Source organism: Streptomyces luomodiensis, from assembly GCF_031679605.1.
Taxonomy (GTDB): domain Bacteria; phylum Actinomycetota; class Actinomycetes; order Streptomycetales; family Streptomycetaceae; genus Streptomyces; species Streptomyces luomodiensis.
In genome coordinates, this window is the sequence record NZ_CP117522.1 from 115,344 (window position 1) to 173,014 (window position 57,671).

A 57,671-nucleotide genomic window follows, 5' to 3' on the forward strand; every position below is an offset into this window, starting at 1 on the left:
AGCCCCAGTCGGCGTAGCCCCACAGGTTCTCATTGCCGCCGTTCCACAGGGCCAGGCTCGGGTGTCCGGCCAGCCGGGCGACGTTCTCGCGCGCCTCGGCCTCGACCTCGCCCCGCAGCGGCTCCTCCTCGGGGTAGGCGGCGCAGGCGAAGGGGAAGTCCTGCCAGACGAGCACACCGCGTTCGTCGCACACGTCGTAGAAGTCGTCGGTCTCGTAGATGCCGCCGCCCCAGATGCGCAGCATGTTCATGTGGGCGGCGAGTGCCTGGTCGACGCGGCGTTCGAGGCGTTCGCGGGTGATCCGGGTCAGGAAGTGGTCGTCGGGGATCCAGTTGGCTCCCTTGGCGAAGATGCGGGTGCCGTTGACGACGAAGGCGAAGGGGGTGCCGGTCTCGTCGGGCGTGGTGTCGACGGTGATGTTCCTGAAGCCCACGCGCCGGTCGACGGTGTCCAGAGGATCCTCGTGCCGCTCGGCCGTGGCGAGGGCGACGCGGAGGTCGTACAGGGGCTGGTCGCCGTATCCGGCGGGCCACCACAGCCTGACGTCGGGCACGGTGAGCCGGAGCACGGCGGTGGTGTCGCCGGCGGCGAGCACAGCGCGCGCCCGGCATGCGCCGACCTCGGCGGTGAGCACCAGCTCCGGCCCGTCGGCCACGGCACGTTCGACGTCCGCGTGCACCTCCACGACGCCGGTGCCGTCGGGTTCGACGGTCACGAGGGGCCGGACCCGGTCGAGTCGTGCCGTGTGCCAGCGTTCCAGGCGGACGGGCTTCCAGATACCGGCGGTCTGCAGGTCGGGGCCCCAGTCCCAGCCGAAACCGCACGCCATCTTGCGCACCATGTTGAACGGATGGGGGTAGACGTGCTCACGACGGCCGAGCGCCGCTTCCGTGTCCTCCGCGTGCTGAAGAGCGGAGGTGAAGCCCACGGTGAGTTCGTTGGCGCCGTCGACGAGGTGGGGGCGGACGTCGAAGCGGTAGCTGCGGTGCATGTTGGCGGTGGTGCCGATCGGCCGGCCGTTGAGGGTGATGGCCGCGACGGTGTCCAGGCCGTCGAAGGCCAGGTCCACGCGCTCCCCGGCCTGCGCGGCCGTGGCCTCGAAGGTGAGGCGGTACTGCCAGTCGGTGCGGTGCATCCATACCAGTTCCTCCTCGACCCGGTCGAGGTAAGGGTCGGGTATGAGGCCCGCAGCCATCAGGTCGAGATGCACGCTGCCGGGCACAGCGGCCTGCACCGTGCGCCCGCGGACGGCGTCCGGCACCGGGCCACGCATCGCGCTCAGCAGCCAGCCCTCGTGCAGGAACGTACGCGCCATATTCACTCCCGTCGGATCGAAGCCTGCGGCCGGGACATCCGTCATCGCTGGACCCTGGTGTCTTCCGGACGAGGCCGATAGGCTCGCGAGCATTGTTACGTCGCTGAATTAAGTAAGTCAACGACGCAGGAACATCCCACTCCGAGGAAGCGCCACTGTGTCAGCTGATTCCCTCACCTCCACGCCTGATGTGGTCCATCTGCGCGCCGCAGGCGCCGCTCTGGTCCTGGACCTGTCGGGGAACACCCTCCCGCGCGTTCTGCATTGGGGGGCCGACCTGGGAGACCTTTCCGCGGCCCACCTTCATGCGCTGCGGCTGGCGTCGCTGCGCCAGCCGATCGGCTTCTCCGTCGACCAACCCGTCGAGGTCTCCGTACTGCCCGAGCAGTCGGCGGGCTGGCTGGGCACTCCGGGGCTGGTGGGCAACCGCGGCGGCGCGGACTTCTCGTCCGCCTTCCGCGTCACCAGTACCGAACTCACCCTCGCCGAGAGGGGCGACGGTGACCGCCACGGCACCGTCGTCGCGCACGCACGCGACACGACGGCGGCCCTCGGCCTGACGCTGACCATTGAGCTGACAGCCGAAGGGCTGGTGCGCCAGCGCGCCACCGTGGCCAACCTCGCGGACACCCCGTTCACCGTGGACGCGGTCAACCTCACCCTGCCCGTTCCGCCCGCCGCCGTGGAACTCCTCGATTTCACCGGCCACCACCTGCGCGAGCGCAGCCCGCAGCGCACCGCCTTCACCCAGGGGCTGCGGGTCCGTGAGAACCGTACGGGCCGCACCGGCTTCGACGCGGCGTACCTGCTCGCGGCCGGCACCCAGGGCTTCGGCAACCGCAGCGGCGACGTGTGGGCCGTGCACACGGCATGGTCGGGCAACCACCGCACCTTCGCGGAGCGCACCTTCCACTCCGTCGCGCTGCTCGGCTCCGGAGAACTGCTGCTCTCCGGCGAGGTGTCGCTCGGGCCGGACGAGAGCTACTCCACGCCCTGGCAGTACGGCGCGTACGGACGCGGCCTGGATGAGGTGTCCGCCCGCTTCCACCGCCATCTGCGGGCCCGCCCGCACCACCCGTCCTCACCCCGCCCCGTGGTCGTCAACACCTGGGAAGCGGTCTACTTCGACCAGGACCTGGGCCGGCTCAAGCGGCTCGCGGACACGGCAGCCGCAGTGGGCGCGGAGCGGTTCGTCCTGGACGACGGCTGGTTCGGCGCACGGCGTGACGACCGTCGGGCGCTCGGCGACTGGTACGTCTCCGATGAGGTCTGGCCCGAGGGGCTCGGCCCGCTGACGGACCACGTCACCGCGCTCGGCATGGAGTTCGGGATCTGGGTGGAACCGGAGATGATCAACGAGGACTCCGACCTCGCCCGCGCCCACCCCGACTGGATCATGGCCACCGGCGGCCGTCTGCCCGGCGCCGCCCGCAACCAGCAGGTCCTCGACCTGGCTCGGCCCGAGGCGTACGCGTACATTCTTCAGCGACTGAACGACCTGTTGGCCACCTACCCCATCTCCTATCTGAAGTGGGACCACAACCGTGATCTCGTCGAGGCCGGGCACCAGCCCGGGGGGCGGGCCGGCGTGCACGACCAGACCGCGGCCGTCTACCGCCTGCTGGACGAACTGCGTTCCCTGCATCCGGGCGTTGAGATCGAGTCCTGCTCCTCGGGCGGCGGCCGGGTGGACCTCGGCGTCCTGGAGCGTACGGACCGGGTGTGGGTGTCCGACTGCATCGACGCCCTGGAGCGGCAGCAGATCCAGCGGTGGACCAATGCCCTCGTCCCGCTGGAGCTGATGGGCACGCATGTCGGCTCGCCCGTGTCCCACACCACCGGCCGCCGCCACCCGCTCGACTTCCGGGCCGGCACTGCCCTGTTCGGCCACTTCGGCATCGAATGGGACCTGACCTCCGCCGAACCGGAGGAACTGGAACGGCTGGCGCAGTGGGTGGCCCTGTACAAGGAACTGCGACCGCTGCTGCACTCGGGGACGGCGGTGCACGGCGACCACGCCGATCCGGCCTACCAGGTGCACGGCGTGGTCGCCGAGGACGGGTCCGAGGCCATCTACGCGCTGGTCGCCAGCCGCACGTCCGAGCTCTACCCCACCGGCCCGGTGCGGCTGCCCGGCCTGGACCCGCGCGCCGTCTACCGCATACGTCCGCAGGCCCCGGGCGACGTGCCGGACGGCAACGCCTACCACTGGGGCATGCACCTGCCGTGGTGGACGGAGAAGGGCGTCGAACTCCCCGGCTCGGTGCTCGCGGAGGCCGGGCTGCAGGCGCCCGCGCTGTATCCGGAGCGACTGGTCCTGCTGAGGGCGACGCGCGTGTAATCCTCCCGACGGACCACCAGTCCGGGGCCCACCGACTGCATGTCGGTGGGCCCCGGACTGTCATCGGTGAGCCGCCGGACGGGACCACATACCCCTTGGCAGTTGCGATGCCTTTGAGGCCGGTGCCGGGGCCGGGCACGATGTCGGGGAACCGTCCCTGGTCCAGGACCCGAGCCTCGACCAGGGGAGCGGCATCCGCGTCGGCGTGCGGCAGAGCAGCGGGGGTGCGCCCGCAGGGCGCAGCGAGAGCAACCGGACCGGTCGATCGACGGCCATACCGAGCACCAGTTCAATACCGCCGCCCGTCCAGGTCGGCAGTCCGCCGGTGCTCCACACGCCTTACACCGCCACGGCGTCGGCGTCCGCTTCGGTGTCGATGTCGATCCATCGCCGGGCGTCGTGGTCGTAGGTGAGGTGACCGCGGTCGGAGGTCACCTGTGGTTCAGGCTCCGCCGAGCGCAGCCGGCCGCGCAGTTCGGGGTTCGGGGCGGCGGCGGCCAAGGACTGGGTATAGGGGTGCTGGGGGTTGAGGATGACGTCGTCGGCCGGACCGCGCTCGACGATCCGGCCGCGGTTCATCACCAGGACGCTGTCGGAGAAGTGCCGTGCCGTGGCCAGGTCGTGGGTGATGTAGAGCACCGCGAGATCGTGCTCCCGCTGCAGCCCGGCCAGGAGGTTGAGGACGCCGAGACGGCTGGACACGTCCAGCATGGAGACGGGCTCGTCGGCGACGATCACCTGTGCGCCGGGCGCGAGGGCGCGTGCGATGGCGACGCGCTGGCGCTGGCCGCCCGAGAGTTCGTGCGGGCGGCGGCCGATGAGGTCGATGGGGAGGTTCACGCGCTCCAGGAGCCGCGCCGCCTGCTCATGGACCTGCTCGCGTCCTTTCGCCCGCCCGTGCAGCACCAGAGGACGGGCCAGGTGGTGCTCGATGCTGTGGAAGGGATTGAGCGAGGCGAACGGGTCCTGGAAAACCATCTGCACATGGTCCCGGTAGTGGCGGTCCTCGATCCGCGCTCCGTCCGGGCCGACGGCCGCGATGGTGCCGGACGTGGGCTTCTCCAGCCGGGCGATCATGCGGGCGACGGTGGACTTGCCCGACCCGGAAGCCCCGACGAGAGCGACGGTGCGACCGGGCACCAGGGTGAAGCCGACCCGGTGGACGGCCCGCAGCCGGGTGCGGCGCAGTCCGGACCTGAGCGTGAACTCCTTGATCAGATCCCGTACTTCCAGCGTGGTCATCGGGCACCCCCGTGGGAACGAACCTGGTTTCCGTCTGCCGTGCCGGGCTCGGTGGGCGCCGCGCCGGGCGAGGTCTCCCGGTCGACCGTCGCGCCGCCGCGCAGGAAGGCCCCCCGTTCCCCCGTGAGGCTCGGGAAGGAGTCCAGCAGCTGGCGGGTGTAGGGATGGCGCGGTTGCCCGTAGATCGTCTCAGCGGTGTCGTACTCGACGACCTGGCCGCGCAGCATCACGGCGATACGGTCGCTCAGCTCCAGCAGCAGGGGCAGGTCGTGGGTGATGAAGATGACGGCGAAGCCGAGTTCGTCGCGCAGCCGGAGGATCTCTCGCAGGATGCCGCGCTGCACCAGGACGTCGAGGGCAGTGGTCGGCTCATCCATGATCACGACCTGCGGGTCGAGCAGCAGTGCCATGGCGATCATCACGCGCTGCCGCATCCCGCCGGAGAGCTCGTGCGGATAGGAGTCCATCCGGCGGGGCTCGACACCGACGAGCTCCAGTACCCCCGCACAGCGTGCTCTGCGGTCCTGCTTGGACATGCCGGGGCGGTGCGTGGTGAGCACGTCCTCCAGTTGCGCTCGTACGGAGGTGACCGGGTTGAGGGCGTTCATCGCGCCCTGGAACACCATGGACAGCTTTGACCACCGGAATCTGCGCAGTTGCTCGCTACGCAGGGCGAGCAGGTCCAGGTCCTGTCCGTCGCGGTCGTGGAAGGTGACCGATCCGGAGGTGACCTCGGCGGGCCACTCGTGGAGCCGGTTGATGGCGTAGGCGAGGGTGCTCTTGCCGCAGCCGGACTCCCCTGCCAGGCCGAGGATCTCGCCCCGGTGAAGGGTGAGGGAGACGTCTTTGACGGCGTGCACGGGCGGAGCGCCCTGGTACACGACGTTCAGGTCACGCACTGTCAGCACCGCGTCCCGTGTGACTTCACCGGCTGCCGGAGCAGCGTTCGACGACAGGTTGTGGGTCATGCGACGGTGCTCCTGACGGCGTGGTTCCGGCTACTCCCGGATGTGGCCCGGCCCACGCGTTTGCGACCGGGCCGGCGCAGCCGCGGGTTGATGATCTCGTCCAGACTGAGGTTGATGAGGGCGAGCCCGCATCCGAAGGCGGCGATGATCAGGCCGGGCGGCACGAACCACCACCACGCCGCCCGCTGCAGCGCGAAGCCGTTCTGCGCGAAGTACAGCATGGTGCCCAGCGTGGAGGAGTTGGAGGCGCCCAGACCGAGGAACGACAGACCCGCCTCGCTGAGAATGGCGGCGATCACCGAGAAGACGAACTGCGAGGCCAGCACCGGCAGCAGATTGGGCAGGATCTCCACACAGATCACGCGCCAGGGCTTCTCCCCGGCGACCCTGGCCGCGGCCACGTAGTCGCGGTTGCGCAGGGAGAGGGTCTGGGCACGCAGCACACGCGCCGCCGCGGCCCAGCCCGTGAGGGCCAGTACCAGGGCAATGGTCCACGATCCGCGCTGGTCGGCGGGGACGAACCCCGAGATGACGATCACCAGCGGGAGGCCGGGGATGACGAGCATGACGTTGGAGAACAACGAGAACACCTCGTCGACGATGCCGCCGACGTAGCCACCGATCACTCCGAACACGGCGGACAGGGCCGTGGCCATGACGCCGACGAGGAGACCGATCTGCAGCGATCCCCGCGTGGCGTGGGTGAGCTGGTCGAGCACGTCCTGGCCGGTCTGAGTGGTGCCCAGCCAATGGTCACCGCCCGGTGCGGTGAGGCCGATGTTGCGGATGGTGTCCGGATTGCCGGCGAAGACCGGCCCGATGAGACCGAACAGCGCGATGGCGACCACCAAACCGAGACCGATGGCCAGCTTCGGCGTCCAGGTCGGCAGCATGGCGCGCCAACCGGTGCGCCGGGTGGACGCGGGTGAGGGCACGGCGCCGGACTCGGCACCGGGCGGCAGGTCCTCCAGACCGCTGGAGGGGGGAATGACACTCGTCACAGATGGTCCTTCCGCTCAGTTGCTCGCTCGGGTACGGGGGTCGATCAGCCCGTAGAGCAGATCCACGAGCAGGTTGGCGCCCAGGACCGCGACGGTGATGACCAGGAAGATGCCCTGCATCAGCGCATAGTCGTTGTTCTCGACGGCCTGCAGCAGGCGGCCGCCGATGCCGGGATAGGAAAAGACCTGCTCGGTCATGACGGATCCGGACACCACGAAGCCGAGGGAGGTGGCGAATCCCGCCACCGAGGGGAGCGCCGCGTTGCGTGCGGCGTAGCGGATCATGATGCGGCTGTTGCGCAGGCCCTTGGCGCGTGCCGTGAGGATGTAGTCCTCGGCTGCGGTGGACACCATCATGTTGCGCATGCCCAGCAGCCATCCGCCCACGGAGGAGATCACGATGGTCAGCGCGGGCAAGATGCCGTGGGAGACGGCCGAGGAGATGAAGGACCAGTTCCAGCCCATGGAGAGGGACACGTCATACCCGCCGAGCAGCGGAAACCAGTGCAGGGTGGAGGACAGCAGGGCCGCCAGGATCAGGGCCAGCCAGAAGTAGGGCACGGCCGCCAGCACAGTGGTGCTGGGGATGATCGAGTCCAGCCAGGAGCCGCGCTTCCAGCCCACCAGGGTCCCGAGGACGAGACCGAGGACGAAGGAGACCAGCGTCGCCAGTCCGATCAGGACGATGGTCCAGGGCAGGGACTGCCCGATCACGTCCGACACCTTGGCGGGGTAGGAGCTGACCGAGACCCCGAAGTCGCCGTGCAGCAGATTGCCCAGGTAGGAGAGGTACTGCCGCGCGAGTGAGTCGCTGCGGTCGGCCCCGAGGAGGAGTTCGTAGGACCGGCGGACCGACGGGTCGACCGTGCCGCCACGCTGCTGAAGCTTCGCCATCAGGATGTCCACCGGGTTCCCCGGCATCATCCTGGGGATGAAGAAGTTGAGGGTGACGGCCGCCCACAGGGCGACGAGATAGAAACCGATCTTGCGGGCGTAGTACCTCATCGGTCACTGCCGATCATGATGTGCTCCTCCTCGACGGGCTTGTTCACTTCCGCATGCCTCACTTGGCGGGCTTGAGGTGCAGGAAGACCTGCGAGTTGTCGGGCCGGCCCCAGACCGCCGGGAAGGCGTAGAGGTCGTCCTCGGTGGGCCAGCCGGTGAACTTGCTCGCGTTGAACTCGCTCGTGGTGCCGCCGGTGAGGATCGGGATGTACGGCATCGACTTCTCGATCTCGGTCTGGATGGTGTCGTAGTACGGCTTCCGGGCCGCGGTGTCCTGCGGGTCGATGGCCTCCAGGGCGTTGAGGGCGGCATCCACCTTGGTGTCCTTGAACCGGGCGAAGTTCGGGTTGGCGATCCGGCCGACCGGTGCGGTGGTCTTGGCGGAGAAGAAGTAGCTGTACAGGTAGAAGGGGTCGGGGGCGGGCCCCTGCGACAGGGAGTCGATCAGCAGTTGGTACTGGCCGCGGCCGCGGGCGTCGGACCACTCGTTCCACGACACCTGCTGCACGGTGAGCTTGATGCCCGCCTTCTTCAGCTGTTCGGCGATGGTGGTGACGGCGGTGATGTAGTCGGTCCAGCCGGAGACGACCTTGACCGTGAGGGCCAGCTTCTTGCCGTTCTTGGCGTAGATGCCGTCGGACCCCTTGGTGTAGCCGGCGGCCTGGAGCAGGTCGGCGGCCTTGTCCGCCTGCGGCTGCATCGGCGCAATGCGGTCCGTGAGCTCGGGCGACACCAGCGCGTGGTCGCGTTCGGGCAGGGCGAAGCCCGGTGAGATCTCGCTGGCGGTGTTCTCGAAGGCCAGCGCGTTCAGCTGGGTGCGGTCCATCGCGTAGTAGATCGCCTTGCGCACCGCCGGGTCGGTCTGCGGTCCCGAGCACCCGAGGTCGGCGTTGGAGCAGGTGAACAGGGCGGCCTGGTTCATCGGCACGGTGACGGCCTGGTAGCCCGGGTAGTTCTTCGAGACGTTCTTGATGTCGGGGACGGGGCCGGTCTGCCAGTCGATCTGGCCGGTCTTGAGGGCGTCGGCGCCGGACTGGTTGCCGGAGAGCGTGACGAAGCGGACCTTCTTCAGCGCGGGGGCGCCCCCGTAGTAGTCCGGGTTCGCCTCCAGGGTGAACGCCTGCGGTTTGAACCCGGCCAGCTTGAAGGGCCCGGTACCCACCGGCTTCCTCATCACGTCCTCGGACGGCTTGGCGATCTTCGACCAGATGTGCTTCGGGACGATCCAGGACCTGCCGAGGACCTGCGGACCGTTGCTGAAGGACGGCTTGTCGAAGGTGATCTTCACATGGGTGGGGTCGACGGCCGTGGCGGTGCCGGAGTACCCCGTGCTGTTCATGCCGGGGGTCTTGCGGATCATGTCGAGGGTGAAGACGACATCGTCCGCGGTGAACTTCTGTCCGTCGCTCCACCTGGCGTCGGACCGAAGGGTGACCGAGAGCTCGGTGCCCTGCTTGTTCCAGGAGAAGGCCGTGCCCAGTCGCGGCTCGGGCTTGTCCTTGCGCGCGATGTTGTAGAAGAACAACGGCTCGAAGATCGTGCCCGGACCGTCGATCGCGGTCGGCGAGTAGGGGTTGAAGTTGATCTGGTAGTCGCCGCTCTGGCTCGTGTAGGCAACCAGCGTGTCGGAGCCACCACCGCCGGCGCCACCGTCGGCGCTGCACCCCGTGAGGGCAAGGCTGAGGGTCACGGCCCCCGCGATGCAGACACGACGCGACTCACTACGAATCCTGGACATATCAGCCACTCTCCCGAGGCGGTCCTTGCCGGACGGCCGGGGCTCCCGGAGCCGCCTCGCGGAGGCCGGGAACCACGCACATGTGGCGAGATTGTTAAGCTGACGAAGAAAGAAAGTCAACACATCGGCGGGAACTTGAGATGCATTCAGGGGCCAACGACCTGGGCCGGGGACCGCGCCCATCACGGAATCCGCGCTCCTCGGGCAGCAGTACTGCCATCTCCCGCCCGTTGCTATGTTCGTCCTGTAAATAAACTGAGTCGATGCCGGAGTCTCCGGCCGAAGCGCGGCGCCTGCCTGGGCGCCGGGGAGGATGTCGATGGGCGGGCCGGCAAGGGACATGCCGCATGCGACCAGCAGGGCCGCAGTACTGGACGTCATCAGGGCGGCCGGAACCATCAGCCGTGTCCGGTTGATCCAGGCGACGGGTTTCACGGGCGCCACGATCTCGACAGTGGTGCGTCGCCTGATCGACGACGGCCTGGTCACCGAGGTCGGCCGGTCCGAGTCCACCGGGGGCAAGCCGCGTACCCTGCTGGCGCTCAACGAAAGCTCACGCTACGCGGTCGGCGTCCATCTCGACCACTCGGGCATCACCTACGCGCTCACCGACCTCGGTGGCTCGGTGGTGGCCCGGATGTCCAGGGCCGGGGCAGGCACCGACAATCCTCCCGTGGTGGTGGCCCGCATGGCCGACGAGGTGGACAAGCTCATCCAGGGGGTCGGCATCAGCCGGAACCTGGTCCTGGGCCTGGGTCTGGTGTCCCCCGGGCCGCTCACTCCAGCCAGCGGCATGCGCCTGACGCCCCCGACGATGCGGCACTGGGAGGAGTTCCCCCTCGACCAGGCACTGGCGAAGGCCACCGGTCTTCCGGTCATTCTGGAGAACGACGCCACCGCAGCGGCCCTCGGGGAACACTGGTCCGGCGTGGTACGGGGCACCCCGAGCTTCGCCGCCGTATACATGGGAACCGGCATCGGTGCCGGCCTCATGATCGACGGTGTCGTCTACCGTGGCCGGAGCGGCAACGCCGGCGAGATCGGCCACATGTGCCTCGACGCGGACGGCCCCGACTGTTGGTGCGGCGCACGCGGGTGCACCGAAGCGCTCGCGGGTCCGGCCGCCGTGGTGACACAGGCGCGAGCCGACGTGCGCATCTCTCGTGCGGCTGGGCTGACCCAGGGGCCGGGCGGGCAGCGTCCCTCGGTGGCCGCCGACTTCGCGGCCGTGGCACGGGCAGCCCGACTCGGGGATCGTGGTGCCCGGGAGTTGCTGGAGGGGTCCGCGCGCTGGCTCGCTCTCGCCACGCGAGCGCTCGCCAACGTCATGGACCTGGAGACGCTGGTGCTCACGGGCCCTGGCCTGGCTGTCGCCGGTTCGGTGTATCTGCCTGTCGTGCAGGCGGAGTTGGACCAGGCATTCTTCGCACGCGCTGCGCATCCGGTGGTTGCGCGCCTGTCGGACTCGGCCGCCACCGCTCCCGCCATCGGAGCGGCGACCATGGTGCTACGGGCCGAACTGGTGCCCCTGCGCCAGGGTGGCCTTCCCCTTTCAAGCGCTCTGGGGGAGCCGGAGCTCAAAGCCGCGGCCGACGCCGCAGCGGACGGCACCCGCTCGGTGACATCGCGCCGGGATTCGCTCTGATCACCACTTCGCGGAGTGCCGCCGACGTCGACCAGTAGGCCCAGCCCGGCCGAGGGCGACTGCCGTTTGCGGGGCCGTGAGCCGACGGCTGCACCCAAACGCTGGCACATCATCGGAAGCAGCTAACTTTGGCCGGTAGCCAAAGTTATTCCGTCGGCAGGCTTGTCAACTTTCGGACACGCTCTTAACGTCATGGACACACCAGCGGGCTCCGGACAGTTGCGTTCAGTCACACCGAGTCTGCCGTCGTGTCCCCCGTCCTGCGCGCCGCGATGCCTGACGCAGGCCGTCTCATCCCTCCTCACACTCCAGGAGATGCTCATGCCTCCAGCGAAGTTGACGCGCCGCGCGGCCCTCCGCGGGGCGACAGGCGCCCTCGTACTCGTCGGCTCTTCCGCTGTGGACACCATGACGGCGACCGCAGCACAGGCCACCCCCACCACCTCGCATCGCCGGCCGATGGCCAAGCGCGCCGCCCGTCCCGTCAACACGAGTGCCACCCGCGAGGCAGGCAACCTGCTGTCGTTCATCGCCGCCCAGTACGGGAACCACATCATTTCCGGTCAACAGGAGTCAACGTGGATTGACGGTCCCGACTACGAGATGAACTACATCCACGACAGGACCGGCACATACCCTGCCATCCGCGGCCTCGACATCTGCGACGCTCCTGGGTCCGCCGACCGGGCCATCGCCTGGTGGCGAGCCGGGGGGATCCCGATGTTCGGCTATCACATGGGGGCGCCCACCTGCCCGGACAACTACGAGGGCTCCCAGCAGACCGTGTCGATCGACAGGGTACTCACCCCCGGGACGGCCGAGCACACCTCCTTCCTTGAACGGCTCGACAATGCGGCCGCGCAGTTGGGCACACTACAAGCAGCCAGAGTGGCCGCCATCTGGCGTCCCTTCCACGAGGCCGGCGGGACCTGGTTCTGGTGGAGCAAGGAGGGCGGAGCCCAGTACCAGCGGCTGTGGCGGTTCACGTTCGACTACCTCACCACCACCAAGGGGCTGAACAACCTGGTCTGGCTGTTCGGCTTCAACGGCACACCGGCCGCCTCCGCCTCCTTCTACCCCGGCAAGCAGTACGTCGACATCGCCGGCGCCGACACCTATGCCGGCGATGGCGACTACGACCCGCAGAAAGCGATGTACGACGCAACGACAGCAGTGGTCGGCTCGGCTGTTCCCGTCGCTCTGCACGAGAACGGCCCCATCCCCGACCCGAACCTGCTTGGGCAGGCGGGAGCCCACTGGGTCCTGTTCAACACCTGGAACGTCGAGCACCTGACGGTGAGCAACTCGGTGGAGCATCTGGTCAACGTCTACCAGCACCACTACGTCATCACCCGCGATGAGGTACCGAACCTGCGCTGATCACTGGGCCAGGCTCCGCCGCCGCAGAGGATCCGTGTCCTGCCTGGGTATCGGGAGCGCCGGTCCTGTGGACACCGTCGCCGGTCGCCGGCACCGTCAGCCCCGTCAACATCCCCGCGTGGCGCGGTTTTCCCCTGGTCGCCGAGATCGCGTCCTATCCGGGTATGCCGGCCGGGACCCAACCCGTGCTGATCGGTGACGCCGTCGCCATGACGGCGGCCGAACACTGGAAGGGCGCTGCGCGCGGCGTCGCGAACGCCCTGTGCATGGTGGTGTCCACAGGCGTAGGAGGCGGTCTTGTCCTCGATGGACGCCTGCATTCGGGAATCACCGGCAACGCTGGTCACATAGGCCATATCAGCGTGGATCTCGACGGTGAGTACTGCCCCTGCGGCTCCCGAGGCTGTGTGGAACTGCTGGCCAGTGGCTCCGCCGGCGTGCCCTGGCAGCGGGGTGGCTGCCACCATCAGGCAGCGAACCGACGGCGGCGTCCGTCGCGGCCTCCGCGCGCGGAGGAGACGACATCGCCCTCGCCGTGTTCGACCGGGCGACGCAGGCGCTGGCCGCCGGCATAGCCGCCACCGTCTCCCTCGTGGAACTCGACCTGGTGGTCATCGGCGGCGGTGTCGCGCAGGCCGGGGACCTGCTCTTCACCCCGCTGCGCCGCCATTTTCTGCGGCGGGATGCGCCAAGGAGGCCGAGGGCATACCTCTGAGTGCGCCCCACCGCTCCTACAAGGATGACCAGCACAAGCCGGAGTTGATCGTCGCTCTCACTCCCTTCCAGGGGCTGTGCGGCTTTCGCAGTCCGCGGGAGAGCGCCGTCCTCCTGGAAGGACTCGAAGTCACCGCGCTCGACGAACACGTCGCCACGCTGCGCGAGGCTCCCGAGGCGGAGGCACTGCGCCATTGCGTCGCCGCGTTTCTCGACGCAGCCCCCTGGACGCCGGAGTCCGTCGCCATGTCCCTGGCGCGGCACGCCGCCGAGGACGGTCCCCGCGCCGAGTCGTACTCCGTGTACGCCGAGATCGCCCGCATGCGCCCGGGTGATCCGGGCCTCCTTGTCGCCCTGCTGCTCAACATCGTGCGGCTGAGCCCGGGACAAGGGCTCTTCCTCGGATCCGGGGTTCCCCATGCCTACCTCAGGGGACTGGGTGTCGAGGTCATGGCGAGCTTCGACAACGTGCTGCGCTGTGGTCTCACCGCCAAGCACATCGATGTCCCCGAACTGCTGCGCATCGTCCGGCGGCCTTTCAGGTCGTGCATGGTGCTCCCTCAGCGAATCGGCCGGTCCGGAAAGGACCGGGCATGGCCGTATGGCGTTCTGCCGGTACGGGTTCGGAAGGGGCCCGGTCCCGACAGAGCGGGCGGCGTGCCGTTGTCCCAGATCAGGCCAGGGAGATCAGGCCGGCGTACTCCTCGCTCCACAGGTCCTCCTCCCCGTCGGGGAGGAAGAGGACCCGGTCGGGGCGGAGCGCCTCCACCGCGCCCCGGTCGTGGGTGACCATGACGACCGCCCCCGGATAGTCGCCCACGGCGGCCAGGACCTCGTCACGGGAGACCGGGTCCAGATTGTTCGTGGGTTCGTCGAGCAGCAGCACGTTCGCGCCGGAGTGGATGAGGCACGCCAGCGCCAGCCGGGTCTTCTCGCCGCCGGAGAGGACACCGGTGGGCTTGTCGGCGTCGTCGCCTCGGAACAGGAACGCGCCGAGCACCTGCCGCACCTCGCCGTCGCTCAATCCCGGGGCCGAGGACGACAGCGACTGAAGCACCGTCGCGGCGGGATCGAGCGTGTCGTGCTCCTGGGCGAAGTACCCCAGACACAGGCCGTGCCCCGGTACCACCCGTCCCCGGTCAGGCGGCTCCTCGCCTGCCAGGACCCGCAGCAGCGTGGTCTTGCCCGCACCGTTGAGCCCCACCACGACCAGACGGCTGCCGCGGTCGACGGCCAGGTCGATCCCGTCGAAGACCGTGTGCTCGCCGTACGACTTGGCCAAGCCGACCGCCGCCAGCGGGACGCGCCCGCAGGGTTCCGGGGTGGGCAGCCGTACCCGGGCCACTCGTTCGGCCCTGCGGGTCGGCTCCAGTTCCCGCAGCATGGTATCCGCGCGCCGGACCATGTTCCGCGCGGCCACCGCGGTCGCCACGTGTGATCGCATCTTCTCCGCCTGCGCGCGCAGCGCCGCGGCCTTGCGTTCGGCGTTGGCGCGCTCCCTGACCCTCCTGCGCTCGGCGGCCTCGCGGTCGGTCCGGTAGCGCCGCCAACCGGTGTTGTAGACCTCGATCGCCAGCCGTTCGGCGTCGACATGGAAGACCCGGTTCGCCACGGCCGCGATCAGATCGGCGTCGTGACTGATCATCAGCAGGCCGCCGGAGAACCCCGACAGGAAGGTGCGCAGCCAGGCGACGGAGTCGGCGTCGAGGTGGTTGGTCGGTTCGTCGAGCAACAGCGTGTCCTGCTCGGCGAAGAGAATCCTCGCCAACTCCACCCGCCTGCGCTGCCCGCCGGACAGTTCGCCGAGCCGCTGCGTCAGCACCCGGTCGGGCAGGCCGACGCCCGCAGTCACCTGTGCGGCGACGGCCTCGGCCGCGTAGCCCCCCAGGACGTCGAACTCGTCCTGCGCCCTGGTGTAGGCGCGCATGGCCCGGTCGCGCTCGGTGTCGGACCGGGCTTCGGCCATGGCGGTCTCCGCGGCGCGCAGCGCGGCTGTGACGCGGTCCAGGCCGCGGGCGGCCAGGACCCGGTCCATGACCGTCTGGTTCTGGTCGGCTCCGCGCGGGTCCTGTGCCAGGTAGCCGACCGGTCCGGTCGCCCTGATGGTCCCGGCGGCGGGCCGCAGTTCACCCGCAATCGTGCGCATGAGCGTCGTCTTGCCCGCCCCGTTACGCCCGACGAGGGCGACCCGGTCACCGGGCGAGATGTGGAAGTTGACATCCGACAGCAGCAGACGTGGGCCGACACGCACATCCACATTACACAATGTAATCAATGAAAACTCTCCATGGCTTCCTGAAGGCAGACCTGTCCCCTTGGGCGAGGGTGGGTCGCTAGGAAACACGCGGAGTCGACATGCGGGTCATGCTAGCGACCTACCGACGAGACATGCCAGCCGTTTGTTGGTGCGCACGGTGCGCGCGGGGCCGTGCGGCTCAGCCCACAGCGGTACTTCCCCTCGCGGGGCGGTGCGCGAGGCACCCACCGCCGCGGCGGCGCAGACGGTCGCGGCCACCAGGCCGAGCATTCCCATTTCGGCGCCGAACCCCAGGTGCCCGGACGCGGTGGCGCCGACGAGCCCCCCCCCCGGCCCCACTCGCGCCCAGGCCGGCCACTGTCACGTCGCTGATCTGCAGCGCCGCGCCGACGGTTCGCGAGGCCGGGCGGGCCTGCGAGCGCTGGTTCACCGGGCGCCGTCTGGCGCATCCGGCCCCGGACCCCGGCTCGGAACCAGGCCGGGAACCGGCGGTACGCGGTGTACAGGCCGGTCCGGTGCTCAATCGCCGCCGGTGACCCAAAGCGAGCTGAAGCCGTGGAAGCCCAGGTTGTTGTTCCAGTCGGTCGCCTGCGGCGGCACCCGCAGAGCCGGCCACCTGCGTACAGGGTGCTCAGAGCGTACGGCCTTGCCGCCTGTGGCCCGAGGACCGGGAACGGTCGCCGCGTTGAGGTTGAAGCGGGTGTCCATGTCAAGCTCACCTCGCCGTACAGCCGGACGTGCGACCAGAAAAGCGGGACCAAGCCGCCCTGGTCGGCGGGCGTGAGGAGGTCCGCCCACTCTGGCTCGCCGAGGGAATCCTGGAGCATCAGGGTGTTCACATACACCAGGGCCAATTGCAGAATCAGCAGGCACAGCACGAACATCTCTTGCTCGTCGCGCCGGTTCACCTGTATCTGCCGGGCGACGAACTCCACCGCCTCGCCCGGCAACTCGAACCGGCCCCGGGGAAACCGGCCGTACTGCGTGTAGAACTTCAGCAACACGGCGAAGCCCAGTCGCGTCGCACCGCGCTTGCCGGACACGAGACCTTGCTCGTCTTTCAACAGCGTCCAGTGCTCGACCAGGTCGTCCCCGTCCAAAGGGGTACGGGCCACGGTCGTAGATCGTCCTCTTGGAGCTTCACCCCGCACAGCTGTACGACCCGGACTCACCCGCACGGGTGACATCCCCGCGAGATCACCGCCGTTTGCGGCGGCTGGTGACAGCGTTCTTACCGGCACCCCGATCTCCGCTCGGCGAGCGCGCCGAAGGTAGATCACGTTGCCGCAGTTCTCGCACTCCCCGCTGATGTCCAGGCGGATCCCGTCGTCGCCCTGCCGGTCCGAGCAGGCTGGCCGCCGCGCCAGGTCCCGCCGGATCAACCGCCCGTATGGCGGTCGACCAGGGCCTCGCCGCCGGTCTCCTCCAGCGGTCGGTGAGCCTGCCGGCCAGCAGCCTCGGCGCGGCTTCTGGTCGCATCGCAGGGGTTCTTCAGCCGCCCCAGCTCGACCGACGAGGCCTCTCGGCTTGGTCCTGCTGCCAGCCGTTCAGCCGTGCCCGCAGCCAGGCCACGGGCGACAGGACCGCTCGCAGATCGAGATCCTCCGGGAGCCCCACCGGCTCGTCTCCGCCTGCGGAGAGCGCAGAAGCTTCCCGGTCTTCCAGCTCCCGCGGCACGGCTCACCTCCGCCTGAGCGGAGGCAATTGATCAAGGGCCGCCCGGGCCGGATGGTGCTCTCCGTCGAAGTGATCGGTGGGGCCTCTCCGCGCGAGCGTGCCGCGACGCACACCTCGCGGGTCGAGAACTCTCCATTGGCCGATGCCGCCAGAAGATCGGCAGCTGCGTCGATGATCAGCGCGCGGGTTCGCTGAGCCGATGAAGCCTCCTTCGTCATATAGCGGTGATACACAAAAGCACTCCTGGGCCCGAAATAAAGCTCATCGACGCTATACGAGGTCGAGAGTCCGTTCCCCCCATCGTCACGCTGCCCCCTGAGGCCATCGCGCTTCCCGCCAGGTGGTCAGGCCGGATCAGCAGCATCCTTGTCACGCAAAGGCCGCAGCCCGCCGGGCAGGCCGGGAAGCTGGAAGGAGTACCGGCCGAGCACGCTGATGTGGTGGCGGACGAACGGCGAGAACCGGACGACGTCCTCGTTGCGGATCTCCAAGCCGTCCTGACCGGAGCTGGGTCAGGGCGGCGTCCACGTACCAGGTGTCGAACAGCACGAAGGCGTTGAGGACCAAGCCCAGCACCCCGATCCGGTCCTCCATGCCGTCCTCGTAGCGCTGGCAGAGCTGCCCCGAGCGGCCGTGGAAGATCTTCCGCGCGAGCGCGTGGCGGCCTTCCTGGAGGTTGGCCTGCACCTTGATCTGGCGGCGGTAGCCGGGCACGTCCGCCAGGCGCAGGACGTGCAGGGCCTTCGCGATCCGCCCGTAGTGCGCGATCGCATCCCCCAGCCGGGTGGGCCGACCGTCGCGGGAGAGCATCCGGATGACATCGCAGGCGCGGACGGCCCGGTGTGGATGGAGCCGATGATCCGCAGGATGTCCTCCCAGTGCCGCTCGATCCGGGCGAGGCCGATCCGGCGTCGGAGGCGGTGTCGGTGACGATCACCTCCGGGCAGCGGCCGCCGTCGCGATTGCAGAGGACGTCCAGCACATACAGAGAGTCACGCCGGGTTCCGGCCACCACCTCCCCGCCCAGACCTGCCACCTGGTCGTCGATCATGCTGAGCCAGGTCACCCAGCCCCGGCACCCGAAGTAACGCGGGCTCAGCCGCGCACACACCGACGGCACGAGCACAACGAACCCCACCCCGTCAACGGAAGCGACCAGGGCCTGTGTGATGTCGTGATCAGTCAGTGGTCTTCAGGAGGTCGTCGATCCAGATCATTGCGGCTCGGAGGTGGAGGCCGGCGAGGTAGCTTTCGGGTGACTTGTCGTAGCGTGTGGCGATCCCTCGCCAGGCCTTCAGCTTGTTGATCAGCCGCTCGACGGTGTTCCGCTCCTTGTAGAGACCGGCATCGTGGCTGACGGGCCGGCCGCCTCCGGAGCCCTTGTTCTTCCGGGGAACTGCTCAAGCCCAGGTCCTTGTCTATGTTGGTGCGTGGCCACAGGCGCGCCCCTGGTTGCAGAGGCCGCCGCATCTCAACGGGGGACGGGATGAGCGAGTCGAGCAACGAGACCGAGGGCACAGGCATCTTGATCGCGCTTGGCATGACGGCCGGCCTGTCCTTGGTCTGGGCCTATGTCATCAAGGACCAGGCAGAGCTGATGACTTGGGGCTCCTTGGTGATGGCCGGAGTCACCGGCCTCATCGCCGGAAACTACAGCAACCACAGCCAGTCGGTCGCCGTCACCTGTGCCTTGGCCACCCCGCTCGGCACCTACCTGGGCACGCTCCTCGGCCTCTGTCTGATCGCCGTCGCTCGGTACGGAGGTGACTTCAGCGACGCCTGGCACGTCTTCACCAGCGACACCAGCGAGGCGGCGCGCCTGTTCAAAACGGAGGCCCAGGACCGCGACTGGCTCTTCCTGTTCCTGTCGGCGCCGGTGGGGTACGGAGCGGCGATGCTGGAGGATTGACCTGGGACGGGTCCACGCGGCGGCCGCGGGGACCCGTCCCACCCGTCCCTCCTCCGCGCTCGCCTCGAGGACCCCTGGCGCCCCACAAGGCCACGCTTTAGGGCCTGTGTGATGTCGTGATCAGTTGCCGGATTCTTCCCTCTTCGTGGGGTGGAAGCCCGTAGGACATGGGTCGTGACGCGCAGACAACTCACCGATGCCGGGTCATACGAGTCAAGGGCCCCTCGGGGGTAGGAGTACGTCCGCGTCGTCTCCTTCTGGTACCCGGAGGCGGTGAGCGGCCCGTACGCGCCGCTGGTCGATCCATCCCCGAAACGCCAACGGAAGTAGACGCGCCCACTGGCGCCGTCCGACTGCGAGTCGGTGATCGTCACCTTCGCGTAGCTGGTATCGCCGGATACCCAGTACTCGCCATGTGCCCAGGCCCCCACCACATCGGCCTGGGTGCCCGTCGCGTTCCAGGGGGTGGCTGCCTGAGCGGTGCCGGCGGAGGCGAGCATCCCTGCCAGAGCCAGCGTCCCACTGGCCGCCACGAGCACCTATCTACGCGAAGTCCTTTGCTGCTTACCTCGTTTCACACTGACCTCCTCCCGAATGCTGTAGGCCCACGACCGTCCTGCGGGGCGGTGAGCGGGCGAGGTCACGGCCCGCTCGAGGGCGGACGTGCTCTACTTGCGGCCGACTGTTGCCCATGGGCCGAGAGTGAAGCTGTCACCGTCCCGTCGTACTTCCAGGGCCCCCGCGCCACCGAAATGCGCGGGAACGAGCAGCTCCCGTTCGTCGACGGCCCGTCCGAGGATCCGACAGCGGCTGGCCGTCGCTTGTTCCGGGGCCAGGCAGGCACTGCTGTTGCAGCCGGGGTGCAGGATCTGCACCGGGCTGTGAAGCAGGTCCCCGACGAAGACCGCCCGGTCGCTGCCGGACGCCAGGCGCAGCACGGATGAGCCGGGAGTGTGGCCGGGTGCGGCTTCCAGGGTGAGGTGTTCGTCGATGCGGTGGTGGCCGTCCCACAGCACGGCCTGTCCGGCCTGGTGGATGGGCGCGATGCTGTCTTCGTAGATCAGGCGGTCGACCTCCTGCACGCCGTTGCCGTACGCGTTGTCCGGACCGTAGTGGAAGTCGTCGGCGGCCGGAATGAGGTAGTGGGCATTGGGGAACGCCGGCACCCACTGCCCGTCCGCGTCGACGGTGTTCCATCCGACGTGGTCGACGTGCAGGTGGGTGTTGACGACGACGTCGACGTCCTGGGGCCGGATGCCGGCCCGCTCCAGCAGGCCGAGGAAATCACTCTGCGCGTTGTGGAAGGGCCCCATGCCCGGCCGCTCACGCCCGTACCCGGCTCCGGTGTCGACCAGGACGGTCCGGCCGGCACTGCGCAGCACCCAGCTCTGCAGAGCGGACACCACCATGCCGCTGTCCGGCTCCCAGTGGTCCGGTGCCAGCCAGCCCTCGTTGTCCTTCCACACATCGGCGGCGACCGCTGGGAGGAAATCGGGAGCCGGCAGGACCGGCTGGTGCCACTCGACGACCCGGATGACCTCGACGTCGCCCAGCACCATGCTCTGCACATTATCGTTCTCGTTCATCACGTCATCGACGTTAAGGACGCCCGGACGATCGTCTCAATGCGTCATGGACTCACAAAAATACGTATGCGTCTCACCTTTCATACGGTGGATACCGTGGAGGGATGGATGTAGTGAGCGACGCGATCTCTGCCGTGCACCTCGGGCACCCCTGGTTCCACCGGATGCGGACCAACGGCACCTGGTGCGCGCGGCTGGACCCCTACGACGGCGCGGGCTTCTACGTCGTCATCAAGGGCCGCTGCTGGCTTTTGACCGACAACAGCGCCCCCGTGCCTCTCGGCGTGGGTGACGCGGTACTGCTGCCCCATGGCACAGGCCACGTGATCGCCGATTTCCCGATCGACCCGGCGACCGCGAAGACCAAGGCGGTGCCGTTCGAGCAATCCCTTGCCCAGCAGACAGAGCCGCCAGCCCAGCACGATCACCACGAGACAGAGACGATCTGCGGCAAGTACTGGCTAGACTGCAGCCGCATGCACCCGCTCATGGCGGAGCTGCCTGACATCGTCCACCTGCCCAATCGAGTAGGCAGCCACCCCGAACTCCGTGCGGCCATCGATCTGCTCGCCGGTGAGCTGGATGAAATCCGGTGCGGCTCCTGCGTGGCACTGCCGAGCCTGCTCGACCTCCTCCTCGTCTACATGATCCGCGCCTGGATGACGGAGGCCCCCAACGGAGTCTGGCCCCGCGTACTTGGCGACCCAGTGACGGCCGCCGCCCTGCGGGCCTTGCACTCCGACCCGGCCGCGCCGTGGAGCACCGACTGTCTGGCGGCCGATGCGGGCGTCTCCCGCTCCACCCTGGCACGCCGGTTCACCACCCTCGTCGGCCGCCCTCCGATGGCATACCTCACCTGGTGGCGCTTGATCCGTGCCGCCACCCTGCTCCGGGATACCCAGGACACCCTGGCCGCCATCGCCGACCGAGTCGGCTACCGCAGCCCATACGCCCTCTCACACGCCTTCCAACGGGAGTTCGGCGTCACACCGGGACGGTATCGAGCACAAGCCACGGCACGATCCGCCGACGTCGGAACAGACTGAGCTCTTTCAGCGGGGCCACCGATCCAGTGACGAGGCCGCTCAACGGCGCGTGCCGCAGCCGCAGCGAACCCGAGGCCGACACTCGGCCGGCGGGACCCGTCCTGTCCGGAATGCTGCTCAAACCCGCCGACAGGTCCGCACCGCCGAGCACGCTCAAGCATGCGTGCCCAGCCTGCGAGTCTCACTTGCCACGGTGTCCGGATCTTGAGCGGCTGGAGGTCCGCCACCGGGCGCACGCACGCCTCGAGGACCGCATCCGCTGCGGCAAGCGGCACCGTCCCTGCCCACCCACAACCCGAGGAACCCTGGAGCATCCGACCCGCACGTCGGGCCCCGGCCATGCCCGCCCGGCCATGAGCAACCGACACCACCGCTTCACCGCGATCCGACCAGCTCAGCCACGCGAAACGACATGGGGAGGCTAGAGTCGGAACAGCTTCTCGGCGTTCAGGTGCGTCATCTTCTCCTTGTCCTCGTGGCTGACGGGCAGCTCCTCGACGAATGCCCGCGTGCCGTCCAGCGCCAGATACGGGTAGTCGACGGACCAGATGATGCGGTCGGCGCCCACCACCTTGTGCACGAACTCGAAGTGGGGCAGCCCCCAGATACCGCTGGGGGTGACCCAGACATGACTCCGGTAGATCTCGGTGATGGTGTCCGGCAATCCGGTCGTTCTCGGCGGGAGCGCATCGTCGAGGCGCTGCAGGAAGAACGGCACCATCTCTCCCCAGTGGCCGCTGATGACCTGCAGGTCGGGGTGGCTCTGGAAAGCTCCGGAAAGGATCAGCCGCAGAACGTGTACTCCGGCCTCGTTGTGCCAGCCCCACGCGCCGAGCGAGAGCCATGAGCTCACAGCCGGGGAGAAGCCGCCGTAGTAGGCGTCCTGCACCTGCGGCAGTGGGTGGTACGGATGCACATAGAGGGGCACCCGCAGGTCGCTGAGCTTTTGGAGCACGGGTGCGTATCGCGGGTCGTCCAGGAACGTCTCCCCCGGCCGGCCCACGATGAGCACGCCTTTCAGACCCAGTTCGCCTACCGACCTGTCGAGTTCGGCGACCGCCGCCCGCGGATCCTGCCACGGCAGGACCGCGAACCCGCTCAGCCGGTCCGGGTACGCCTTGATCGCGGCGGCGAGCCGGTCGTTGGCGGCACGCGTCAGCGACACGGCCTCGTCGGGTGGGGCGAGTTGCGCCGGCGTGGTGAAGGAGACCACTTGCATCTGGATGCCGTGCTTGTCCATGTTCCTGATCCGGCCCTCGCCGAGGTCCGCGGCCAGCTCGTCGGCCTCCCGCATCGACAAGACCGTCGGGCGCCCGCTACCACGCGGCCAGGGCGCTTCCGCGTCCTGTTGAGCGCCCATATAAGGCGCTTCCCGCAGCAGGGCGGGTGCGGCGGCCTTCGCCATCTCACGGTCGACCGTGTGTTCTTCGACGCAGATGATTTTCATGCCTTCATGGTCCGTTCGGCCGAAGCGGTCCGTCCAAGACCTTCAGCGGCACCTGCCATACCCTGAAGGCATCACCACAGGGTAGGAGGTGGGTGCGACGGATCTGGACCTGCGCAAAGTGCGCTACTTCGTCGCTGTGGCCGAGCACCGGTCCTTCGTCCGTGCTGCCGAAGCGCTGCACATCGCGCAGCCGGTTCTGTCCCGCCAGATTCGTTCGCTGGAGCATGACCTGAAGGCCACCCTGTTCGACCGGGACACCAAGGGAACGCGGCTCACCGCGGCCGGTGAGGTGTTGCTCGAGGAAGCGCTCAGTCTGCTCGCGGCGGCAGATGCTGCCCGCCGCCGCGTTCGCGATGCGGCCGCGGGCTCGCGCAGATTCACGGTCGGGTTCACGCCTGGCGTGTCCATCGCCCCCGCTGTCCGGGAATTCGCCGCCCGCCACGCCGACGTCTCGGTGGAGGTGCTCCGCATGGATTTCGTCCACCGGGCCGACTCCGTGAGGGACGGCCAGGTCGACGTCGGATACCTGCGGCTGCCGGTCCGCACTCACGGCCTGTCGATCGAGCCGTTGTTCAGCGAGCCACGCGTGGTCGAGTTGCCGACCGGCCATCGGCTCGCGCAGCGAGCCACGGTGCGCATCGCCGAGCTGAGGGCCGAACGCATGCTTCTCGACGACGTGGCCCAACCACGCGACGGCTCACCTGCGTCGCCGGAAGAACACACGGAGCGGCCAGTCCTCGCCGCCCGGAGCATCGAGGAGTTGCTCGAGCATGTCGCCGCGGGACGCGGTGTCGTGGTGGTTCCGCTCTCGACCGCCCTGTACTTCGCTCGCCCCGACATCACCCACGTCGTCATCGAGGACCTGGACCCGTCCCATGTCTGCCTTGCCTGGAGAAGTTCCCGACGTGACGCGCTCATCAGGGAATACATCGACATCGCCCGGCGGACGGCTTCGGCGCGCCGGCTCGGCGGCAACGGTACGGTGAGCGACCACAGTTCATTCGACACGATGCACGGCCGCGACTGACGCTTCCCCATGACCAGACCAACGAGGAGACAAACCGACAGTCACCTGGCCATAGTTCGTCGACGACCACCCGCACGCCTACGAGGTGAAGCGGCTCTGCGCGGTCCTGGAGGTGGACCGTTCGAGCTACTCAAGTGGCGCGCCGGTGCTGAGCTCGTTCCTTAACATCGGGCCCGGCCGTGTGGTCACTCTTTGGAGTGATCGCAGGGTATGAGGGCGGCCTTCCTCATGATCCTGAACTCTGCGACGAGGTCTCGGAGTTCACCAGGAAGGCCGTGAGGATGAGTGTGCTGGCATCGGCCGGCGAGCGGAACGTGCTTGAGGAACTGTCACGCTTTCGGACGGCCTTCTACGGGTGCTTGTCCGGCGGACGCCGGTCGAGCTGTCCCTGCTCGCCGAACACCAGCGCGGCTACGGCTCGTTGTACGGCGCTCTGAACCATGGTCGGCTCGACACGAACACCCTGCGCGACCTGCTGGTTTCCTTGCCGCTTCCGCGGTTCGACGGGCGGATCGTGCTCACGGTGGACGTCTCACCGTGGCTGCGGTCGGACGCCGCCTGCTCGCCGGAGCGATTGTTCTGCCTGGTCCACGGCCGCAACGGCCGCTCATCGGACCACGTGGTGCCGGGCTGGCCGTACTCATTCGTCGCCGCGCTCACCCCGGACCGCACGTCGTGGACCCAGGTCCTGGACGCGGTCCGGCTCGGGCCCACCGACGACGCCGCGGCCGTCACCGCCGACCAGCTGCGGGCCGTGGTCGAGCGCCTGGTCACGGCCGGTCAGTGGCAGGACGGCGACCGGAAACATCCTGGTTGTGATGGGCCTGGCGAAGCCGGAGACCTGGCCGGAGCCGACAGCAGTGACCCTCAACAACACACCCCGCTACGGCAAGGCCGAGGCCCGCGCCTGGGACCGGCTCCACCCCCGGCTCACCCACCGCTCGCCCTGGATCGACCTGGACGGCGAACTCCCCCTGATCGAAGGCACGATGATCCGCCTCAAGGCCGACCACCAGCCCGGCGACCGCGACGCGCCGCCGGTCTGGCCGTGGTCCTCCGCGACCGGCGCGCCCCCGGACCACCTCGACTTCGTCTGGTCGTGCTACCTGCGCAGATTCAACCTGGAGCACACGTTCCGCCTGTTCAAGCAGTCCCTGGGCTGGACCCGCCCCCGGCTGCGTGACCCACAGGCAGCAGACCGGTGGACGTGGCTGGTGATCGCCGCGCACACCCAGCTCCGCCTCGCGCCGCCGCTGGCAGCCGACCGGCGCAAGCCCTGGGAGAAGACCACCCGCACCGGCACCGCGCTCACCCCGACCCGCGTCCGGCGCGGGTTCAGGAACATCCGCCCCCACCTCGGCAGTCCAGCCCGTGCACCCAAACCCACCCGGCCGGGGCCAGAACGACCACCCGGTTCGAAGAACCGGCGCCCCACCACCCGCTACGACGTGGGCAAGACCGTCAAACGCCCCGAGACCCTAGTCGCTCTGCGTAATGGCAGATGTTAAGGAACAAGCTGAGGCCCGGGCCGCCCGGCGGCGCGAGGACCAGCTCCTGGTCGAGAAGATCCACGAGGTCCACGGCGAGTCCGGCGGCGCCTAGGGCCTTTCTTGTGGATCATCCATCCGTGACCCGGCTGCACGGGTTTCGCACTGCGCCGGAGCGAGACCAGCCCACAGGGCGACGCGGGACACCAGGGCAAGGGCGCTGTCATCGTCCGCCAGAAGCGGAGGAGTGCCCTCGGATTCCGTCCAGGAGGTACATGGTGCGGCGGTCGTAGTCGGCCCGGGGAGGCCGCTTGCCGTGCTTGAGGGCGAGGGCGTTGTCGACGACGAGGGCGTGGAGGTCGCCCGCCGTGAACTCCGGCCGCAGCGCACCGGAGGCCCGTGCCGCTGCGATGAGCTCTTCGTTGGCCTCGCTTCCGACCCGGCAGATCTCCATGAGCTGCTGCGAGTGCGGATATGTCTGCAACAGGACGTCGTTGAAGGCGGGCTGGCGGTACTGGAGGTCGCGGATCGCGGTGAGGTAGTACGCGATCCGCTCGCCGACGTCGTCGATGGTCCGAGTGTGGTCGATGACGGCGAACAGCTCACTCGCCACAACCTCTTCGATGACGGCTTCGATGAGGCCGATCCGCCCGCCGAACCGGTTGAAGATCGTGGCCTTACTCACGCCTGCTGCCTTGGCTACCTCCTCCAGCGGCACCGTCAGGCCCTGCCCCTGGAAGGCGCCGATTGCGGCCGAGCGGATCTGTTCGGAATTGCGCCGGGCGTCGGCGCGCAGCCGGGCTTCCGAAGGCACCGCACCAGCCATGGCCCTCACCGTCCCTTCCTGTCGCCCGTCGTCGTAATTTGACTCGCCGGGTCAGCTTACCTACGGTCGTCGACAGGAGAGAACCTGACCCTATTGGTCAACTTATGCTGCCGCCCACCCTGAGACGGACACCGTGGGCGCTCAGGAAGGTCGAGAACATGATCGTTGTCACCGGCGCCACTGGTGGACTGGGCGGCGCTACCGTCGACCACCTCCTCAAGCGCATACCCGCCGACCAGATCGGTGTCAGTGTCCGCGACGCCGCCAAGGCGCAGCACTTCGCCGACCGTGGCGTGCGCGTGCGGCAGGGCTCCTACGAGGACCCGGCCGCGCTGCGTGACTCATTCGCCGGGGCCGAGCAGGTCCTTCTGGTGTCCGGCAACGACCCGGCCGCCGACATGGTCAGCCTGCACCGCAATGCCATCGAAGCCGCGGCCGCGGCCGGCGCCCGGCGGGTCCTCTACACGAGCCAGCAGGGCGCCGTCCCTGGCAACCCGTACCCGCCGTCGGACATCCACATCGCCACCGAGGCGATCCTCGGCGACTGCGGCGCCGCCTGGACCGCACTGCGCAACGGCGCCTACGGCCCGCTCGATCAGGTTCTCGGCCCGTGGCAGCGGACCGGCGTGATCGCCCAACCGGAAGACGGCCCCGTCCCGTATACCGACCGTGCCGATATAGCCGAGGCCACTGCGGTCATTCTCGCCGGTGACCGCTCCTTCGACGGCCCCGTCACCCTCACCGCGCCGACCGCCGTCACCCTCGACGATTTCACCAAGATCGCCTCTGATCTCACCGGTCGCACCATCAAGCGCATCCTCCTGGACGACGAACAGTGGATCGCCGACCAGATCACGATCGGTATGCCGGAGCAGATGGCCCGACTCATGCTCACCTGGTATCAGGCAGCCCGCGCGGGCTACTTCGCTGAAGCCGACCCTCTGCTGGCCGAACTCCTGGGCCGCGAGCCCCGCACCGCCGCTGACCGGCTCGCAGCCCACATCGCCGCCTGAAGCTGAGCTTCTGTCCGATCGCCTGATCGTTGACCTGGGTATGCCCTTGGCTGACGCCCAGTGGGCGCGGATCGAGCCACTGCTCCCGAGCCGAACCCCAAAGCGTGGCGGCCGGTGGCGAGATCACCGGCAGATGATCGACGCCATCGCGTTCAGGTTCCAGACCGGGACGCAATGGGTCCATTTACCGGGCAAGTACGGCAATGGGAAAGGCGTCTACAACCGACTTCGCATGTGGGCCATTGACGGCACCTGGCGGCGAGTGTTCACCGCGCTGATGGCGCAGGCCGACGCCGACGACGACCTCGGCTGGGCCGTCTCAGTGGACTTCACGATCGTACGCGCCCACCAGCACGCCGCCGGAGCCCGCAAAAGGGGACCCGACTGACGAACCACACGACCACGCCATCGGCCGGTCCCGCGGCGGACTGACCACGAACATCCACCTCGCCGCCGACGCCGGCTGCCGCCCTCTGGCGTTTCTTCTCACCGCCGGACAGGCCGGCGACGCACCCGCAATCACCGACGTCATGGCCCGCCTGCGCGTTCCCCGAAAACGTGGCCGCCCGCGCACCACGCCGGACGTTGTCCTGGCGGACAAGGCGTACTCCTCCCCCGCGATCCGCGAGCACCTGCCCACGCGCGGCATCCGGGCAGTGATCCCCGCCCCCGCCGACCAGCGCGGACACCGGCAACGTCGGGGCAGACACGGCGGCAGACCACCGGCCTTCGACCGCGAGACCTACAAGCAGCGCAACACCGTCGAACGGCGTATCAACCGCCTGAAGCAGTGGCGAGGCATCGCCACCCGCTACGAGAAGACCACCATCTACCTGGCTGGTCACCGTTCTCCACCTGCGTAAACTCTCATAGCGGCCACTCCCCGACCGGGCGCGGCCGGCGCGAGCGACCGATCAGGCGGACTGCTGAGGCCGGACCGGGGTTCTACAGGGCGTGGAGTATGTCTTCCACGCGTTCCTTGGCGTCACCGAAGAGCATCGCGGAGTTGTCTCGGAAGAACAGGGGGTTCTGGACGCCGGCGTAGCCAGAGGCCATGGACCGTTTGAAGACCACGACGTTGTCGGCCTCCCAGACGGTGAGCACCGGCATGCCGGCGATCGGGCTGTCCAGGTCCTCCGCCGCGGCGGGGTTCACGGTGTCGTTGGCGCCGATGACGAGGACGACCGAGGTGCTCTCGAAGTCGTCGTTGATCTCGTCCATTTCCAGCACGATGTCGTACGGCACCTTCGCCTCGGCCAGCAGCACGTTCATGTGTCCGGGCAGGCGGCCGGCGACCGGGTGGATGCCGAACCGGACGTTCACGCCCTTGTCCCGAAGCTTGCGAGTGAGCTCGGCGACACCGTACTGCGCCTGCGCGACGGCCATGCCGTAGCCGGGAGTGATGATCACCGAGTCGGCGCCGGACAGTAGGTTGGCCACGCCTTCGGCGGTGATCTCTCGATGCTCGCCGTAGTCCTTGTCGTCGGCCGGGCCGGCCTCGATCCCGAAGCCACCGGTGATGACGGAGATGAACGAGCGGTTCATCGCCTTGCACATGATGTAGGACAGGTAGGCACCGGACGAGCCGACCAGCGCGCCGGTGATGATGAGCAGATCGTTCGCGAGCAGGAAGCCCGATGCGGCCGCTGCCCAGCCGGAGTAGCTGTTCAGCATCGACACCACGACCGGCATGTCACCGCCGCCGATGGAGGAGACGAGGTGCCAGCCGAGCAGCAGCGCGAGCGTGGTGACCGCGATCAGCAGCCATAGCCGGGGCTCGATCACGAACCATACGGTGAGCGCGACGAACGCGACCAGGGCGCCGATGTTGAGGAGGTTCTTGCCCGGCAGCACCAGCGGGCCGGACTTGATCCGCGCCGACAGCTTGAGGAAGGCCACGACCGACCCGGTGAAGGTCACCGCGCCGATGAACACGCCGATGAACACCTCGGCGGAGTGGACGCCGAGCAGGTCCTCAGCACGCAGCTCGTCGGCGGCGTCGCCGTGGAGGCGGTTCTCCACGTGCAGGAAGCCGGTCCAGCCGACCAGGACAGCGGCGAGACCCACGAACGAGTGCAGCAGGGCGATGAGCTGGGGCATGCCGGTCATCTCGACCACGCGTGCCTGCCAGAGGCCGATCACGGCGCCGATCACGGTCGCGCCGACCAGCAGGCCGATACCGAGCGGCTTGATGTCGCTCTCGACGGTGAGCGCTGCCGTCGCGGTCAGCGCGACGGTCATACCGGCGATGCCGATGGTGTTGCCCGCCTTGGCCGTCTCGTGCTTCGAGAGCCCTGCCAGAGCGAGGATGAACAACAGGGCGGCGACCATGTATGCCGCTTGGACAGCGGTGTCTACGGTGAACACGAATCAGCTCCTGGAGAACATGGCGAGCATGCGGCGGGTCACTGCGAAGCCACCGAAGACGTTGATGCTGGCGAGCAGGATGGCCGCGCAGGACACAACCGGATCCCGGCCGATCTGCAGGAAGGCGCCGACCACGATGATCCCCGAGATCGCGTTCGTCACCGACATCAGAGGGGTGTGCAGCGCGTGGTGCACGTGCCCGATCACGTAGTAGCCGATCACGATCGCCAGCGCGAAGACCGTGAGGTGGACCTGCAGCGCCGCAGGCGAGAACGCCACCAGTCCGAACAGGAGCGCGGCCGCCGCGAAGACGATGCCCAGCCGACGCCCGGCCGGCATCGGCTGCTCGGCGTGGCTCTCGTGTGTCTTGTGCGCGGCGGCGGGCGCGGCGGCAGCATCGGCCGAGACCTGTACCGCCGGCGGGGGCCAGGTGGACTCACCGTTGCGGACGACGGTCATCGACCGCTGCACCACGTCGTCGAAGTCGAGGACGAGCCGGCCGTCCTTGCCCGGCGTCATCAGCTTCATGAGGTTCACCAGGTTGGTGCCGTAGAGCTGTGAGGCCTGCGCGGGCAGCCGGCCGGCCAGGTCGGTGTAGCCGATGATGGTCACGCCGTTCTCCGTGACCACCTTCTCCCCCGGCATGGTGCCCTCGACGTTGCCGCCGTTGGCCGCGGCCATGTCGACGATGACGCTGCCCGGGGTCATGCCGGCGACCATCTCTGCCGTGATCAGACGTGGCGCCGGTTTCCCCGGGATGAGGGCAGTGGTGATGATGATGTCGACGTCACGCGCCTGTGCGGCGTACAGCTCGGCCTCGCGGGCCTTGTAGGTGTCGCCCATCTCCTTGGCGTAGCCGGTGGCGCTGACCTCGACCTCCGGCGACTCAATGGAGAGGTATTCACCAGCGAGGGACCTGACCTGGTCGGCGACCTCCGGCCGCGGGTCGGTGGCCCGGACGACGGCGCCGAGGCTGCCCGCGGCGCCGATCGCGGCCAGGCCGGCCACTCCGGCACCGGCCACCAGGACCTTCGCCGGCGGGACCTTTCCGGCGGCGGTCACCTGACCGGTGAAGAACCGGCCGAACTCGTGGGCCGCTTCCATCACGGCGCGGTAGCCGGCGATGTTGGCCATCGACGACAGCACGTCCAGCGACTGCGCCCGGGAGATCCGCGGCACCGCGTCCATCGCCAGCGCCGTGATCGGCCGACGGGACAGGTCCTCGACCAGTTCGGGGTTCAACGCGGGGCTGAGCAGGCTGATCAGCGTCGCGCCCTCGCGCAGCCCGTCCAGCTGCCGGGTCGACGGCGCGTTCACACCGAACACGATGTCCGCGTCGAACGGGTCGCCGACAACGGCACCTGCCTCGGCGTATGCCGCATCGGTGAAGTGCGACGCCTCGCCGGCGCCGGGCTGGACAACAACGTCATAGCCAAGCTTCATCAGTTGAGTCACTGTTGCCGGTGTCGCGGCCACTCGAGTCTCCCCCGAGTCAGCCTCTTTCAAGACTCCGATCTTCATGCACGAGTTCCCTTCGTCAGGGGCCCAGGGCCCTGGGCCGGCCATGCGACCGAGGAGTCCGGAGTCCAGCGTCCGGTTGAGCCGAAGCGATGCGGGTTCACCAAGTGCGTCGGGCTGCTGGTCATGCACCGGAGCTCACCGATCCATCTCGCCGGGCGACGAGCAGACCGTTTCCCACACAGCCCGGGACTCACCTTGCGATCTTGATGCCTGCCGCCTCCCGGTCCCAGGTGTCCGAGGTAACGCCCACTTCACGCAGACTCGCCTTCTGGATCTTGGCAGTTGGCGTTTTCGGCAGTTGCTCCACGAACCGGATGTAGCGGGGGACCATGTAGTACGCCATGCGTGGCTGGAGGAACCGGATCAGGTCCACCGGATCGATCGTGACGCCCGGATCCGGGGCGATCACTGCCATCACTTCGTCTTCGGAGATCTCACCGGCGACCGCGACCACCGCCGCTTCTCGCACATGTGGGTACGCCCTGATCTCTGCCTCGACCTCCATCGACGAGATGTTTTCTCCCCGCCGTCGGATCGAGTCCTTGAGCCGGTCGACGAAGTAATAGTTGCCTTCCGCGTCCTTCCAGGCCGCGTCTCCGGTGTGGAACCAACCGTTTCGCCACGCTTCGGCCGTGGCCTCCGGCATGTGGAAGTAGCCGTGGTTCAGCGCCCAGGGGGCGTCCGTGCGAACGATGATTTCGCCCACTCCGCCGACGGGCACCTCGCAGTCGGCGTCGTCGACCAATCTGATCTCCACGCCTGGGCGAGCTTTTCCGCAGGTCCCTCGCCTGGTGGGGTTCGGTCCCGAGATGATCGGCGCAGAGAGTTCGGTCATGTTGTAGATCGTGTAGACGTCCACGCCAAAGCGTTTGGAGAAGGACGCGACGTCGTCGAGCAGTGGCGCCATGAACACCTTGGTGAGAGGGTTGTCCGCATCGTGGTCGGCGGGCGGGCGCCGGTCGACGAAGTTGGCCATGACGCCGAGGAGAAAAACCATCGTGCTCTGGGAGTCGCGGATCTGCCCCCAGAACCGCTCACTACTGAATCGATCGACGACCGCGACCGAACCGCCGTTGATCAGCATCGCGTAGAGCAACGTCGAGCCGCCGACGTGGAAGGTCGGCATGTTGATCAGAAAACGGTCCTCGGCGGTCATGATGGGCATCGTCTCCGGACCGAACGCCGCCCATGCTTGCATGTAGGACGACAGAACTCCCTTGGAGGGACCTGTGGTGCCAGAGGTATAGAGGATCGCCTGAGTGTGCCAGGGCTCCACCGGGTGCGGCAGGTCTGAGGGCTCCCCTTGGACAGCGGTCAGTTCCTCGGCCGGTATGACCTGAAGCCCGTCGATGTCGAGCCGTCGGTCTCCGCCGACCTGGACGGCGAGCCGGATCCTGCCACGGGCCTCGATCTCGGCCAGTCGCGGCAGCAGTCCGGCCTCGCCGATGATGATCTCCGCATCAGAGTTGCTGAGCACATGGGAGAGCACGCCACCCCGGTACGCCGTATTGATCGGCACGAACACCGCACCGAGATAGTTGATCGCGAACCAGAACCGGAGTACGTCAGAACCGTTAGGGAGCCAGCACACCACCTTGTCGTGCTGACGCACCCCGATCGACTCCAGCGCCACGGCCGTCTGTCGCACCTGCCGCAGCAGCTCGCCCCGCGTCCAGACAGGACCGCCGTCAAAGATCGCAAACACTTTGTCCGGGTCCTCGGCGGCTCGGCGTTCCAGCAGATATCGCAGGACGAGCTCATCACGAGGAGGGACTCGCGGGTCCGTTGACACGGCGCGCTCCTTTCGCGCTGACACCAGCCAGCACAATATTGACTGGTCGGTACAGTCATAGAGGAAGGATCCACTTGTCAAGACCTGAGACCCAGTGTGCGAGGAGTACAACCACAAGCACAAGGGCGAAGGACAGTGCACTTCCCATGGACTCTGTACCGGATGGACGGTACAGTTCCGCGACACCCGCTAACCCAGCCACAATGAAGTGAGTACCTGGAGGTTGAGTCGTGCCCGAGATCGTGAAGTTTGAAATGCCGCGGGTCGAGACCGTCGTTCAAGGCATCGGTGCGGTACGCGAGATTGCCGCCGAACTCGATCGTCGCGGACTGCGACGCGTGTTTCTCGTGACCGGCCACTCCGTCGGGTCGGGCGCGGCCTTCGCGGAACTCGCTTCCAACCTCGGTGGCCGGGTGGTCGGGACGTTCAAGGGGGTAAGGGCACACAATCCGGTCGAGCTGATCGTGGAGCTGATCAAGGAGGTGAGGTCCGCGCACGTGGACGCCTTGGTCGCGATCGGCGGGGGGTCACCGATCGACGCTGCGAAATTGACCGCGATCGGCATCTGTGAGGGCTCGGACTCGGTCGAGGACGTCTCCCGCAACTACCTGGAATTCGAGTACCCCAGCACGGTCCGACAGCGCCCTCTGACCGGGAAGCCCATGCCGGTCTTCGCCGTCCCCACCACGCTGTCCGCGGCCGAGTGGGACGGCTTCGCCGGCTCGGTCGATCAGTCTCGCGACACCAAGGACCTGACCGTCTACCTCGAGGCCACTCCCCGGGTGGTCTTCCTCGATCCCGAGTTCTGCGCGCACACCCCCCGCGATCTGTGGGCCACCACGGGCGTGCGAGCGTTGGACCACGCTGTCGAGACCGCGTATGCCAAGAACGCGCACCCATTCACGACCGCGTTGGCGAACGGCGCCCTGGCGATGCTGGCCGAGAACCTCCCGCGATCCGCGAAAGACCCTCATGACTACGAGGCGGCGCTCAAGTGTCTCGAGGCGGCGTGGATGTCCATCATCGGCGTCCACAACGTATCCCTCGGCCTCTCCCACGCCATCGGCCATCAGCTCGGCGCGGTGGGCATCCCCCACGGGGTGACCTCATGCATCATGCTCCCGCACGTGATGCGCTTCCTGGAGCCGGTGACCTCCACGGAGCAGGCCCGCATGGCGCAATCTCTCGCGCAGGTACAAGGTGACGCCGAGGATCTCTCTGCCGCCGACCGGCTCGAGCGGATCCTCGACGAGCTCGCGGTACCACGCCGGGTCTCCGATTTCGGAGTCGGACGCGACAAGATGAAAGGCGTCGCGCGGGCAGCGCTGGGAGACATCGTAGTCCGGGAGTCGCCGCGAACCGTCGACGAAGCCGCGATCCACGAATTGCTGGAGACCGTCTGGTAATTGAAGGCCGGTCGCGGCCCGAACCACCTAAGGGTAGGAGAGAGGGGCCCGGCATGGCACCGCGCCCCTCTCTCCTACCCTTCTCCCCCGCTCAGCGGTCACGGTCACGCACGCCCTCCAGCAGCGCGTTGGTGAACAAATCCGCGATCTCCTCAGGGGCACGATCCCCATGCGGCTGGATCCACGCGTAGGAAAAGTTGTACATACCGAGGATCCCTTTTGTGACCAGAGGATCCATGGGGCGGAATTCACCCGCTTTCGCGCCGCCCTCCAGGAGCTCGGCGACCATGCTCTCGTATCTGTCACGAGCATCCTGAATGACGACACGCCGCTGCCCCGTCAGTGCTCCGAACTCATGGAAGGCAACCCTCCATTCCAGCACGTGGTCGGCGAGGTTGCGCATCGTCGACCGCATCAGCTCACGGAACCGCTGCTCATAGGTGGCGTCCATCGCCAGGACCCGGCCGGACTGCGTCAGCAGGTCGGACATGCGAGTGTGGCAGATCTCGAAGAGCACGGCTTCTTTGTTGCCGATGTGGTGGTAAAGCGCACCGCGGCCGATCTTTGATTCGCTGGAGATCAGCTCAATGCCGGTTGCATGGTATCCGTTCTCAGCGAACAGCCTCACCGCAGCCTGCATGATCCGCTGTTTGGCTTCCAGGCCCGCCCGGTTCGATCGACGCGTCGACATGCCCGACTTCATAGCAGCCAATGTTGATGCTTCCCTCACTTGTAGGTCGACGGTGCGGGAGCCCAGGGACGAACGACAAAGCTCACGCCACCACTTTCACGTCGATGTGATCTCGTCGCCGACCGCCCACCGGTTCAGACAACGTCCGCCCCCCACTGCGCTGTGGCCGTCAAACGATGAGACCCCGATTACTCGCGTCGCACTTCCTCACATGTACCGATCGTACGGTATCTTGGAAACCCACGCCGCCCATGGCCGACGTGCTGGCGATGCCCGGCCGGGCGGCAGGCGCTCCGCGGCCGCTGCGGCGGATCTTCTGGTCGGCCAGGAAGCCGCTGATGGCACGGACTGCCGGCACAGAACGCCAACAGAGTTTCTGTACCGGATGGACGGTCTACCTCTGGCTCGGGCAGCACCCTCTGACGGCGAAGCCTGGGCCGCTCTTCGCCGTTCCCACACGTGTCCGAACTACCGGGCAGGTAGGAGAGAGGGGCCCGGCATGGCACCGCGCCCCTCTCCCCTGCCCTTCCCCTCTCTCAGCGGTGCAACGTTCCACTCCAGTACATGGTCGGCGAGGTTGCGCATCGTCGACCGCATCAGCTCAGAGCCTCGACCGAAATCAGCTAGCCGACTGCACCGACTTCGAGAACGAGCTTCCCGGAGGCAGTGCGGTCTTCCATCGCGATCAGCGCCTTCGCAGCATCGGCCAACGAATACACGCCTCCCACAACAGGGCGGATAAAGCCCTCATGGGCGAGACGCGTGAGTTCCGCTGCAGAATCCGCAGCAATCGTGTCGTCCTGCTCGACGAAGCCACCCCAGTAGACCCCCACGACCTCAATGTTCTTGAGGAGAAGCCTATTCACGGCAATTTCCGGAATTCCGCCGGCCGCAAAGCCGATCACGAGGTGGCGACCCTCGGGGCGGAGAAGCCGAATCGCGTCGGCGAAGTACTCGCCGCCGACCGGGTCCACCGTGACGTCGACTCCGCCCGCAGCCCCTGCCCGGACCGCATTGGCCCAGTCTTCGCCGGCCACCACGACAGCGTCGGCACCCGCGGACTCGGCCACCGTGATATTGGCCGCGGAATCGACCACGGCGGTGACCGTCGCGCCGAGCCCCTTCGCGACCTGAATGGCCGCCGTGCCCACGCCTCCGGCGGCTCCGTGCACCAAGACGTGCTCTCCCGCCTTGAGCCGCCCGCGGCGCACCAGGGCGAAGTGCACCGTCTGGAAGTTCATCGCGAAGGCCGCGCCCTGCTGGAACGAAAGCTCGTCGGGCAGGGGGAACGTCACCGCCGGCTTGGCGACGACGACCTCGGCATAACCACCGCGCGGCACGTAGGCGGCACACCGATCGCCGGCCTTCACCGACGCGCCCTCGGGAGCCGATCGCACCACACCGGCCACCTCGACACCCGGCACGAACGGCAGGTCGGGCCGAACCTGGTACTTGCCGCGCGTCATGAGAGCGTCGACGAAGCTCACGCCTACCGCTTTCACGTCGATGGTGATCTCGTCATCAGCCGCCACCGGTTCGGCAATCTTCACCAGTTCCACAGCGTCGGGGCCATCAAGCGATGAGATCTGAATTGCTCGCATAGTGCTTCCTCACGTCCCAGTGTGTACCGACCGTACGGTACAGAACAGAGCCTCAAGATGTTGACGAGCACGAGAGGCAGGGTTACTGTACCGACCAGTCGGGTTCGAGGCAAGGGACATGCCTCTGAGGTGCGGCCTTCGCCTCACCCGCAGCCGAGGTCGCGCCAGTCGTTCGGACCACCGGTCCGCGCAGCACACCGCTTCCCCCGAGGAGGAAGGGAGACCGCATGCATGAGTGAATGCCGTCGGGCCACCTCGGTACGTCGAAGTGCCCCCGGGTGGCTTCACCGACCTGAGCCATCCGCTGACGCTCATGACGGCTGCTGAAGTCGCCGAGCACTACGCCACCGTCAGCGGATGCACCCGCGACCGCCTGCACCTCTACCTCGGCATGGGCGCGATGTGGCGACACGAGACGAGGTGGATCTCGACAGGGCCGTTCGAGCTCTTATCGCGCGCTCTGAGTCACCGCAAAATCCAGAAAGGACAGGATAATGATCGTCATTACAGAGTACCCGGGATGCCGGGAATCCACGATCCGGCCTTGCGGCCTGTCGCGGAACTCTCGAAGGCCCGTGCACCGGTCTCATGTGCAGGACGTGGATTCGGCCGTCGGCGGGAGGCTCGTCTGATGCCGGAAGACCACCTCATACGTGTGCTGCCCGCAGACACTCCCGGCCTCGTTCGAACAGCCGAATACGACGTCGACGACCGCTGGCTCCGAGCCTTCGCGGCATCGGTCGGCGATACCCGACCCGAGCTCTTCGATCTCGATCGCAGCGGTGGAGTCCTCGCCCATCCGGTCTTCCCCGTCTGTATCGAATGGCCTCTGGTCGAATTCGGCGCTCCGGGCATCGAATTGACGGTCGACACCCTGAGGTTGGGCCTGCACGTGTCCCACCGGACGCGACTGCACGCCCCACTGCAACCCGGTCAGCGGGTACGCACGGAAGCCGAGCTGTACCTCGCCGAAGCACGCAGCAATGCCGTGCACATCGCAACGGAGTTTCGGACCTTCTCGTCCGACGGCAAGCCGATCGTCACCACGCACCTGCACATGCTCTACCGCGGTGTTCGTCTCGAGGGCACAAAGACACCCCCCAGCGGGCCATGGGACCCCTCGCCGAGCACCGAGGCGGAACTCATCCGCATCGCGACGTTCGACGTCGACGCCACCAACGCCGTTGTCTACAGCGAGTGTGCAAAGATATGGAACCCCATTCACACAGACATTCGCATCGCCCGCGCTGCCGGGTTGCCCAACACGGTCCTGCACGGCACGGAGGTCCTCGCTCGAGCGGTCTCAGCCGTGACACGTGCCGACGTCTTTCCCCTGGGGATGACGATCACTGGAATCGACTGCCGCTTCACCAGCCCCGTCTTCCCTGGCATGACGCTCGCGGTCAATGCCGGACGTGTTTCCGGGAACTCCATCGCCTTCGATGTCCAGGGGGCGGACGGTACGTCACCGATCTCGGGCGGCCTCATCACGTTCGAGAGCGCAGCCAGTATCCATCGCGCGGGCGCGTCCTGGGAACCGTCACGAGATCGGGCGGAATCCCAGAGCTCGCTGAGCTCATGAGCAAGGACTCACGTCTGGTACCGACTGGTGATGTTCCCTAGTTAGCCGGAGAAGGGCGGGTAAGCGTCCCGGTGAACGCTGAGATGACCGGCGAAGGAGCGGAGTCGCGAAAGCCCGACAAGCTGCCCCAGCGGCTGCTTACCGCAGCGACGCGACTCTTCGCCGAGTACGGATTCGAGGGCACCTCCGTCCAGAAGATCGTCGAAGCGGCGGGCGTGACAAAGGGCGCGCTGTACCACTACTTCGACTCCAAGGACGACCTTCTGCGCGATATCTACGGCCGTGTGCTGCGCATGCAGGCTGAGCAGCTGGAGAAGTTCGCGACCACGCAGAGCCCAGTCGCCGAACGCCTGCGCAATGCCGCGGCCGACGTTGTACTCACCAGCATCGCCCATCTCGACGACACCAAGATTTTCTTCCGGTCGATGCATCAGTTGAGCGCGGACAATCAGCGGGCGGTACGCGCCGCGCGGCGCCGTTACCACGAAGGGTTCCGCACTCTGATCGAAGAAGGGCAGGCAGTCGGCGCCTTCCGCACCGACGTCCCGGCCGACCTCTTCGTGGACCTCTTCTTCGGGGCCGTCCACCACCTCAGCATCTGGTACCGGCATGACGGGACACTGTCCGCCGAGCGGATAGGCAGCCATTTCGCGGATCTGCTCCTGACCTCACTGCGCCCCACCGGCTGACCCGTGAAAACAGCAATGGCGACACGCACGACCAGCGGCACACCGCACCGAACCGACACAACAACCAGTCGACATCTGCTGTCGAAAGGTCTGCTTCCGAGCGTCTGCAGCAAAGGAACCCGATGAGCGACACCGATCCGCCCGGCCTCTCGCTGAGCCGTCTGCGCACCCACCTCGACCAAGAGCTGCCCGGTCTGGTCCACGGGCCTCTGCGGGGTGAGCTGATCGACGGCGGCAGGTCGAACCTGACCTACGTCGTGACCGACGGCTCCTCGCGTTGGGTCGTCCGACGGCCCCCGCTCGGACACGTGCTGGCCACGGCGCACAACATGGCGCGCGAGCACCGCGTCATCACGGCCCTGCACCCCACGGCGGTGCCGGTCCCGCAGCCAGTGCTGCTGTGCCAGGACCCCGACGTCCTCGGCGCACCGTTCTATGCCATGGAATACGTCGGGGGAACGCCGTACCGCACCCGTACGCAATTGGCGGCCCTCGGCCCCGACCGCACACGGGCGATCGCCCTCCGCCTCCTCGACACCCTGGTCGACCTGCATTCCGTCGATCCCTACGCCGTGGGACTCAGTGACTTCGGCCGTCCCCAGGGTTTCCTGGAGCGACAGATGCGCCGCTGGAGGAAGCAACTGGACGCCTCACGCAGCCGGCACGTGCCTGGTATCCAGGAGCTGCACGACCGGCTCGTGGGCACGCTGCCCGCTGCTCCGGAGTCCACCGTCGTGCACGGCGACTATCGGCTGGACAACGCCCTGATCGGGGCCGACGACCGGATCCGCGCCGTCCTCGACTGGGAGATGTCCACCCTCGGCGACCCGCTCACCGACCTGGCCCTGCTCGTCGTGTACGCCCGACTCGGCGCGGGAGACGATGACGGACCGCTGTCCAACGCCGCCTCGGCACCCGGGTATCCGAGCACGGACGAGATCGTCGCCCGCTACGCCCACCTGTCCGGACGGGATGTCTCGGCGCTGAGCTGGTATATCGGACTGGCCTCCTTCAAGCTCGCCGTCGTCCTCGAAGGCATCCACTACCGCTTCAGCCAGGGACAGACAGTCGGGGGCGGATTCAACCGCATCGGCGCCCTGGTCGCCCCACTCGTCGCACTCGGCCTGGCCCACCTGAAGGAAGACTGATGGACTTCTCGTTCGACGCCCGCACCGAGGAACTGCGGCAGAAGCTGCTCGCCTTCATGGACTCCCACATCTACCCCGCCGAACCGGTCTTCGAGCGGCAACTCGCCGAACAGGACGATCCGTGGTCGGTCCCGCCGATCGTCGACGAGCTCAAGGCCCAGGCCCGCGGCCAGGGCCTGTGGAACCTCTTCCTGCCCGGCACGTACGGCGCGGACCTGACCAACCTGCAGTACGCGCCACTTGCCGAGATCACCGGCCGCAGTCCCCGGCTCGCTCCCGTCGCACTCAACTGTGCCGCCCCGGACACCGGCAACATGGAGATCCTGGCGATGTTCGGCACCGAGCGGCAGAAGACGCGGTGGCTGCGGCCGCTCCTGGACGGAGAGATCCGCTCCGCCTTCGCGATGACCGAGCCGGACGTGGCCTCCTCCGACGCGACCAACATCGCCACCCGGATCGAGCGGGACGGTGACGAATACGTGATCAACGGGCGCAAGTGGTACACCTCCGGAGCGATGAACCCGCGCTGCGAGATCCTCATCGTGATGGGCAAGACCGATCCCAACACCGAACGGCACCGCCGGCAGAGCATGATCCTCGTCCCCAGGAACACCCGCGGGGTGGACGTCAAGCGCGGCATGCGTGTCTTCGGCTACGACGACGCCGACCACGGCGGGCACGCCGAGGTCGAGTTCACCGACGTCCGGGTCCCAGCGGAGAACCTCATCGCCGAGGAGGGTGCGGGATTCGCGATCTCCCAGGCGCGGCTCGGACCCGGCAGGATCCACCACTGCATGCGGCTGATCGGCATGGCCGAGCGAGCGATCGAGCTGATGTGCGAGCGCGCCGTGTCCCGCACCGCGTTCGGCAAGCCTCTTGCGGAGCAGGGCGTGGTGCGGGGGTGGATCGCCGAGGCACGGGTGCGCGCCGAGCAGCTCCGCCTGCTCGTCCTGAAGACTGCCTGGCTGATGGACACGGTCGGCAACAAGGGAGCCCACGCCGAGATTCAAGCGATCAAGATCGCGACGCCGCAGTCCGTCGAGTGGATCCTCGACAAGGCGATCCAGGTCCACGGGGCGGGTGGCGTCAGCCAGGACTTCCCCCTCGGGGAGCTGTGGGCCCAGGCCTGCATGCTGCGCCTGGCCGACGGGCCCGACGAGGTGCACCAGCAATCCCTCGCCCTTCGAGAGCTGAGGAACCACCGGAAGTAGCGGCGGGGCGAACACCACCCTGTGGAGCTCCGGAGACACCCGTCGAGAAGGGACAACAGCAGTGACGTCGTTCAAGAACCGCGTGGCTATCGTCACCGGAGCAAGCCGCGGCATCGGGCTGGCCATTGCCGAGCGGCTCGTCGAGCGCGGAGCGAAGGTGTGCGTCACCGCGCGCAAACCCGGCCCCCTTCAGGAGGCCGTCAAGGAGCTCGGCGGCGCCGGCCACGCCATCGCCGTCTCCGGCAAGTCCGACGATCCCGCACACCAGGAAGAGGCCGTGGCCCGTACCGTCGAGGCGTTCGGACGGCTGGACCTGCTGGTCAACAACACCGGCATCAATCCGGTCCACGGGCCGATGCTCGACATCGACGACGCCGCAGCGGCGAAGATCCTCGCGGTCAACGTGCTGGCCCCGCTCGCGTGGATCCGGCGTGCCCGTGACGCGTGGATGGGCGAGCACGGTGGCGCGGTCGTCAACGTCGCGTCCGTGGCAGGCATCCAGGCATCGTCCGGCATCGGCCTGTACGGCGTGAGCAAGGCGGCGCTCATGCACCTCACCGTCCAGCTCGCGGCCGACCTCGGCCCCGGCATCCGGGTCAACGCGGTCGCCCCGGCCGTGGTCAAAACACGTTTCGCGACGGCCATGTACGAGGGGCGCGAGGAAGAGGCCGCCACCCGGTATCCGATGAAGCGCCTCGGCGTGCCAGAGGACATCGCGGGCGCCGTGGCGTTCCTGCTGTCCGACGAGGCAAACTGGATCACCGGCCAGACCCTCGTCGTGGACGGTGGGCTGACCATCACCGGCGGAGTATGAACCGTAGGCTTTCCGGCACAGGGCGCAAGGTCGAGCGTCGGGGAACTGCGCCGTGGCCACGGTGACCACGGTGACCACGCAAAGTGTGGCCGGCGCCGCCTCCACACCAGAGGTCAGGGTCGTCGGCCGGGCGCGGCCGCGGTCGGCGGGTCGGCCCGGCACGGGCGCGCAGTGCGCACCGACGGTCGCCCCGGCCGAAGACCGCCGCCGGGTCGGGGCGGCCGCCCGTGACCGTGCCCGGTGCGGCTCTGCGCTCCGGCCCGCCGAGGCGGCCCGGGTGTCCGGCACGGCGAAGGGCCAACTGCCCCGGAACAGATGTGCCCGCATCGGGCGAATGTCCGCCACCACCTGGCCTTCGGCGCCGGCCGCCATCGCTGCCCTGGGGCATCCCTGGCACGCACGGAGGCGGCGGTGGCCCTGCGGGCAGTGGCCCGCCGCCTGCCGGGACTACGGCTCGCGGCGGCAGCGGAACCCCCGATGCTCGGCCTGCTGTCCTTCAGGGCACCCCTGCGTGTGGCAGTGGAAGCCGTAAGCCGCCCAGCGGCGTCATGAACGGCGCGTACCTCGTTACTTCCGGCCGGGATTGTCCGACACCAGCCACCTTCAGTACCTGAGCTCGCTTGTCCGGGGGTCGGGGCCATCCGGAGACCGCGGCGCGCACACTCCGGATGAACTGGCCCGACGGCTCCTTTGGATCCGGTCGGACGACTCAGGGCGCCGTGACCGATCCCTCCCGTAGCAGCGCGTCGACAATCGCGTCCAGCAGTCCAGGAATCGCTTCCTGCAGGTCATCACGTCGCAGCCGGTGGCCCCGCGCCCCGCCGACCATGACAGGCCGAAGAACACCCGCGTCCACCAAGACCTTGAAGTGATGCGTGGCCGTCGACTTGCTCAGATCCTCGTAGAGGTCCCCGCACGGCCCCTCACCATCGAGGCTGACGGCCAGGCGCCGCACCATCTCCAGACGGACGGGATCTGCCAGGGCGCGCAGCAGCTTCTGCACGTTGCCGACGGGCGGCAGCCGATCGGCGGGAGTCTCCCAGGACGACATCACACCTCCAAAGTTTGACGCGCATCGTACTTGTGCCTAGCATCCCCGAAGTACGACGTAGGTCAAACATATCAGGAGTCGCTTTGCAGACATCCTCAACGCGCCACCCGCAGAGATGGCGCTACCCCACCCTCCTTGTCCTCCTCATGCTCGGGCAGGGGACCTCGGCCATCCCCTCGCCGCTGTACTCCATCTATGCCGAGAAGTGGCACTACCCGCCCGTACTGACCACCATCATCTTCGGCGCGTACGGAGCCGTGGCACTGGTGGCCATCCTGGCCTCCGGCCCCCTGTCCGACCGCTTCGGCCGCCGACCAGTCCTGATCATCGCGGTGCTTCTCGTACTCATCGGGCTCGCGGTCTTCGTCTTCGCCGCCAGTCCCGCGTACCTGGTTGTGGCCCGGATGCTCAACGGTCTCGGCATCGGCGCGATCGTCGTCGTCGGCGGCGCCGCCCTGCTGGACGTGCACCCGGACATCGCGGCGCGGACCGGGACGCTGACCGCCATCGCGTTCAACCTCGGCATCGCCATCGCAGCACTCGGCACCGCGACTCTCGCCCAGATCGACTTCCACCCCCTGCTCATCCCCTACCTCGCCGACGCCCTCATCGCGTTCATCCTGCTCATCCTCATCGTGCGGATGCGTGAACCGCACCCCTCGATCAGCACCGCGCCTCTGAGGATTCCGCGGCCGGAAGTGCCCGGGGAGATTCGCGGACGCTTCACCTTCGCCGTGATCGGCGCCAGCGCCGCCTGGGCCGTGCTCGGAGTGTGCTTCTCCCTCGAGCCGTCGATCGCCTCCCATGCCGCGCACATCGACGGACCGCTGTTCGGCGGCATCATCATCGCGGCCTTGACAGTGACCGCCGCAATCGCTCAGACCATCGGCGGCCGCTATCCGGCCCGAACGGTCGCGCTCATCGGCGATACGGCGCTCGCGGTGCTCATGATCGCCGGGGTAGGCGCGTTCGCGACGGGCCACGCTGTCCTCATCGCCGTGACCGTCGCACTCCAAGGCGGCGCCTACGGACTCGCGTTCGGCGGATCCCTCCGCCACCTGACCACACACATCCCCGCCGAGCGCCGCGGCGCTGTCATGTCGGCGTTCTACCTCATCGCCTACACCGCTCTTATCGTGCCCACCCTCCTCGTGGGCGCAGGGGCGACAATGTGGTCCGACACCTCGGTCTTCCCCGTCTTCGCCGTACTCGCGGCGCTCCTCTGTCTCTCCGCCGTGGTCATCGAGAGGCTCCTCGGCCGTCATGACCGGCGTCCCGGGCGGGTACAGCCGGCGGTGGAGCTGGATCGTGGAGTGACCGCGCATGACTGACGTTTCCGCTCGAGGTTGAGCGCGAGAAGCAGTAGCTGAGCAAGCTGTCACCGAGACCGCCCTCGCCGGTGAGACGACCGGCCACATCGGCTACGAGAAGTACGACCGTCACCACCGGCGTAGGCCGGCGGGGCCGCAGACACCATTCCGCCGTCCGGAGCGCGCTGGGCCGACCCCCACCTGTTTCGCGCGATTCGCCATGGCCGCCGATGACGACCAGGGAAAGCGGCGGCACCAGCCGTCCGCGCTCAGGTGGAGCTTACTGGTGAGTCCGTCGCGCGAGCGGCGGACTCACCTCCCCCACGTGTACCGATCGAACGGTATAGAGATCCATATCAGACGGTCTTTGACTCAGCCAGACCGAGGGAGTACTGTACCGATCAGTCGATACGCACAATCCTTCTCGAGCAGCCGCTCCGGCAAGCACGGAGGTGAGCAGCGAGCGGGTGTACCGACCCAGCCCCGTGGCCAGGAGACGACCAACCTGACCACCCCATCCGCCACCCGAGCCACCACGGGAGGGCGCATGATCGTCCAGCCCCTCACAGCAAGGCCACGGCAGGCTCCGAGGCCGACAGCATCGCGCCGAGCATCCAGCTGCAGCGCGGACGTGACACCCGAGAGTGTCCGCGCATTTCGCAAGCTCACAAAGACCACAGCCCGGCAGTGGGCACTCCCAGATGACACCGTGGAAGTCTTGACACTCATCGTGAGCGAATTGGTGACCAACGTGCTCGCCCACAGTGGCAGCGACGAGGTGGCCGTTCTCCTGGTCTTGGACCACGAGAACGTGCAGCTCGAAGTCAAGGACCACGGCACATGGCAGCCGCGCCACTCCGACGACACACCCTCCGAAGACTCAACAAGTGGCCGGGGTCTACAGCTCATCCAGGCCCTCACGACCACCTGCGGGATACGCCACGCATCACCAGACGCGAAGGGCACCTCGGTCTGGGCGCAGATTTCCGTGCAGGACTCGTCCTGAGGTCGGCCGGCACGTCTGCACCGTCCTTCAGGCGGCCCGCCGGACGGGGACTGTGTGCGTCAACGAGGACGCCGAGGCCCCGGCCCTCGTAGCACATGAAGCGTCAATCCCGAAAGTGAACACGGAGTCCTCATGGCCGCACCGCGCTTCAGCTACGCCTCGGACACCTCGGAGAGCCCTTGTGGGGTGAAACCGTTGGCGCGAACTTCGATCGCACCGTGGCCGCCTTCGGAGATCGGGAAGCCCTGGTGGACGTGGCAACGGGTCGTCGATGGACCTATCGAGAGCTTGCCGAAGCCAGTGCCGCGTTGAGCCCGGATGACCCGATCAACATCCAGTACACGTCGGGGACGACTGGTGTTCCCAGGGGGGCGACGCTGTCGCACCGCAGCGTCCTCAACAACGGTTTCCTCGCCGGGCGAGTTGTGTCACCAGGCCGACTAGGACCGGGTCTGTACTCCCGTGCCGTTCCGCCACGGCTGGAGCTGAGGAGCTTGGCGAGCGCGGCTTCCTTCTTGAAGGGGCCGAGCAGGTTCTCCGCTGGAACGCGGACATCGTCGAAGGACAGCTCCCTGGTGTCGGAGGCGTTCCAGCCGACCTTGGAGTACGGCGCTGCCACGGTCAGGCCCGGAGTGCCGGAGGGGACGATGATCGCGCTGATCTCCTTGCCCCCGGACGCCGTGGTGCCGGTGACCGCCGTGATGGTGATCAGGGCGGTGATGTCGGTACCGGCATTGGTGATGAAGCACTTGCTGCCGTTGATCACCCACTCGTTCGTGGCCTCGTCCAGGCGCGCCGTCGTCCGGGTGGCTCCGGCGTCGGAGCCACCTCCCGGCTCGGTGAGCCCGAACGCGCCGAGGATCTCACCCGCGCACAGCCGGGGCAGCCATGTGGTCTTCTGCTCCGGGGCGCCGAAGAGGTAGAGGGGCATGGCACCGAGCGACACGCCCGCCTCCAGGGTGATGGCCACGGAGGAGTCGACCCGAGCCAGCTCCTCCAGGACCAGGCAGAGCGCGAGGTAGTCCCCGCCCATGCCCCCGTATTCCTCGGGAAACGGCAGCCCGAACAGTCCCAGCTTTCCCATCTCCCGGACGTTGTCGTACGGAAACGCGTGCCGCCCCGAGTGGTCCGCCGCGGGGCGGCTCTGGAGTCGGTGGGGATCAGCGCGCTGTCCGGCCAGAGCGCGCACCGTGCGGGAAACACTGGGGCGGCCGAGTCGCCCGGCCGTCCACACGCTGGTATCGACCGGGGCGGCACTGTGGGGCGGATCCGGCGAGCGACGTCACGCTACGGCCTCCCCGTTCTCCCGGGGCCGGCCTTCGCGGGCTCGACGACCGCGAGGACTTCGTCCAGGACCACGGTGGCGTCCGGCGCGACGCGCAGCTCGGTGACCGTTCCGTCGAAGGGCGCGGTCACAGCGTGCTGTGCTCAACGCTGCCTCCTTGCGCGGCCCGACAACAGACATACCGGGGCGTGACGCACGTTCTTCAGCATGAGCGTTACATGTGCATTAGTTAACGCTCACTAACTCTTGCGATGCTAGCGATCGTTAACACATGCTGTCCAGGGTCGGTTTCGCGCCACGGCCCGAGCAGGCCGCACCGGCACCCGCGAGGGAAGGAGGACATGGCCACCGCGCGCCCAGAGCGGCCCTGAGCACTCGCACGACCTGTGCCATACACCGTTGCCCGTTTCCCCCGATCACCAAGGAGATGACATGGCTGTAGCGGCCGAACCCCTCGTGAAGCTCACCATTGACGAGGACATCGCCACCATCACGCTCGACTCCCCGGCCAACCGCAACGCCCTGTCCGCGGCGCTCGTCGAGGAGTTGCACGGCTGCCTCACCCAGGCGTCGCACCCCACGATCCGGGCTGTGGTCCTCACCCACACGGGCCCCACCTTCTGCGCGGGCGCAGACCTCAAGGAGGCGGCAGACGGGGGCATGCAACGGGGCACCGAAGCGCTACTGGGCCTGCTGCGCCGCATCGTGGAGTTCCCGGTCCCGGTCATCGCGCATCTGCGGGGCAACGCCCGAGCGGGCGGGATCGGCCTGATCGGAGCGGCCGACATCGCGGTGGCCCCCGCCGGGGTGACCTTCTCCTTTTCCGAAGTACGCCTCGGCCTCGCCCCCGCGATCATTTCCCTGACCGTGCTGCCCCGCATCGACCAGCGTGCGGCGGGACGCTACTTTGTCACCGGGGAGACTTTCGACGGCACCACGGCCGCCCACATGGGCCTGCTGACCTGCGCCGCGCCCGACGCCGCCGGCGTCGACGAGACGGTCGCCCGCCTCGCCGCGGCCCTGCGGTTGTGCTCCCCCCAGGGCCTGCGCGCATCGAAAAGGCTCACCACCGCACGAACGCTCGAGTCCCTCAACCAGCATGGCACCGCAATGGTGACGCTCTCCGCCGAACTGTTCGCCTCCGAGGAAGCCGCGGAGGGAATGCTCGCCTTCCGCGAGCGCCGGCCGCCACACTGGGCGCCACTTCCCTGACCTGACGATCTCGTCGCACGGAGCCCCACGGAGGGCGGCGGAGACGTACGGCCCGCCGCCACCGATCCGCACTGGACACCTACGCTTCCGGAGGTGACGTTCATGTCAACGATGTCCCCCCTTGAGATCTTCGACCTGCTCTCCGCGCCCCTGCTCGCCGACCGGACGACACAGAGCGTCGACGTAGCCCAGCCCGAACAAACCCGGCTCGCCGACCACAGCCGGCGGGACTGCTTCGGCGGACTCAAGGACGGCACCCTCCACTTCCAGCGCTGCCGATGGTGCCGCTCACCCACCTTCCGACGCGTGTTCTGCCCTGCCTGCGGCTCTCCCGATCTGGAGTTGGAGCGCAGTTCAGGCACCGGGACCGTCAGCCGCTCGCTGGTCCGCCGGAACGACGCGCCCCGCAAGCTCTTCACCATCGACATGAGCGAAGGATTCCGGCTGCAGGGCAGCATCGTGGGTGTGGCGCGTCACGCCGTGTGGGTTGGGTCCCGGGTCCGCGTGGTGGCAGACACCGGGACCAACTCCGGGGACCTCACCTTCAAGCTCTGCACAGCCTCTGGCGCCAACTGACAGCCGCTCCGCGACGAGGGGCCCTCGACAGGCCGCTCAACGCTCACCTGCCTTACTGGGCACGTGAGCGTCGGCCGGCATGATGTGGGGCCGGGGCGCGCCGCACCCTGTCACGGCAGGGCCACGGGAAGGCGTCATGCAGGAGCGCTCGTACCGACCATCGCCTCGGTGGGGTCGGCTCACGCAGCCACCCGCAGACGGCGATCTGCACCTCGGACAAGCCCGAACTCGCCGACGAGCTCTCCAAGGACATCAACGCGGCCCTGGACGGCTCCCCCGCCACCACGGCGATCAGCCTCCACGACCGCACCACGAACACCGCCTGCGCCCTGGACGCGGACCGGAGGTTCGACTCCGCGAGCACGGTCAGGGTGACGGTCCTCGCCACACTGCTGTGGGACGCGCAGAAGGACAACCGCGCGCTGACACAGGAGGAGAAGGACCGCGCCACCGCCATGATCACGCAGTCTGACAACGATGTCGCGCCGCTCGCACACCTCGCAGTAGAAGGCGGGCGGCCGGCCACCTCGGCACGACCTCTGCGCGGCCGTGCACCCCCTGGCGGCCGCGTCGGCCTTCTTCCGGGAGTTCGACCTCCCGGCCCGTGGCGTCCCGCTGCTGCGGGCGCCCATCGCCTACGCACACCCCCTGGACGGCGGCAGCGCCGCGTTCGCCCACCACGAGCTCGCCAGAACCTGCGACCGGCTCGGCCCGGACGGGCGCCGCTGGCGGCGGCTGATGGCACCGCTGGTGCGGCACAGCACGGGCGTGACCGACTTCCTGCTGTCCGGCCTGCGGTCCCTGCCACGCGACGTCACCGCCCCGCTGCTGCTCGGCACGCGTGTGCTCGGGCACCTCCTGCGGTCCGACGGGCTGCGCACCGAGGCCGCCCGAGCGCTGCTCACCGGGGTGGCGGCACACGCGGTGAGCCGACTGCCCAGCCCGCCCGCCGGGGCCATCGCGCTGCTGCTCGGACACCTGGCGCACACGACCGGCTGGCCGCTGCCCCAAGGCGGCAGTGTCCGCATCGCCGAGGCTCTGGTCGACGACCTGCGGACGCACGGCGGCACGGTGCACACCGGTCACCGGGTCACCGACCTCGCCGAACTCGACGCCCGGGTGATCATGCTGGACACCACACCCCACGGCCTGCTCTCGCTGGCCGGCGACCGGCTGCCGCCGCGCTACCGCCGCGCGTTGGACCGCTTCCGCTACGGCCCCGGCGCGGCAAAGGCCGACTTCCTGGTCAGCGAGCCCATCCCATGGGCCGACCCGGAGGTGGGACGGGCCGGGACCGTGCACCTGGGAGGCGCCCGCGCCGACATGCTCGCGGCGGAGAACGCGGCGACCCGGGGCGTGGCCACCCAGGAGCCGTTCGTGCTCCTGGTCGACCCCGCCGTCACCGATCCCGGCCGCGCCGCGGGCGGGCGCCGCCCGGTGTGGGCCTACGCGCACCTGCCCAACGGCGATACCCGGGACCTGGTGCCGCTGATCACCCGTCGCATCGAGCGGTACGCGCCGGGCTTCACCGACACGGTGATCGCGGCGCGCGGTGTGCCGGCCGCCGAGTACGAGACGTACAACCCGAACTATCCCGGCGGCGACATCGGTGCGGGAGCCATCACCCTCACCCAGTCCGTATTCCGGCCGGTCCCCGCCTGGAATCCGTACCGCACGCCCCTGCCCGGGGTGTACCTGTGCTCGGCGTCGACGCCCCCCGGCCCCGGTGTGCACGGTATGTGCGGGCACCTCGCGGCCAAAGCCGCCCTGCACCAGGAATTCGGCATCACCACGACCCCGCGCCTGGGCCCCCAGGACACGGCCGGCGCCACCGGACACCCTCGGGGACCGCATTAGGGTGTCTTCAAAGATCATTGGGTGGTGGATCATGGCGGGGTGATACGTCGCCACGGCTCATGGCAGACGGTCTGCACCCGCTTTCGTCGCTACGCCCTGGATGGCGTGTTCACCCGGGCCCTCCAGCAGATCCAGGCCCGCGCGGACGCGGCTGATCCGCGGCGGCCACATCGACACCGCGATGCTCCGCGCCATGCAGGTCTCCGCCCGCGGCGACCTGCGTCGTTCACCTCTAAGGGTTCTGGCTCAGCTTTCGTGCCGAGTGACGCTCCGTTATGGCTCTTCCGCCTGCGGCTGATGCACCCCGAGATCACGATTGTGTGGGCGGACACCGCTTACGCCGGGAAGCTCGTGGACTGGGCGGAACAGCACCATCCAGCACTCCGAGACCTTGATCACTTGGGCAGCCATCACCCTCATGACCAGGCGCCTGGCCCGGAAAGGCGCCACCCCCCGGCTGGTCAAGGAAGCCCGCGCCGGCCAGCTGAGCTCTCCTCCTCCATGTCGCCGATGCGGACGCGCAGCTCGCGCATGCCCTCCAGGGATCGCGATGCCGAAGGCAGCCTGCTCTACCCATGCCTTCCGCAGTAACCCCCCTGGAAGGCAGCCCAGAAGTCCTCGTCGATCCCGGTGTCAGCGAACGAGTTCCAGTTGGTGTGGGCGACGAGTTGGTCGTGCCCGTCGCGGCTGTTGAGGGCGAAGGTCAGGTACCCGAGTGCACTGCCGCCGTGGCCGTACGCACGGCCGCAGCCGGTGGCGTAGACGTAGACACCCAGGCCGTAGGCGACAGCGGGCGGGGCGCTACCGGTTGTGGGGACCGTGTCGGTGAGCATCCGGCGAAGCAGGTCCGGGGACAGGAGGCGGCCTTGCAGCAGGGCCCGGTAGAAGCGTGCGATGTCGGCCGCGGTCGTGACGAGGGCGCCCGATGCACCAGCCTCGGACGGACTGAACGCGGTGACGTCGAACCGGGTGGGGTCCGGCGCGTTCGGCAGCAGGAGCGAAACGTCCGCGTAGCCGTGTACATGGGCTCCGTCGATGGTGGTCTGCGCCAGCGGATATGCAGTGTCGCGCAGCCCGAGGGGCGCGAAGACGCGGCGCTCGAGGTTGGTGCGCAGGTCGCGGTCGGTGACCCGTTCGACGATCAAGTCGAGTAGCAGGTAGTTGGTGTTGGAGTACCGGAATCGGGTGCCGGGAGCCGGGAAGTACCGGGGTTGGGCAAGTCCGATGCTGATCAGCTGGTCGCGGGGCCAGTACTGGTCAAGCCTGCGGAAGTGGGGAAGCAGCCCGTCGATGTAGTCGTACAGCCCACTCGTGTGGTTGAGAAGCTGACGGACAGTGATGGGTGCACCGGACAGTGCGTTGTCGGTGCGGACCTGGTCGGGCAGCAGGCTCTGCACGGTGTCGTCGAGTCGCAACCGGTGCTCGGCCACGAGTTGCAGGACGACCGTTGCGGTGAAGGTTTTCGTGACGCTCCCGGTGCGGAACTTCAGGTCCGGTGCCATCGGCGTGCCGGCGGACCGGTCGGCGACGCCGGCCGCGCCGAAGCGGTCGTCCGAGCCGCGGCGGGCTCGCAGGAAGGCGCCTGGGTTGGGGTTCGGGTCGGCCACCACCTGGTCGACCAGGGCCTGCAGGGCCGGGTCGCGGCGGCTGCCAGCCGTCTGTCCGTCACTGGTTTGGCCCGCGGTGGCCATACCAGGTGGCAGCAGGAGAGCAAGAGCAAGTCCCATATATAACAAGCCAGTTGCGCGTCGTCGGATCATCGCACGGGCCCTCTCCAGTAGCAATATAGACGTACGGTTATAGCACGCGATACCGTCTCCACGTGCCGAGAGTCGCCGACCATGACGCCCGCCACGGGCAGATCACCGACGCCGTCCAACGCCTGATCGTGCGACACGGCCTCACCGCCGTGACCGTCGCGCGGACCGCCGCAGAAGCGGGCATGTCCGTCGGCCTGGTGCAGCACTACTTCACGGCAAAGGACGAGATGCTGCTGGCCACGTTCACCCGCGTCAACGGGCGTTTCACCGCACGAGTGGACGAACTGGTGAACCGAGGGGAGACCGAAGGCCGCACCATCGCCGAGATGCTGCGGCAGGCGCTGACCGAGCTCATACCGCTCGACGACGCCCGCCACGCCGAATTCCTGGTCCGTCGCGCCTTTGCAGACCAGGCCGCACACAACGCCCGCCTTGCCAACGTCCAGAGAGAGACCCTCGTGGGCATCCGCTCACGCGTCGCCCGAGCCATCAACAATGGCAAAGTATGCGGCGAGGTCCCTCAGGGGGTCGACGCGGCTGACCAGGCCCTGCACATCGTCGCGTTCGCCGAAGGACTCGCCCTGCACACGCATATCGACCCCGACGGCACACCGAAACCAGCGATCCTCGCCGCGCTGGACGACCAACTCGGCCGCGTATTTACCGGAACCTGCCGACGCGCCCAGCTCGGTTAGAGATCCGCAACGCGGCCCCCTGGGACACAACGCCGGCATCCTTGCTCGCCCCCTTTCCGCAGCGGGCCGAGTAGGCCGACACCGGACGCGGGGACCGGTGGGCGTGCAGTCGAAGATGTCGCGGAATGTGGCGGCGCCGACAGGGACAACCGCTGGGAAACTCCCAGACGCACCAAGCCGAGCAGGCTACCACCCAGGTCGGCGCCAACCCTGGGGCCGCACAACGCGGTTCGGTATTCGCGACGGCGTCGGCGGCGACATCGGGCTGGTACACGTGCAGCATCAGCCGCCCCGGACGCGCGGCGGCGGTTCCATGGTCAGCTGACCGGCAGCGTAGATGCCCAGTCGCGGAGGAGCTGTGCATACCGGGGCGGATCAAGCTCGTGCATGACATGCGGCGCGTCCGGTGCCGAGTGGTAGTCGACCGTCACCCCAGCCGACCGCATCAACGTGACAGCGTGCGCGGCCTGCTCGTCGGACAGCGCTCCGAGCGGCTCTCCCGTGTCCGGGTCGACGGACCGCGTGTGGTGGGTGACCAGCACGGGCGTCTTGACCTGCCTGAGCATCCGGTCGTGCGGGCAGTTGAGGGCGACGGTCCCCTCGTGGAACGCCCGTGCCCACTCGGGGTCGTACTCCTTGAGGTTTTGCGGCGGCTCCTCCTGCCTCCCGGAAAGCTGCGAGGCGAAGATCCGGACCATCGTGGACGGGGACTTCTTGACGGCCTCGAGGTAGCCGGGCCAGTCGTTGACAGACCATTGGTCGCCGAGGTAGGTGCTGTACAACTGGAACAGCGGTCCAGCGCCCTCCCGGATCGAGTGCCCGATGGCCGGGACCAGTTCGGAGGAGAACAACGGCGCATCCTCCAAGAGCGCGCCCCGGGTCTGGCCGGGCATGGCGTACGCCGACAGCCATGCGGCCAGGACACCGCCCGAGGAGTTGCCCGCGACGATGACCGGGCGCTTGACGACCAGGGCGATGAACCGGACAAGGTCGTTGCCGAAGTTGTCGAGGCTGTACCGCTTGGGCGTCCACGTGCTGCGCCCTTGGCCGCGCAGGTCGACGGCGTATACGTGGAAGTCGGGAGACAGCAGGCTCATCGCCTCCTCGTAGCTCCACCACGACCCGGTCTGCTCGGGGACCAGCAGCAGCGCCGGCTTGTCCGACGATCCGGCCTCGGCGTAGTTCATGGTCACCTCACCGAGGTCGACCCGCTGCTCGGGGTACGCGTGCGGGACGAAGACGTCACGGACCGCGGGGTTGCTCGCCATTGCTCCTCTTTCGTGCGTACGGGCAGATTCCATGGCCCAGCGCTGGGCCAGTGCCATGTAGTAGGTGGTCACGCCGGGGCGGCCGACGGCAGCTGCGCTCAGCACCTCGCCGGGCGCGGCCCCCTGCGGGATTCCCGCGCCATCACCGGTGTGTGGACGTGATCATGTTCGGATGTCACGGCGCTAGGATTCACCCTGTGACTGCCGCCAAGCACTGCCCGTTTCGATGAGTGGTACAGCGGATCACACGCGGCGCTCGGGACGCCCGCCGCAGGGGGAGCCGATCCTTGAACGTGCGTTCAAGGTCCTGGGCGCATTCGCCCACACAGGGGAGAGCCTGCCGCTCAAGACGCTCGCGTCCCGCGCCGACCTTCCCAAGAGCACCACCTCGAGGATCGCCGCGCAGTTGGTCGGCGTGGGGGCTCTCGAACGTCTGGAGAACGGTGAGTTCGTCGTGGGACTGCAGATGCTGGAAATCGCATCGCTCGCTCCCCGCGGCCACGGCCTGCGTGCCGCCGCGCTGCCGTTCATGCAGGACCTGCACCGCGTAACGCGCCAGCACGTCCTTCTCGCCGTTCGCGACGGCCACGAGGCGGTGCTGGTGGAGCGCCTGTCGGCGCACGACGCGGTTGCCGTGAAGTACCGCGTGGGCGGACGGCTCCCGCTGGACACCACGGGGATCGGCATCGCCCTGCTGGCCTATGCGACCGAACGGGTGCGCGAGGACGTACTCGCCGGGGCCGCGGCCCCGGCCCGCGTACGTCAGTTGATGGCCATGACCCGGTCCGAGGGTGTGTGCGCGGCGGCCGTGCCCAACCCAGTGGACACCGGCCCGGCCACGGTGTCGACGGTCGCCGCACCCATCCTCGGCCGCGGCGGCAAGGCGCTGGGTGCGGTCTCGCTGGTCGGAGCGGACGAAGCGGGCACTCAGATCGCTTGTCGCATCGCGCTGCGTACGGCGAGTCTGGCGATCTCGCGAGCACTTGGGACCGCGGTGGCGGGTTCAGGTAAGGGGCCAGGCCAGCAGAGGTAGCCGGGTTCGGCGTCGGGGGCGGTCATCAGCGCGGTGATGTGCTCGGGCCCCGCGGTGGCGATCATGTGCGGCGGCCGGCCGAGCCACCCGCGGAGCGTGTCGCGGGCCGCGGGCCGCGGCGAAGGTCGCCTCGGTGCTACACCCGACGTCCTGCCTGTGATCGTGCCGGCGCTGCGCGAGGGCGTACGCGCCGCCCCCGCCAGCACACTCGTGCCCGTCCCAGCGCTCTTCGCCCCGGGCTGCCTCGTCGAAGTCGACGTCACCGCCGCCCCCCCCTGTCCGCCTGAACCGGCCGGGCGGGGTGGCGGCGGTGGCCCGTCACGAACCCAGCCGGTGAAAATCGCGGTTGTGGTAGACGAGTCCGTCGGCGTCACCCCGCACGTGGATCTCTTCCACACGGATGAAGAGAACGCTGTGCGAACCCATCGGCGTGCGCCCGGACAGAGTGCCGGTCATGGTCACCGGCGCGTCGCGCAGCACCGGCACCGGGTCGGCCGACGCCCAGATGTCCCAGGCGAAGCGCTCGTCCATCGCCACTTTCGTGGCTCCGGAGAAGTGCCGCGCCAGCTCCGCCTGGTCCCCGCCGAGGACGTTCAGCGCGACCCGGCCATTGCTGACGAAGACGTCGTGCATGGCGCTGCTCCGGTTGACGCACGCCAGGACGGTCGGCGGGGAGTCCGTGACCGAGCAGACGGCACTCAGTGTGATTCCGCACCGGCCGCCAGGGCCGTCGGTCGTGAGAATGCTGACAGCCGCCGCCAGGTGTGCCATGGCGTCCCGGAATTCGGCGCGAGTCGCTGTGATCGTCATGTTGTCTCCGCCCCTGTTCAACTCGTTCGGGTTCGTGCTCATGCGGCGTTCGGGCGTCAGATGTTCGTGGCGATGGGCTCGTCGACACCGGTCAGTGCCCGCCCGTAGGCCTCGCGGGCCAACTGCGTGTTGAGGAAACCGTGGCGGCCGGCGGCCTCCAGGTCACGCCAGGCGCGCTGCAGCGGGTTGGCCTCGGCGAACCCGCTCGCGCCGTGGATGTCGAGCAGCCGTGACATCGCCTGCCGGCAGCTCTCCACCGCGGTGGAGACGTCCATGCGCGCGCGGGCCCGCTCCACCAGACTCATGGCGGTGCCCGACGCGACCGCCCCGTCGATCGCGTCGGTCGCGCGGCGGGTGTGCAGCCGGGCGGTGTCCAGGTGCTGCGTCGCCTCGGCCAGCCAGAGCTGGGTCACCACCGCCTCCGGAGCGGAGGGGTACCGGCTGTAGACGATCTTCTTCTTCGCCGCCAACGTCTGGTGCACGACGTCCAGCGCCCCGTGCGTGGCGCCGAGCAGCGGGCCCGCCATCATGGCCGATCCGCCGATCCCGCTCAGGATCTCCTGCTCCGCGGTCCGGGGGCCCTTGGGGGTGATGATCCGTTCGGTCGGTACGAAGACGTCCGAAGCGACGATCGTGTGGCTGCCGCTGCCGCGCATACCGGCGACCCACCAGTCCTCGTCGATGGTCAGGTCACTCATCGGGACGGCGAAGCCGTGCACGGTCGGGCCGCCTTCCTCGACGGTGCCGGTGGCCAGAACCATCGCCCACCGCGCATGTGTGCAGCCCGAGGCGTACCCCCACCGCCCGGTCAGCCGGACTCCTCCGTCGACAGGTTCCACCCGGCCGGCAGTTGGATTGAGCGAACCGCACAGCCAGGCGTCCGGACCCTCGCTGTACAGGAAGGAATTGAGGGCGGGGCTCTTCGGAGTGATGGCGATCTGCCCACTCACTCCCACCACCCAGGCGGTGGAGGCGCAGCCGCGTCCCAGTTCGGCCGTCACCTCGGTCAGCGTCCCGATGCCGTGGCCGTAGCCACCGTACTCGACGGGTACGCACAGTCGCGCGAACCCGGCCTCGGTGATCACCGCGAGGCTCACGTCGCTCAGGTGCCGCCGCTCCTCGGTCTCGGCGGCGTGCTGCCTGAGCAGCGGCACGAGTGCGGCGGCGCGCGCCACGAGCTCTTCGCGTGCGGGCACCGCGCTGGTTTCGTCGTGTCCGACGGCCGTCATCGTCATGATCGCTTCCTTGGATGTCTCGGTCCGGGCTCACGCCCCGATGCGACCGAGTCAAGCCGAGCGACGCGACGGGTCTCTTGTGACGGCGACCAGAGTTCAGTCCGGTCTTTGCGACGGCGGTCCGAAC

General features: G+C 68.3%; 44 protein-coding genes and 10 pseudogenes (2 of these 54 cut by a window edge). 27 read left to right on the forward strand and 27 right to left on the reverse strand.

The window, feature by feature from the left end; translation table 11 throughout:
- Window positions 1-1,315, reverse strand: partial view of a glycoside hydrolase family 2 protein gene (locus PS467_RS00535; protein WP_311033414.1) — the 5' portion only. It extends 1,169 nt beyond the left edge of the window; 1,315 of the gene's 2,484 nt are visible here — the first part of the coding sequence; it begins with the start codon at window positions 1,313-1,315; its stop codon lies beyond the left edge, outside the window.
- A gap of 157 nt (window positions 1,316-1,472) precedes the next feature.
- Between PS467_RS00535 and PS467_RS00540 the strand changes: the two genes are divergently transcribed.
- Window positions 1,473-3,656 (forward strand): alpha-galactosidase, encoded by a 2,184-nt coding sequence (locus PS467_RS00540; protein ID WP_311033415.1) that lies wholly within the window; start codon window positions 1,473-1,475, stop codon window positions 3,654-3,656.
- Window positions 3,657-3,995: 339 nt separating this feature from the next.
- Here PS467_RS00540 and PS467_RS00545 read toward each other — a convergent pair whose 3' ends face one another.
- The 5 genes from PS467_RS00545 to PS467_RS00565 are packed head-to-tail and all read right to left on the reverse strand — an operon-like array spanning window position 3,996 to window position 9,562.
- Window positions 3,996-4,898, reverse strand: a complete 903-nt coding sequence (locus tag PS467_RS00545; RefSeq protein WP_311033416.1) for an ABC transporter ATP-binding protein — start codon at window positions 4,896-4,898, stop codon at window positions 3,996-3,998.
- Window positions 4,895-5,866, reverse strand: a complete 972-nt coding sequence (locus PS467_RS00550) for an ABC transporter ATP-binding protein (RefSeq protein ID WP_311033417.1) — start codon at window positions 5,864-5,866, stop codon at window positions 4,895-4,897. The genes PS467_RS00545 and PS467_RS00550 overlap by 4 nt, the downstream gene beginning before the upstream one ends.
- Window positions 5,863-6,867, reverse strand: a complete 1,005-nt coding sequence (locus PS467_RS00555) for an ABC transporter permease (protein ID WP_311033418.1) — start codon at window positions 6,865-6,867, stop codon at window positions 5,863-5,865. Before PS467_RS00555 ends, PS467_RS00550 begins: the two co-directional genes overlap by 4 nt.
- A gap of 15 nt (window positions 6,868-6,882) precedes the next feature.
- Window positions 6,883-7,872, reverse strand: a complete 990-nt coding sequence (locus PS467_RS00560) for an ABC transporter permease (RefSeq protein WP_311033419.1) — start codon at window positions 7,870-7,872, stop codon at window positions 6,883-6,885.
- Window positions 7,873-7,930: 58 nt separating this feature from the next.
- Window positions 7,931-9,562 carry an ABC transporter substrate-binding protein gene (locus PS467_RS00565; RefSeq protein ID WP_311033420.1) on the reverse strand — a complete coding sequence of 544 codons (1,632 nt, stop codon included), beginning with the start codon at window positions 9,560-9,562 and terminating at the stop codon, window positions 7,931-7,933.
- 502 nt (window positions 9,563-10,064) lie between these two features.
- Here PS467_RS00565 and PS467_RS00570 point away from each other — a divergent pair.
- From PS467_RS00570 to PS467_RS00585, 4 genes and pseudogenes are all read left to right on the forward strand, one after another.
- Window positions 10,065-11,255: an ROK family protein gene (locus tag PS467_RS00570; RefSeq protein WP_311033421.1), complete on the forward strand. Its 1,191-nt coding sequence runs from the start codon at window positions 10,065-10,067 to the stop codon at window positions 11,253-11,255.
- A gap of 408 nt (window positions 11,256-11,663) precedes the next feature.
- On the forward strand, window positions 11,664-12,635 hold the full coding sequence (locus tag PS467_RS00575; RefSeq protein ID WP_311039734.1) for a glycosyl hydrolase: 972 nt from the start codon (window positions 11,664-11,666) through the stop codon (window positions 12,633-12,635).
- Window positions 12,636-12,663: 28 nt separating this feature from the next.
- Window positions 12,664-13,302, forward strand: a pseudogene (locus PS467_RS00580) (ROK family protein); the annotation flags it as partial.
- Window positions 13,303-13,346: 44 nt separating this feature from the next.
- Window positions 13,347-14,138, forward strand: a complete 792-nt coding sequence (locus PS467_RS00585) for a type I phosphomannose isomerase catalytic subunit (RefSeq protein WP_311039735.1) — start codon at window positions 13,347-13,349, stop codon at window positions 14,136-14,138.
- Here PS467_RS00585 and PS467_RS00590 read toward each other — a convergent pair.
- The 5 genes and pseudogenes from PS467_RS00590 to PS467_RS00610 form a co-directional block, all read right to left on the reverse strand.
- Window positions 14,023-15,624 (reverse strand): ABC-F family ATP-binding cassette domain-containing protein, encoded by a 1,602-nt coding sequence (locus PS467_RS00590; protein WP_311033422.1) that lies wholly within the window; start codon window positions 15,622-15,624, stop codon window positions 14,023-14,025. The two genes, PS467_RS00585 and PS467_RS00590, sit on opposite strands and share 116 nt — an antisense overlap.
- Before the next feature lie 501 nt (window positions 15,625-16,125).
- Complete coding sequence (locus PS467_RS00595) at window positions 16,126-16,314, reverse strand: hypothetical protein (RefSeq protein WP_311033423.1); 189 nt, start codon at window positions 16,312-16,314, stop codon at window positions 16,126-16,128.
- 23 nt (window positions 16,315-16,337) lie between these two features.
- A pseudogene (locus PS467_RS41985) lies at window positions 16,338-16,793 on the reverse strand (DUF4158 domain-containing protein); the annotation flags it as partial.
- Between the two features lie 834 nt (window positions 16,794-17,627).
- Window positions 17,628-18,442, reverse strand: a pseudogene (locus PS467_RS41905) (Tn3 family transposase); the annotation flags it as partial.
- Window positions 18,443-18,461: 19 nt separating this feature from the next.
- Window positions 18,462-18,683, reverse strand: a pseudogene (locus tag PS467_RS00610) (hypothetical protein); the annotation flags it as partial.
- A gap of 86 nt (window positions 18,684-18,769) precedes the next feature.
- On the opposite strand from PS467_RS00610, the gene PS467_RS00615 reads away from it, so the two are divergent.
- Complete coding sequence (locus tag PS467_RS00615) at window positions 18,770-19,192, forward strand: hypothetical protein (RefSeq protein ID WP_311033425.1); 423 nt, start codon at window positions 18,770-18,772, stop codon at window positions 19,190-19,192.
- Between the two features lie 668 nt (window positions 19,193-19,860).
- On the opposite strand, the gene PS467_RS00620 is transcribed toward PS467_RS00615, so the two are convergent.
- Complete coding sequence (locus PS467_RS00620; RefSeq protein WP_311033426.1) at window positions 19,861-20,778, reverse strand: MBL fold metallo-hydrolase; 918 nt, start codon at window positions 20,776-20,778, stop codon at window positions 19,861-19,863.
- Between the two features lie 104 nt (window positions 20,779-20,882).
- Here PS467_RS00620 and PS467_RS00625 point away from each other — a divergent pair, with 104 nt between their 5' ends.
- Window positions 20,883-21,824 carry an AraC family transcriptional regulator gene (locus PS467_RS00625; protein WP_311033427.1) on the forward strand — a complete coding sequence of 314 codons (942 nt, stop codon included), beginning with the start codon at window positions 20,883-20,885 and terminating at the stop codon, window positions 21,822-21,824.
- A gap of 421 nt (window positions 21,825-22,245) precedes the next feature.
- Here PS467_RS00625 and PS467_RS00630 read toward each other — a convergent pair whose 3' ends face one another.
- A complete protein-coding gene (locus PS467_RS00630) occupies window positions 22,246-23,271 on the reverse strand; it encodes an amidohydrolase family protein (protein ID WP_311033428.1) in 1,026 nt (341 codons plus the stop codon).
- Window positions 23,272-23,359: 88 nt separating this feature from the next.
- Here PS467_RS00630 and PS467_RS00635 point away from each other — a divergent pair, with 88 nt between their 5' ends.
- Both PS467_RS00635 and PS467_RS00640 read left to right on the forward strand, forming a co-directional pair.
- Entirely contained in the window at window positions 23,360-24,298 is a 939-nt protein-coding gene (locus tag PS467_RS00635; RefSeq protein ID WP_311033429.1) for a LysR family transcriptional regulator, read from the forward strand.
- Window positions 24,299-24,665: 367 nt separating this feature from the next.
- Window positions 24,666-25,806, forward strand: a pseudogene (locus PS467_RS00640) (transposase); the annotation flags it as partial.
- A 202-nt stretch (window positions 25,807-26,008) separates the two neighbouring features.
- Here the strand turns inward: PS467_RS00640 and PS467_RS00645 are convergent.
- Window positions 26,009-26,611: a TetR/AcrR family transcriptional regulator gene (locus PS467_RS00645; RefSeq protein ID WP_311033430.1), complete on the reverse strand. Its 603-nt coding sequence runs from the start codon at window positions 26,609-26,611 to the stop codon at window positions 26,009-26,011.
- 158 nt (window positions 26,612-26,769) lie between these two features.
- Here PS467_RS00645 and PS467_RS00650 point away from each other — a divergent pair, with 158 nt between their 5' ends.
- Window positions 26,770-27,624, forward strand: coding sequence for an NAD(P)H-binding protein (locus PS467_RS00650; protein ID WP_311033431.1), 855 nt, complete (start codon window positions 26,770-26,772; stop codon window positions 27,622-27,624).
- 40 nt (window positions 27,625-27,664) lie between these two features.
- A pseudogene (locus PS467_RS00655) lies at window positions 27,665-28,487 on the forward strand (IS5 family transposase).
- A gap of 82 nt (window positions 28,488-28,569) precedes the next feature.
- On the opposite strand, the gene pntB reads toward PS467_RS00655, so the two are convergent.
- The 3 genes from pntB to PS467_RS00670 all read right to left on the reverse strand — a co-directional run bounded on the left by pntB (window position 28,570) and on the right by PS467_RS00670 (window position 33,304).
- Window positions 28,570-29,955, reverse strand: a complete 1,386-nt coding sequence (gene pntB, locus PS467_RS00660; protein ID WP_432280713.1) for a Re/Si-specific NAD(P)(+) transhydrogenase subunit beta — start codon at window positions 29,953-29,955, stop codon at window positions 28,570-28,572.
- Between the two features lie 39 nt (window positions 29,956-29,994).
- Complete coding sequence (locus PS467_RS00665; RefSeq protein WP_311033433.1) at window positions 29,995-31,512, reverse strand: Re/Si-specific NAD(P)(+) transhydrogenase subunit alpha; 1,518 nt, start codon at window positions 31,510-31,512, stop codon at window positions 29,995-29,997.
- 190 nt (window positions 31,513-31,702) lie between these two features.
- Window positions 31,703-33,304, reverse strand: a complete 1,602-nt coding sequence (locus PS467_RS00670) for an AMP-binding protein (RefSeq protein WP_311033434.1) — start codon at window positions 33,302-33,304, stop codon at window positions 31,703-31,705.
- Window positions 33,305-33,534: 230 nt separating this feature from the next.
- Here PS467_RS00670 and PS467_RS00675 point away from each other — a divergent pair, with 230 nt between their 5' ends.
- Window positions 33,535-34,710, forward strand: a complete 1,176-nt coding sequence (locus PS467_RS00675; RefSeq protein ID WP_311033435.1) for an iron-containing alcohol dehydrogenase — start codon at window positions 33,535-33,537, stop codon at window positions 34,708-34,710.
- A gap of 91 nt (window positions 34,711-34,801) precedes the next feature.
- Here PS467_RS00675 and PS467_RS00680 read toward each other — a convergent pair whose 3' ends face one another.
- On the reverse strand, window positions 34,802-35,401 hold the full coding sequence (locus tag PS467_RS00680) for a TetR/AcrR family transcriptional regulator (protein WP_311033436.1): 600 nt from the start codon (window positions 35,399-35,401) through the stop codon (window positions 34,802-34,804).
- A gap of 623 nt (window positions 35,402-36,024) precedes the next feature.
- Window positions 36,025-37,002 carry an NADPH:quinone oxidoreductase family protein gene (locus tag PS467_RS00685; RefSeq protein WP_311033437.1) on the reverse strand — a complete coding sequence of 326 codons (978 nt, stop codon included), beginning with the start codon at window positions 37,000-37,002 and terminating at the stop codon, window positions 36,025-36,027.
- A gap of 313 nt (window positions 37,003-37,315) precedes the next feature.
- On the opposite strand from PS467_RS00685, the gene PS467_RS00690 reads away from it, so the two are divergent.
- The 6 genes and pseudogenes from PS467_RS00690 to PS467_RS00715 form a co-directional block, all read left to right on the forward strand.
- The gene (locus PS467_RS00690) at window positions 37,316-38,584 is read left to right on the forward strand and encodes a MaoC/PaaZ C-terminal domain-containing protein (RefSeq protein ID WP_311033438.1); all 1,269 of its coding nucleotides are present in this window, start codon (window positions 37,316-37,318) and stop codon (window positions 38,582-38,584) included.
- Window positions 38,585-38,667: 83 nt separating this feature from the next.
- Entirely contained in the window at window positions 38,668-39,273 is a 606-nt protein-coding gene (locus PS467_RS00695) for a TetR/AcrR family transcriptional regulator (protein ID WP_311033439.1), read from the forward strand.
- Window positions 39,274-39,395: 122 nt separating this feature from the next.
- Window positions 39,396-40,421, forward strand: a complete 1,026-nt coding sequence (locus tag PS467_RS00700; RefSeq protein ID WP_311033440.1) for a phosphotransferase family protein — start codon at window positions 39,396-39,398, stop codon at window positions 40,419-40,421.
- The gene (locus PS467_RS00705) at window positions 40,421-41,632 is read left to right on the forward strand and encodes an acyl-CoA dehydrogenase family protein (RefSeq protein ID WP_311033441.1); all 1,212 of its coding nucleotides are present in this window, start codon (window positions 40,421-40,423) and stop codon (window positions 41,630-41,632) included. Before PS467_RS00700 ends, PS467_RS00705 begins: the two co-directional genes overlap by 1 nt.
- Before the next feature lie 82 nt (window positions 41,633-41,714).
- Window positions 41,715-42,446 (forward strand): SDR family oxidoreductase, encoded by a 732-nt coding sequence (locus PS467_RS00710; RefSeq protein WP_311033442.1) that lies wholly within the window; start codon window positions 41,715-41,717, stop codon window positions 42,444-42,446.
- Window positions 42,447-42,752: 306 nt separating this feature from the next.
- Window positions 42,753-42,998 (forward strand): annotated as a pseudogene (locus PS467_RS00715) (cytochrome P450); the annotation flags it as partial.
- A 157-nt stretch (window positions 42,999-43,155) separates the two neighbouring features.
- Here the strand turns inward: PS467_RS00715 and PS467_RS00720 are convergent.
- Entirely contained in the window at window positions 43,156-43,497 is a 342-nt protein-coding gene (locus PS467_RS00720; protein WP_311033443.1) for an ArsR/SmtB family transcription factor, read from the reverse strand.
- 146 nt (window positions 43,498-43,643) lie between these two features.
- Here PS467_RS00720 and PS467_RS00725 point away from each other — a divergent pair, with 146 nt between their 5' ends.
- The 3 genes and pseudogenes from PS467_RS00725 to PS467_RS00735 all read left to right on the forward strand — a co-directional run.
- Window positions 43,644-44,828 (forward strand): MFS transporter, encoded by a 1,185-nt coding sequence (locus PS467_RS00725; protein ID WP_311033444.1) that lies wholly within the window; start codon window positions 43,644-43,646, stop codon window positions 44,826-44,828.
- 526 nt (window positions 44,829-45,354) lie between these two features.
- A complete protein-coding gene (locus tag PS467_RS00730) occupies window positions 45,355-45,813 on the forward strand; it encodes an ATP-binding protein (protein WP_311033445.1) in 459 nt (152 codons plus the stop codon).
- A gap of 254 nt (window positions 45,814-46,067) precedes the next feature.
- Window positions 46,068-46,175: pseudogene (locus PS467_RS00735) on the forward strand (hypothetical protein); the annotation flags it as partial.
- 161 nt (window positions 46,176-46,336) lie between these two features.
- Here PS467_RS00735 and PS467_RS00740 read toward each other — a convergent pair.
- Window positions 46,337-46,993: pseudogene (locus PS467_RS00740) on the reverse strand (acyl-CoA dehydrogenase family protein); the annotation flags it as partial.
- 107 nt (window positions 46,994-47,100) lie between these two features.
- Window positions 47,101-47,229 carry a hypothetical protein gene (locus tag PS467_RS00745; protein WP_311033446.1) on the reverse strand — a complete coding sequence of 43 codons (129 nt, stop codon included), beginning with the start codon at window positions 47,227-47,229 and terminating at the stop codon, window positions 47,101-47,103.
- Window positions 47,230-47,530: 301 nt separating this feature from the next.
- On the opposite strand from PS467_RS00745, the gene PS467_RS00750 reads away from it, so the two are divergent.
- The 4 genes and pseudogenes from PS467_RS00750 to PS467_RS00760 all read left to right on the forward strand — a co-directional run bounded on the left by PS467_RS00750 (window position 47,531) and on the right by PS467_RS00760 (window position 50,743).
- Window positions 47,531-48,310: an enoyl-CoA hydratase family protein gene (locus PS467_RS00750; RefSeq protein WP_311033447.1), complete on the forward strand. Its 780-nt coding sequence runs from the start codon at window positions 47,531-47,533 to the stop codon at window positions 48,308-48,310.
- 102 nt (window positions 48,311-48,412) lie between these two features.
- Window positions 48,413-48,886 (forward strand): Zn-ribbon domain-containing OB-fold protein, encoded by a 474-nt coding sequence (locus tag PS467_RS00755; RefSeq protein ID WP_311033448.1) that lies wholly within the window; start codon window positions 48,413-48,415, stop codon window positions 48,884-48,886.
- Between the two features lie 290 nt (window positions 48,887-49,176).
- Window positions 49,177-49,260, forward strand: a pseudogene (locus tag PS467_RS42310) (serine hydrolase); the annotation flags it as partial.
- Window positions 49,261-49,435: 175 nt separating this feature from the next.
- Complete coding sequence (locus PS467_RS00760; RefSeq protein ID WP_311033449.1) at window positions 49,436-50,743, forward strand: phytoene desaturase family protein; 1,308 nt, start codon at window positions 49,436-49,438, stop codon at window positions 50,741-50,743.
- Between the two features lie 569 nt (window positions 50,744-51,312).
- Here the strand turns inward: PS467_RS00760 and PS467_RS00770 are convergent.
- A complete protein-coding gene (locus tag PS467_RS00770) occupies window positions 51,313-52,470 on the reverse strand; it encodes a serine hydrolase domain-containing protein (protein ID WP_311033450.1) in 1,158 nt (385 codons plus the stop codon).
- Window positions 52,471-52,565: 95 nt separating this feature from the next.
- Here PS467_RS00770 and PS467_RS00775 point away from each other — a divergent pair, with 95 nt between their 5' ends.
- Window positions 52,566-53,198 carry a TetR/AcrR family transcriptional regulator gene (locus PS467_RS00775; RefSeq protein ID WP_311033451.1) on the forward strand — a complete coding sequence of 211 codons (633 nt, stop codon included), beginning with the start codon at window positions 52,566-52,568 and terminating at the stop codon, window positions 53,196-53,198.
- Window positions 53,199-53,515: 317 nt separating this feature from the next.
- Here the strand turns inward: PS467_RS00775 and PS467_RS00780 are convergent, their stop codons facing one another.
- A complete protein-coding gene (locus PS467_RS00780; RefSeq protein ID WP_311033452.1) occupies window positions 53,516-54,466 on the reverse strand; it encodes an alpha/beta fold hydrolase in 951 nt (316 codons plus the stop codon).
- Window positions 54,467-54,692: 226 nt separating this feature from the next.
- Between PS467_RS00780 and PS467_RS00785 the strand changes: the two genes are divergently transcribed.
- Complete coding sequence (locus PS467_RS00785) at window positions 54,693-55,499, forward strand: IclR family transcriptional regulator (protein ID WP_311033453.1); 807 nt, start codon at window positions 54,693-54,695, stop codon at window positions 55,497-55,499.
- A 318-nt stretch (window positions 55,500-55,817) separates the two neighbouring features.
- Here PS467_RS00785 and PS467_RS00790 read toward each other — a convergent pair whose 3' ends face one another.
- The 3 genes from PS467_RS00790 to PS467_RS00800 all read right to left on the reverse strand — a co-directional run.
- Window positions 55,818-56,309 (reverse strand): flavin reductase, encoded by a 492-nt coding sequence (locus PS467_RS00790; RefSeq protein ID WP_311033454.1) that lies wholly within the window; start codon window positions 56,307-56,309, stop codon window positions 55,818-55,820.
- 56 nt (window positions 56,310-56,365) lie between these two features.
- Window positions 56,366-57,544 carry an acyl-CoA dehydrogenase family protein gene (locus PS467_RS00795; RefSeq protein WP_311033455.1) on the reverse strand — a complete coding sequence of 393 codons (1,179 nt, stop codon included), beginning with the start codon at window positions 57,542-57,544 and terminating at the stop codon, window positions 56,366-56,368.
- A 96-nt stretch (window positions 57,545-57,640) separates the two neighbouring features.
- Window positions 57,641-57,671: the final stretch of a PucR family transcriptional regulator gene (locus PS467_RS00800; protein WP_311033456.1), read on the reverse strand. It continues 1,292 nt past the right edge of the window; only the last 31 of its 1,323 coding nucleotides appear in the window; its start codon lies beyond the right edge, outside the window; the stop codon is at window positions 57,641-57,643.

What these genes read in the sequence shown, in the direction of transcription:
- PS467_RS00560 (WP_311033419.1), bottom strand. Translation starts at nt 7,872, where the DNA reads ATGAGGTACTACGCCCGCAAGATCGGTTTCTATCTCGTCGCCCTGTGG.
- PS467_RS00680 (WP_311033436.1), bottom strand. Translation starts at nt 35,401, where the DNA reads ATGTCGACGCGTCGATCGAACCGGGCGGGCCTGGAAGCCAAACAGCGG.
- PS467_RS00750 (WP_311033447.1), top strand. Translation starts at nt 47,531, where the DNA reads ATGGCTGTAGCGGCCGAACCCCTCGTGAAGCTCACCATTGACGAGGAC.
- PS467_RS00615 (WP_311033425.1), top strand. Translation starts at nt 18,770, where the DNA reads ATGAGCGAGTCGAGCAACGAGACCGAGGGCACAGGCATCTTGATCGCG.
- PS467_RS00780 (WP_311033452.1), bottom strand. Translation starts at nt 54,466, where the DNA reads ATGGCGAGCAACCCCGCGGTCCGTGACGTCTTCGTCCCGCACGCGTAC.
- PS467_RS00575 (WP_311039734.1), top strand. Translation starts at nt 11,664, where the DNA reads ATGACGGCGACCGCAGCACAGGCCACCCCCACCACCTCGCATCGCCGG.
- PS467_RS00685 (WP_311033437.1), bottom strand. Translation starts at nt 37,002, where the DNA reads ATGCGAGCAATTCAGATCTCATCGCTTGATGGCCCCGACGCTGTGGAA.
- PS467_RS00550 (WP_311033417.1), bottom strand. Translation starts at nt 5,866, where the DNA reads ATGACCCACAACCTGTCGTCGAACGCTGCTCCGGCAGCCGGTGAAGTC.
- PS467_RS00700 (WP_311033440.1), top strand. Translation starts at nt 39,396, where the DNA reads ATGAGCGACACCGATCCGCCCGGCCTCTCGCTGAGCCGTCTGCGCACC.
- PS467_RS00620 (WP_311033426.1), bottom strand. Translation starts at nt 20,778, where the DNA reads ATGAACGAGAACGATAATGTGCAGAGCATGGTGCTGGGCGACGTCGAG.
- PS467_RS00770 (WP_311033450.1), bottom strand. Translation starts at nt 52,470, where the DNA reads ATGGGACTTGCTCTTGCTCTCCTGCTGCCACCTGGTATGGCCACCGCG.
- PS467_RS00545 (WP_311033416.1), bottom strand. Translation starts at nt 4,898, where the DNA reads ATGACCACGCTGGAAGTACGGGATCTGATCAAGGAGTTCACGCTCAGG.
- pntB (WP_432280713.1), bottom strand. Translation starts at nt 29,955, where the DNA reads ATGGTCGCCGCCCTGTTGTTCATCCTCGCTCTGGCAGGGCTCTCGAAG.
- PS467_RS00785 (WP_311033453.1), top strand. Translation starts at nt 54,693, where the DNA reads ATGAGTGGTACAGCGGATCACACGCGGCGCTCGGGACGCCCGCCGCAG.
- PS467_RS00705 (WP_311033441.1), top strand. Translation starts at nt 40,421, where the DNA reads ATGGACTTCTCGTTCGACGCCCGCACCGAGGAACTGCGGCAGAAGCTG.
- PS467_RS00695 (WP_311033439.1), top strand. Translation starts at nt 38,668, where the DNA reads ATGACCGGCGAAGGAGCGGAGTCGCGAAAGCCCGACAAGCTGCCCCAG.
- PS467_RS00795 (WP_311033455.1), bottom strand. Translation starts at nt 57,544, where the DNA reads ATGACGATGACGGCCGTCGGACACGACGAAACCAGCGCGGTGCCCGCA.
- PS467_RS00630 (WP_311033428.1), bottom strand. Translation starts at nt 23,271, where the DNA reads ATGAAAATCATCTGCGTCGAAGAACACACGGTCGACCGTGAGATGGCG.
- PS467_RS00595 (WP_311033423.1), bottom strand. Translation starts at nt 16,314, where the DNA reads ATGGACACCCGCTTCAACCTCAACGCGGCGACCGTTCCCGGTCCTCGG.
- PS467_RS00625 (WP_311033427.1), top strand. Translation starts at nt 20,883, where the DNA reads ATGGATGTAGTGAGCGACGCGATCTCTGCCGTGCACCTCGGGCACCCC.
- PS467_RS00645 (WP_311033430.1), bottom strand. Translation starts at nt 26,611, where the DNA reads ATGGCTGGTGCGGTGCCTTCGGAAGCCCGGCTGCGCGCCGACGCCCGG.
- PS467_RS00730 (WP_311033445.1), top strand. Translation starts at nt 45,355, where the DNA reads ATGATCGTCCAGCCCCTCACAGCAAGGCCACGGCAGGCTCCGAGGCCG.
- PS467_RS00790 (WP_311033454.1), bottom strand. Translation starts at nt 56,309, where the DNA reads ATGACGATCACAGCGACTCGCGCCGAATTCCGGGACGCCATGGCACAC.
- PS467_RS00690 (WP_311033438.1), top strand. Translation starts at nt 37,316, where the DNA reads ATGACGGCTGCTGAAGTCGCCGAGCACTACGCCACCGTCAGCGGATGC.
- PS467_RS00720 (WP_311033443.1), bottom strand. Translation starts at nt 43,497, where the DNA reads ATGTCGTCCTGGGAGACTCCCGCCGATCGGCTGCCGCCCGTCGGCAAC.
- PS467_RS00755 (WP_311033448.1), top strand. Translation starts at nt 48,413, where the DNA reads ATGTCAACGATGTCCCCCCTTGAGATCTTCGACCTGCTCTCCGCGCCC.
- PS467_RS00650 (WP_311033431.1), top strand. Translation starts at nt 26,770, where the DNA reads ATGATCGTTGTCACCGGCGCCACTGGTGGACTGGGCGGCGCTACCGTC.
- PS467_RS00665 (WP_311033433.1), bottom strand. Translation starts at nt 31,512, where the DNA reads ATGAAGATCGGAGTCTTGAAAGAGGCTGACTCGGGGGAGACTCGAGTG.
- PS467_RS00725 (WP_311033444.1), top strand. Translation starts at nt 43,644, where the DNA reads ATGCTCGGGCAGGGGACCTCGGCCATCCCCTCGCCGCTGTACTCCATC.